This window comes from Lederbergia ruris (assembly GCF_018332955.1).
Lineage (GTDB): Bacteria > Bacillota > Bacilli > Bacillales > Bacillaceae_C > Lederbergia > Lederbergia ruris.
This window is the reverse complement of the sequence record NZ_BORB01000029.1, coordinates 1-55,555: the sequence shown is the minus strand read 5'-3', so window position 1 is coordinate 55,555 and position 55,555 is coordinate 1. Positions and strand designations below refer to the sequence as shown.

Genomic DNA, 55,555 nt, shown 5'->3' with positions numbered 1-55,555 from the left:
TCTGGGATGTTGGTGGTCTGGTAACCTCAATTATCCTCAGAATTTAGGGGGTGGCAAGTTTTTTATTTATAAACCCTTTTAAGTCAAGGATGGATTAACTTTTTACTATAGATTTTTTGACAATACGTAAACATTAAGGGGGAGTGAAACATGAAAAAGTTTTTAGTGCTAATGAGTATTTTAGCCCTTCTGTTATTAGGGGCTTGCGGTGGTAAAGACAAGGGGGAAGCCAAGCCTACATCTAAAGAAAATGTAGGACAGACTGAAAAAAATGATGGTGCTCAGAAAGAAAAGGCTTCAGATGATTCGAAGGATACAGAAAAGGATGAGAAGGAAGAAGAGGATTCTTCCCAGAATGAGGAAAACGATGGGGGAATACTGAATCCATATATTGAGGAGTATACTGGTGGGGATGTAGAGGTTGTATTTACAAATAAAAACCCAGGCCTTTCTCATGCATTTAGTGACAAGGTCAGCATGACAATTGATGAGTACCAAATTGTCCATGTAAGCAATATGAATGAGTCAGCTAAGGGTTCTTTTAATGATGAAGACGAGGGATATGTCTTAACATTAAAATTGACACTTGATAACCAATCAGAAGATGAAATTAGTTACGCTGGCGGGCTATCTATGCAGACAGATGATGCGACAGAACCTATTGTAAAAAGAACGACATTAGTCGACCGTGATCAGTGGATGAAAGATGATTCTACTGAAGGGGCTTCTCTTTATTCAGCTGGGAAATCTTTTACAGGTTTGGATGCTTTCTTGATCACAAAAGAACAATTCGAAAAATCGAAGCTACCTATTTTGAAAATTGATGCTTTATGGCGTGGAGATGATGTAAGCGATCGAATCGGGGAAGAGGGGGTCATTCCACTTCCATTGTCTGATGAAGGAAAAGAGAAAGCGGGAGCTACCGCCAATCTTTATCAAGATAAAATGGTCACTGATACAGTAGCAGAGAAAGAATTATTCTTCTCGAAAGAAGATATCAATGAAACAAAGGAAATTGATAAGGTGAAAGTGACACTGAATGGGGCGCAATATGCCAATATTACACCTACGGAGGGTAATAAAGAGCGGTTTAAGAATTTTGGTGATGGACCATTGGTTGCATTAACAGCTAAATTCACGGTTGAAAATAACAGTGATACTGCCTTTGATCAATCTTTCATCGAAAGAAAACTACATGTAGATGACCGTGGAACGATGTTATCCCAAGGTATGTTAGAACCAACCGTAAGAGGAATGGTAGAACCTGGAGACACATTTGAAGGGTTAGCCGTATTCCTATTCCGTGAAGATGAATTCGGTATTTTCAAAGAGCTGAAATTGCAAATTGGTCCATTGGCTGATGAAAATGCGAAACGACTATTTAAAGAAAAATCCGTTCAATTTGATTTACCAATGAAGAAATAAGCTTTGACCAAAGCTAAGTGGTGCCAGGCACTTTTCGATATTTTTTTGAGACGTGCCAGGCACAATTTTTTATGATATAATGAATGAAAGTCAGTCATGTATGAGTGAAGTAGAACGAATGAATAATCGTTTGGATGTAAAGAGAGATGGTAATACATTTAGGGATGTGGCGATATGAATAAACGAGAGCGAATTGTTCAAGCTGCTGTTGAGGTTTTTCGAGAGAAGGGTGTTGAAAAAACAAAGATTTCGGATATTGTCAAATTAGCCGGGATTGCGCAAGGGACGTATTATTTATATTTTTCTTCTAAAATGGCGGTAATGCCTGCGATTGCAGAAGTGCTGGTAGAGAAAAGTATCGAGGAAATTCGCGCTACAGTGAAGCAAGAAGCTGATTTTTCTACACGGCTTACGCAAGTTATTGATGCCATTTTTTCTGTGGCAGAGAGCTATCACGAGGTATTGGCGATGGTATATGCAGGTATGGCAACATCAGAGTATATGAAGGAATGGGAAACGGTTTATGAGCCTTTTTATCTATGGATGAGTGACTTCTTGAAAGAAGCACAAACTGCAGGTACGATTCGAGATTCAGTGAACACGGAGCGCGTTTCTAAGCTTGTAATCGGATTGATTGAATCGGCGGCGGAACAAGTCTTTCTCTATGATTCCAATCAAGAGCAAGAGGCGGATATTCAAAAGCAAGAAGTTCATTCTTTTTTAATTCATGCATTAGGAGTATGAAGAGAGAATGGGGTCTCATTAGAAAGGGGACTTCCATTTATAAACGAAAATGACTGATAATCATTCATTGTTAAGGAGGAAGAATTTTGAAAAAAGCATGGCTTTATGTTGGTCTGACTAGTTTTTTTGAATTGGTCTGGATCTATGGATTTAATACAGCGAATCACTGGTGGCATTGGATCTTGATTGTCTTTTTTATTTTTGTCGATTTCCACTTTTTAACGAAAGCTTGTGAACTCCTTCCGACTGGATCGGTTTATGCGACCTTTGCGGGAGTCGGAACGGTGGGGACGGCTTTAATGGATATTGTCTTTTTTGGACAAACGTTAAATGTCGGAAAAGTCCTATTCATCGCGATTTTGGTTGCAGGGGTCATTGGATTAAATTTAGCAGATCGGAAAGAAGAGAAAGGAACGGTTTAAAATGGGTTGGGTTTATGTCATGTTAGCAGCCATTAGTGAAATTGTTGGAACAATGGGATTAAAAATGTATAGCCAAAAGAAGACTTGGAAAAGCGGGTCCCTTTATTTAGGGGGCTTTGGTGCCTCTTTTGTCTTTTTATATTCCGCTTTTCATTATTTACAAGTGAGTGTTGCCTATGCTGTTTGGATTGGGATTGGAACGGCTGGGGCGGTGCTTGTCAACATGATCTTCTTTGATGAGCCAAGAAGTCGGGCTAGACTGATTAGCGTTGCTTTAATCGTTATTGGAGTTACAGGATTAAAAGCTGTCTCCTAATAAACGGGGCCATCCAATTTACCGATTGGATGGCCCTTTATCTTATACCTAGTACTTTTCGAGAATATTCGGCGGTGCCACCCTTATTTTTGTAACTGTTGCTGAGCCATTTTAATCATTTCCTTCACCATATTCCCACCGATTGGCCCACCGATTTTCCCTGCTTGCTCGGATGTAAGTTGTCCGTTATATCCTTCTTTTAGCGGAATATTCTGTTCCCTTGCAATTTCATACTTAATATTCTCCGGATGGTTTTCATCCACATGATATCCTTTTTTTTTCATCACGTTGGTTTTTAGTTGATTTAGCTGCTCTCTCGCTTCAGGAACCAAAATCTTGTTCTTGGCCATCTTCATTATCCCTCCTTAAATTTAGAATTTGTATTCTTTATGATTTGTAAACTGGCAGTTTTTATCTTGGATAAAATTCTCAAGTAAAGGATAAAGGAAAAGATGGGTAGGAACATTCTTACCAGCGGGTGAAATCGTCTATATGATTTTTCGTAATCCATATGCGCAAGGAGTAGCCAGCGATTGTGAATATAAGATGGACAGGATTTTTCACCTGTTAGTTTCTTTTATATTTTTTCATTGAAAATTAAACGATCGTTGTCATCAATTTGGATAATTTTTAGATAGTGTGAGTCCTTTATATAAATGCTTTTGTATTTTTTTATCCCATCTTTTTCATATAAAACAATTCGCTTATTTTTCGTATCTGTTACAACTTCGTTGGTAAGATCTTGATCCCCTGTCTCTTTTTCTACGATCGTGTATTCAGGGAAATCACTTGATTCTGTTGTTTGTTCACCTGAATGGTCTTCTGCTGAATGCTTATTTTCTATTTTCTCATTAGAAATCAAACGATCATTGTCATCAATTTGAATAATCTTTAGATAGCCGGAATTTTTAATATAAATACTTTTATATTTCTTTTTTCCATCTATTTCATACAAAATAATTCGCTTATCATTCGTGTCTGTCACAACTTCGTTTATAAGGTTTTGTTCATCAGTCTTCTCTGCAACGATTGGGAGTTCTGGAAGGTCGTTGGGCTCTTCCGACTCAGGGTTATTGCTTTCTGTTGTATCTGGATTTTCGTTTTGAGGCAATTCCTCTTCCGTTCCAGATGTTTCCTCCTTCATGGAGTCCTCATTCTGGCTATTTTCTGTGGAAGATGGTGCAGAATCTACTGCGTTTTCATCCGTGTTTTTTCCATTATTACAGGCAGCTAGTAAAAGTGTACACATTAATAAGATGCTAATTTTTTTCATTATGATACTCCTAACTATTTTCATTCGTTTATGACTTTTGGAAATCCAGCATTACTCATTTTAGAAAAGGGCACTTTAGAATGCAAAAGTTAGATATCATTTTAATAAAAAGATGAAATTAGTCCTTGATTTATATGTGACCTTAGTTCCAGTTCAAAGGAATAATATAGTGGGCAAGTGCAAAAATAAAGTAACTTACTATACGAGGAGAGCTGAAAATGAAAAGATTTGTTTGGTTGTTATTATTTTTTCTAGGAATATTCCCATTTATAACAAATGAAATGATCGTTGCGGCTGAGAAGAGTCCTGTCACCAACGTTATTTTCATGATTCCGGATGGTTTTTCAGCAGCTTATGCAACGGGTTACCGGTGGTATAAAGGGGAGAATTCCATTATGGATGAGATGTTGGTTGGGATGCATCGAACCTATTCTGCCAATTCGATCGTGACCGACTCTGCTGCTGGTGGAACGGCGATGGCAACAGGAGTGAAAACAAACAATGGAATGATTGCCATGTCTCCGACAGGTGAACGGTTGCCAACGATTTTACAAGCGGCAAAGGCAAGTGGTAAGAAAACAGGTTTGGTGACCACCACGACGATCACGTATGCGACACCTGCAGCCTTTGCTTCTCATGTAGAGGATCGAAAAATGGAGGCGGAAATTGCACCACAACTTCTAGACAATCGAGTGGATGTATTATTGGGGGGTGGAAGGAAGTATTTCCCGAAAACACTACTGAACCGCGCTAAAGCAGAAGGATATCAGATTGTCACAGATCATAAAGGGCTTTCGCTGAAGTCATCATCGGATAAACTGTTGGGTTTATTCTCTGAAGAAGCGATGTCTCCTGAACTGGATCGCCATCGGACAAAGGAGCCCAGTCTAGCCGAAATGACAGAAACGGCGATTCAAATTTTACAAAAAGATAAGAAAGGTTTCTTCTTAATGGTGGAAGGTGGACAAATTGATTGGGCGGGTCATGCCAATGATGCGGCATGGGCAATGAAGGATATAGAAGCCTTTGAACAAGCGGTAGAGCGAGTGAAGGAGTTCGCGGAAGAGGATCAACATACCCTAGTCGTCATTGCTGGTGATCATAATACAGGGGGCATTTCCATTGGTGGCTATAACCAATATGCGGCAAACATCGATTTCCTTCAAGACATCAAAGCTACTGGGCAATATATGGTAACCCAATTAGATAAAGAGCGAAAAAACAGTAAAAAGGTTTTAAAAAAATATGCAAATATTGACTTGACTCCCGAGGAAGAAAGAAAAATTCAAGTTGCAAAAGATCCCGAGCGAACGATTAATCAGATTCTATCAAAACGGGCATTAATCGGTTGGACGACTTATGAACACACAGGTGTAGATATTCCTGTATATGCGTATGGACCAGGGGCAGAAAGATTTAGAGGATTGCAAGAAAATACGGATTTGCCGAAGAAGATAGCGAAGTTAATGAACATCCCATTTCAATGAAAATGGGATGTTTTTTTATGCCTAAATCGCCTCCTTGTGTTATAAATAACAATAGGCACTTAAAAGCAACTCCAGATTAAAGTTGAAACTCAACGGGTAAATGAAAAAGATATTGATTCCTTCAATCAAGGAATATAGTTTAGTTTCGTTCAAGAGGATGTTCAAAAAGTTCGGTAAAAATGACACTGCGAATTTCTTCGTTGGCTTGCTTCTCCGCTGCTCATGTATCTAAATGCATACATTCCGCTGCTCGAAGGCTGCGCCGCCTCGAACTTTCGACGCACAGGATGTGCTAGTGTCGGCGTTGCTGACAGGACGTCAGCGCCTTTAGCCGACGGGTCCTTTTTATCCTCCTTTTTGAACACGCACTTCAAGGAGGTTATAATGAAATATGTTTTGGAAATCGTGGGAAATTTGGCAACCAGCTAATCATATAGAAGAAATAATCGGCATTCTTATCGCGATTGGAGTGTTTTTATTATTTCTCTTTTTAAGGAAGATTTTTACGAAATTGGTCTTTGCGATTATATTAAAATTGACACAAAAAGTTCCAGGAAGTTTATTTACTAATATTACAAGGGCATTTGAAAAGCCGATGTATTGGTTATTTATCGTTATAGGGCTATATATAGCAGTGGCTTATTTTCCATATTGGGATAAAACGAATCTATTATTCCTCCATTTAATTCGATCTTCGATTATATTTATAGTAGGATGGGGATTATTTAACCTAGCAGACGCTTCTTCTGCTTTGTTTACAAAGATCAATGAGAAGTTTGATTTTAATATTGATGAAATTTTGATTCCGATTTTATCGAAAACCATTCGCTTTATTATTGTCGCGATTACAATTGCGGTGATTGCAGAGGAGTTTCAATATAGTGTTAGTACATTTGTTGCTGGGTTAGGGATAGGTGGACTTGCCTTTGCTTTAGCGGCAAAGGACGCCTTAGCGAATTTATTTGGCGGTATCGTTATTATCACAGAGAAGCCTTTTACGATTGGAGATTGGATTTTAACTCCGACAGTGGAAGGGACGGTGGAGGATATTACCTTCCGAAGTACGAAAATCCGTACGTTTGCGGATGCGGTCGTAACAGTTCCTAACTCGACATTAGCGAATGAAGCGATCACGAACTGGAGTAAAATGAATAAAAGAAGAGTAAATTTTAATGTGAGATTGCCTCATAACACATCAAATGAAAAAGTCCGTGATATAACACGTAAAATAGAAACCATGATCAAAAACCATCCTGATGTTCATCCAGAAACCATTTTGGTCAAATTTGATGAATTTAAGGATAATGGTTACGATGTCATGCTTTACTTTTTTACAAAAACGACCGCTTGGGAAGAGCATTTAGATGTGAAGCAAGATATTAATTTACAAATTCTAAGCCTCTTAGACGAGGAAGACCTTTCTATTGCGATTCCAGCTAGACAGGTGTTTGATAGAGATAACCAAGAAGGATCTAGCGTATCTCGTTCTACCTTGAGTGAATCCTAGTAATAAGGAGTGCGAAATGAGCACTCCTTTTAACGGATTAGACAATAAAATACGCTAATATAGACAGACAAATGGATGTAATCGTCATCGCGATCAATGGTTTTAAAGCTTTCGACCGTAGATCTTTCAAGCTTACGTTCAGTCCAAGCCCGACCATGGCAGCCGTTAATAACCAAGTTGTGAGGGTATAGATCCCCTGCATAACAGAGTCGGATACTGGAATCGAATGACCGAATACATAGCTGCCCAATATACTTAAGAGAATAAAACCAAGTAAAAACCAGGGGAATTCAACTTTTGCATTTTGCTCTGAGCCTTTATTTTTCCGCTTCATAAGAAAAATAAAAATAAAGCAGAGCGGAACAAGCAAGAAGACACGTCCTAATTTTGCTAGTAATGCAATCGCAAGCGCATCTTTTCCAGCGGGTTCAGCTGCAATCGCGACATGAGCCAGTTCATGTAAGCTAATTCCCGACCAGATCCCATAATCCAATGCGTTTAGAGGGAGGAAAGGTCTTAGGATTGTATACACAATGGAAAATATCGTTCCCATTAAGGCAATGATCCCTACACCAATTGCCGTATCCTCATCTTTTGATTTAACAATGGGGGCAACAGCTGCAATCGCGGCGGCTCCACATACTCCAGTCCCCACACCAAGCAATAGCGAAATCATTTTATCCGCTTTTAATCGTTTAGCTAACCAAATCGTAAGCAGGATTGCGAATGCAATGACAAGCGCATCCCGCACAAGTAATCCTAATCCATCGTGTAATACAACATCAATATTTAATTTAAGACCATATAAAATAATGGCCACACGTAATAATTTTTTGGATGAAAAAGTAATCCCATTTCGAATCACTTCAGGATAGCCAAAAATTTGGCGATACACAACAGCAATGATGATCGCACAAGCTAATTGTCCAACATGGTCAAATCCAGGCACCATAGCGAGTAAATATCCTAATAATGCGATGAAAAAGGTAAACGCAATACCGGCTATCCACTTGCCAGCTTGATTACCTTTTGCTTTTTCCTCTGCAAAATCCATTCAAGCACCTCCTAAAATAAGAATAAGTAGATCTGTAATATAAGTAAAATAAATAGTTATGATCGTGATGATAAGTAAAATGATATAATAGGATAAGGGGTGACAGAATCGATGGATCAACATTTGCAAGTATTTATCACGGTTGCTGAAAAGCAAAATTTTTCTCGTGCTGCGGAAGAATTGCATATGACACAACCAGCTGTTAGTCAATACATTCGTGCCTTAGAAGACAGTATGGGGATAAGGTTACTAGAACGAACAAATAAATATGTTCAATTGAATAAAGCTGGAGAAATCGTTTATCATCATGCAAAGGAAATTCTTGGACTTTATACAAAAATGCAGAACTTAATCGATGATTTGACACATAAGGCGAAAGGTGATCTTAAGATTGGCGCTAGTTATACGTTTGGAGAATATGTTCTGCCACATATTCTAACCGATTTGCAGCAACAATATCCTGAAATTGAACCTGCTGTAACCATTGCCAATACTGCAACCGTTGCCGAGCTTGTCACCAGCCATCAATTGGATATTGGTATTATTGAAGGGGAATTTAAAGGCAAGGAATTGATAGAAGAGAATTTTGCTGAGGATTCGATGGTGATTGTCGTTTCTGCCAATCATCCATTGGCACGAAAAGAGGTGGTGACCATCAGTGATTTAGAGAACGAACGATGGGTGGTCCGTGAAAACGGTTCAGGTACACGGGAAGCTACTGAAAACGTGTTCCAGCAACTTTTGTTTTTGCCAAAGAAGAAAATTGTTTTTAGTAGTACACAACCAATTAAAGAAGCAGTGGAAGCAGGCTTAGGCATTAGTTTATTATCAAAATGGGCTGTACAAAAGGAAATTCGGAATAAAGATATGCAAATTTTACCTATAAAGGGGCTGCCATTCTTTCGACAGTTTTCTATGATCACCAAATCGAGGTTTCAGACAAAAGCATTGGAAGTATTCATCGAACTGCTTCGTACGAGTGAATCGCTTATTTTAAGAGGATAGAAAACGGAGGAGGAGAAAGGTGTTATCAACGACTCTAGCTAAAAACATTATATATGAAGTGGGGAAGTTATTTGAGAAAGACTTGATTATTGTCAATATTGATGGAGAGATTATTGCTAGCTCTGAGGAAGGGAGAATTGGCGATTATCATGAAGGAGCATTGCTTTGTGCACAAAAGTCGGAAAAAGTCATCATTAAAGAAAGGGATGTTCCTTATTTAAATGGAGTAAAGGCAGGCATAAATTTTCCGATTTTATTTCAGGGGAAAGTGGTTGGCGTCATCGGGATAACGGGAGAACCTAATCAAATTATGCCTTTTGGGGAACTGTTGCAAAAAATGACAGAATTAATGATAAAAGAGAGTTATTATTCTGAAGAAAGTCAATGGCGAGCAAGAATGATCGAATCTTTTGTGCTTGATTGGATTCAAGAGAAAGAATGGACAGCTGAGTTTGTAGAGCGTGCCCGACTGTTAAGTATTGACTTGGAGTTGGAACGCTTACCTATATTGATAGAGTGGGATCAACATTCGCCCTTTATCTTCAATGCAATCGGACAAATTAAGCACGTATGGGAAGATCCGCAAAAACAAGAGCTGATGATCCAGTGGGGAAGCCATCGCTTTTTGCTTTTACATCATGAACAAACTAGACAGAAAACAAGCTTAGTGCGGAAGTTAAACCAATTAAAAACATTCATTGAAACCACCTGGGGAGTTTCCGTTCGAGTTGGTGTGGGGAATAAGGTAGCACCAATAAAATTGGGGATAGGGGTAACGGATGCAGAGAAGGCACTCTTAGCTACGTCGGAACGCACTCCTATTGTATTTGAAGAAGATTTGCGTTTAGAGCTCTGTTTACAAGAGATTAAGCAAAGTACGAAGCAAGAATACATGTCACGCATACTTACCCCTCTATTAGCACAGGATGAGCTGTTAACAACCTTAAAGATGTTGTTTACTCAGCATTTGTCGCTGAAACAAACGGCTGAGAAATTACATATTCATATTAATACGTTGTATTATCGAATGAAGAAAATAGAAGAATATACAAAATTAGACGTGAAATCCGTTCCTGATGCCTTTCAACTTTATTTAGCTTTGCATTTTTTAGAGGAACATACAAAAAAGAGTGAGAAAAAGGAAAAGTAATTTAAACTTCTCTCTATAGATAAAAGGGCGGAAGTTTTTTATGATAGAAATAAAAGAAACTAAAACTAAACAAAGAAGGTGGGAATGATGATTTCCGCATCGATTAAAGGCAAGTTCGAAGCAATTGTAGGGAAAGAGAATATGATGGAGTCACAGGCTCAGAGACTTGTATATTCCTATGATGCGACACCGAATGTTCAAGCACTGCCTGACCTCGTGCTGGCGCCGCGTTCAACGCAAGAAGTGGTTAATATTGTAAACGCTTGCCGAGAGGAGAAGATTCCAATTGTCCCACGTGGTTCAGGTTCCAATTTATGTGCAGGGACAGTGCCGATTGCAGGTGGAGTTGTACTGTTATTTAAACATATGAATCGAATTCTTGAGGTAGACGAAGACAATTTAACGGTGACTGTGCAACCGGGTGTGATTACGCAAGACTTGATTGAGGCGGTCGAACAGAGAGGTCTATTCTATCCTCCTGATCCAAGCTCGATGAAAATCTCGACGATTGGCGGCAATATTAATGAGAATTCCGGTGGGCTCCGTGGTTTGAAATATGGTGTCACTTCTGATTACGTGATGGGGTTGGAAGCCGTTTTAGCTAATGGAGAAATTATTCGTACTGGTGGGAAACTAGCTAAAGATGTTGCAGGATATAATTTAACGCAATTACTTGTTGGATCAGAAGGAACTTTGGCGATTATCACAGAAGCAACATTGAAACTAATCCCGAGGCCTGAGTCGAAAAAAACGATGCTTGCACTCTATGAAAATATTGATGCAGCCGCACAATCCGTCTCGAAAATTATTGCGGCGCAAATGATCCCGGCGACTTTGGAGTTTTTGGATCAGCCAACTTTACAAGCAGTAGAAGACTTCTCACAAATTGGATTGCCAACAGATGTGGAAGCCGTGCTTCTGATTGAGCAGGATGGAACTAAGGAAGTGGTGGCACGAGATGTCGAAAAGATGGCGGCGATTTGTACAGAATCGGGGGCTGTGTCCGTAAAAATTGCCGCAACAGCAGAGGAAGCAGAGGCTTTGACGACAGCGAGACGGGCGGCGTTATCAGCCTTAGCAAGATTGAAACCGACCACCATTTTGGAAGATGCGACGGTCCCACGTTCTGAAATTGCCAATATGGTGAAGGCAATTAATGAGATTGCAGAGAAGCATCAGGTGAAGATTTGTACATTTGGCCATGCCGGGGATGGAAATTTGCATCCGACCTGTCCGACAGATGCCCGGGATGAGGAAGAAATGGCAAGAGTAGAGGCCGCTTTTGCGGACATCTTTGATCAGGCCATTCGATTAGGTGGCACCATTACTGGTGAGCATGGGGTTGGCATGGTGAAAGCACCGTATTTGGAATGGAAGGTAGGATCAGCTGGGATTGCGGTTATGAAAGGAATTAAACAAGCGTTAGATCCACAGCAAATTTTAAACCCGGGAAAGGTCTTTACGGAAGAAACACGTAAACGATTGGTGGTGTCAACATGATGGAGATGACGGCCCGAGAAAAAAGTATTCAAGAAGCATTCCAGGAAAGAATGGATGAGTCGGAATTGCTGAATTGTATGCGTTGCGGCTTTTGCTTACCTGCTTGCCCGACTTATATTGAAACAGGATTTGATGAAACCCATTCCCCACGTGGGAGGATTGCGCTAATGAAAGCGGTCTATGACGGACTCATCGCACCAGATCAAGAAGTGGAACATTCGTTGAACGTTTGTTTAGGTTGCCGAGCTTGTGAGCCGGTTTGTCCAGCAGGAGTGCAATACGGACATTTATTGGAAGAGGCAAGAGATATTTTTAATGAACATCATCCTCATTCCTTGCCTGTGAAGGCGTTGCGTAAAACGATGTTCGATGGTTTATTTCCGCATCAAAAGCGGATGGCTCAAGCCGTTGGTTTACTGGGATTTTATCAAAAAAGTGGGCTACAGACGGTTGCTCGGAAAATTGGCTTTATGAACTTATTTCCGGAAAGCTTGCGACAAATGGAAAAGGCTTTACCCGAAGTGCCGAAACATCGCAGGATGAAAAGTCGCCTACAGCAAGCTGCTGCATCGGAAACCACAATAGCGAAAGTCGCTTTTTTCTCTGGTTGTTTGATGGATACAATGTTTTTAGAGACGAATGATGCCACGATCAAACTGTTACAGAAAGCGGGTTGCGAAATCGTCATTCCGGAGAACCAAGGTTGCTGTGGCGCCTTGCATGGGCATAGTGGCGAGAAAGAGAAGGCTAAAGAACTTGCAAGGAGAAATATTGCCGCCTTTGAAAAAACAGAAGCAGATTACATTATTGTCAATGCTGGTGGTTGTGGCGCCTTTTTAATGGATTATGAGCACTTGTTAAAAGACGATCCAGAATATGCAGAACGGGCCCGTCAGTTTAGTGCCAAAATGAAGGACATTTCCCAAATTTTATATGAATTGAATTTTCATGAACGTGTTCCTCTTCAAGTGACACAACAAGTTGTGACCTATCAAGATTCTTGTCATTTACGAAATGTGATGAGAACAGCGGAAGCGCCTCGCGTTTTAATGCAGGCAATAGCTGGAGTTGAATACCGGGAAATGGAAAAGGCCGACAGTTGCTGCGGCTCCGCAGGGATCTATAACCTCGTTCAGCCAGAGATGTCGATGCAAATCTTAGATCATAAAATGGAAAAAGTGACCGCGACAAAGGCACAAACGATTGTGACGGCTAACCCTGGATGTCTGTTGCAAATGAAGCTAGGGATTGAACGGGAAGGATTAGGTGACCAAGTGCGGGCGATTCATATTGTGGATTTGTTGTTGGAGGCATGTGGATAAATATCAAAGGCTTTGTGAGAGAGAGGGAATTTCACGAAGCTTTTTTCAATTTTATAGTATGGGAATAAAAGCGTACACTTTTAGAAGGGAAAAGATAGTTTTTCTAGAAGGGATATATGGGAAGACAAAAATACACGAGGAGGATGAAAGTGAATCAATCCCTAAGTTTCGGTGTTTTCATCGTCATCGTGGCCTTAGTTATTGGTTTTGTCACTCGTGATTGGATGCTTGTCTTAAAAATTTCTGGTGGGGTTGTGTTGGTATTCTTACTTCTTGCCGGGCTCTTTACCGGAGCGATGGCGGGAGGGGACCGTGCCCGTGCCAATTATGAGAGTGAATCAAAGAGTTCAAGAGAAGAAAGAATGCAATGGGTGAAAAATTTTATTTTTATTGCTTTACCCAATTTTATCTTCATTCTCATTTTGTTGGCCGTTGCTTACTTCGTTGCCTTGTAGGAATGGGCAGAAAGCCTAAACGAGATTAACTGCTCCTATCCGGAATTAAGTCTCTTCTATAAAGGATTAAATCATAGCCATCCGGGATTAAGCTTTTTCCATAAGGGATTGAAACATCGCTATTCTAAAATAAACATCTAATAAGCTACGATTTCTCCCTTTTCGGCCAGATAAAATTAGAAAGGGCAATCAAAAAGTCGATCCCAAGGATCAAGGACCATAGTTTCCAAAAACCATCCAATACTTCTGTGCGGGCAGGGTCTTGAATAAAGAAGATAAGCCCCAATAAAAAGGCACTTCCTATCACATAAGCAAGGACATGTTGCCCCCAACTTTTCAAATAATGTTTTGCATAATCCATTCCATAACGCTTCAATGGTTTAGGGCCCTGTTTCATAATATAATAGCGGAATCGCTCATCTGCCCAGCGAATCATACTTTTCCCAAAGGCTAGAGAAATCCCAATATAAATAGCCGCAAGTCCATGGGCTTGAGTGGCAGTGGCTCCGTGATATAAGTCAATGCTTGTGGTCAATAGTAAAATCAAATCGATTACAGGTGTGAGAGCTAAGAAGAAAAAACCTAGTTTTTCTTTTTTGAGCAGATATCTGGTCACAAATCCGAGTATAATCACAACCCAAAAGCCGATTTCAGCAGCGATAATCATCCAAGCAACAAAATTCAAATGAATCCCTCTTTTCAGTACAACTGTATGAATTAGATTTAAAATATACCATGGTTCCCATTTTGATACAAGTGTATTTTTAAAAATAAATCTGCTAAAATAAACGTATGCCAAAAATAGTTGATCATGAAAAAAGAAAAAAGCAAATTGCAGAAGCCACTTGGAAGGTGATTTTAGAGCAAGGAATGGAGGGAGCGACAGTACGTAATATTGCGAAGGAAGCAGGCCTCTCCTTAGGGGCTTTGCGTTACTATTTTTCAACGCAAGATGAGTTATTTGTCTATGCGATGAAATTAGTGAAAGAGAATGCGACAGAGCGCATTAATAAAATTGCTGCCAGTGAATCACCGCCATTTGAAAAAGTAATGGCTATTCTATTAGAAATTGTCCCAATCGACGCGCAAACAATGGCCGAAATGGAAGTGTGGTTTGCTTATGTGTTCTACACGAGACATAAAGAAGATGTCTTTGCTGCAAAAAAGGATGAAATTTTTAAAGGAATGAAGAAGTTGTTGTTGTATTTACAGGAACGGCAAATATTACGGTCAAGTCTGGATATCGAGATCGAAACGGAAAGATTATATGCTTTAATCGATGGACTGGCTTTGCATGCTTTATTAGAACCACAAAGAATGGACAAGGAAAGGATCGTGAAGGTGATCCAGTATCATATGAAGAAGATCTGTATAGATGGAGCTTTGGTGGAAGGGGAATGAAGAGTGAAAGATGAACAACGGGAGCAGCTCTTAAAGTGTTCATATCTATAATAAGGAGATTGCCATAGAAATCCACTCGCATCTAAAGCAATACTATGATTTATTGGGATTATGGATAGGTAGGATGGAAAGTAATCTTGATTAGTATAGGGATCCATAAGTGCGGAGAGTAAGGGGGAACCTCTTCCGCACTGATTCACTCTTCAATTTAAGCTGATTTATATTTTTTGTTACTGTTCATGACCAGATTAGCAATTAGCCATATAACTTGAATGATGATAGGGAATATTAATGCAACTAATAAAACGATAAAGGCTGCGAATTTAGCTTCAGGTGTTTGAATAACACCAGCGCCATCGACCTCTCTTAACCAAATGAAGGCTGTACCCGCTCCGAAAATGACAATCCATAGAAGATTAACCATCCACCAAAAAGTCCACCGCTTTCTCATCCTTTTTCACACCTCGTCTTTCTTCCTATTACGCCTAATGACTGCTTATAAAAACACCTGAATTTGATTCGAAAAAGACTTATTTATTCCGGACAATAATATCACCAGTCGTTGTTTCCAGTTGGATCAGAATACCAGGGTTTTGATTATTGATGATTTGCTGCCTTTTCCCGAAGATTAGGATATCGCCCACTTTCGAAGCTGTTTCAAATTGGACGTTTTCAGGATATTTTTCTGCAGTGATTAGAATATCGCCTGATTTTGCCTTAGCTGTAATCGGGTCTGTAATTTGTTGATTTTTGATCGTAAAGTCACCATTTTTGTTTTCCGCTTGTACCTCTCCCGATACATCCTTTAATAAAATATCACCATTTCCCGATGTAGAATGTATGGATTTGGCCTGAATATTGGAAAGGGTCGTATCTCCATTGGTTGTTTTAGTATGGATATCAGTAGTCATGGCGTCTAAAGAAATGTCCCCACTAGATGTTTTGGCTGTAAATAGATGCGAGGAAATGTTGTTTGCCACAATATCTCCATTCCTTGTTTGTATTTGGATGTCTTTTCCCGTTATATTTGCAAGATATAAATCGCTTGAGTGACTATTCAATTCTATCGTCTTATACTCTTTTTCAGGTAAGAACAGCTTTATTTTGGATGAAGAATTGAAACCAAACGAAAACCACTTTGTTCGCTTACGGTCGGATTGAAGGATCAGTGTGTCTTCTTGTTGATCAATTTTTATGCCATCCATTAATTTTTGGGAATTTGCTCCCGATACATCTATTTTCACTTCTCCCTGAGAGGGGACGAGCTCCACATCTACATTCCTCACATCCACCTTGAGATGGCTAAATTGAATATCATCTAATTGTGTTGTAAGAGAATCAGCTTTCTTTTGGACGGATGAAAAAGTGATTATACTACCTATTGCACCAATGACAATCAGAAGGGCCGCAATGATGGAAATTTTCTTAACCATGGTTATTTCCCACCTTTCACAATCGATATATTATATTTTAAATACTTGAGCAGAAGATTTATGAATCCTAATGACACATAATACATACCCAGAGAGATAAAGATCCCGAGTCCGGAAAGGGCTAAAGAGAAAAAGAGATCAAACCATTCAAAAGTACCTACATTGAAAAGGGCACTTAACAATACCAATACAGGAGTAAGTATAAAGGAGATTCCCATAATCCATCCTCCCACTAATAAACCGACTAAGGCGAGAAAAGGTCCTAGAACTAATACAAGGTTTACAAATCCAAGTCCAATCACAGACCATACCGCGCGAAAAATATTCCCCGTTGATTTGCTTGTTTCCATTTTTTCTATATGATAGTCCGCAAGAATTTCCCTTGCTAACTGTTTCGGTGAACCAAGGGCTTCGGAGATTTCCTCTTCTGATTTTCCCTCTTCGATGCCGAAAGTAAAATGGTCTTCATAATCTTGCAGAATATCATTTCTTTCAACGGCAGATAAGGACCGTAAATATCGTTCCAATTCTAATAAAAACTCTTTTTTACTCATGGTCCATCCCCTCCTCAATAATTTGATCGACCCCTTTGGAAAATTGCCGCCACTCTGCAACGAGTTTGTTTAGATATTCTCGTCCTTGCTCTGTAAGCTTATAATATTTACGCGATGGCCCTTCAGATGATTCACGCAAATAGGTTGTAAAATATCCTTCTTTCGTTAATCTTCTTAGCAAAGGATAGACCGAGCCTTCCGATATTTCAATTTGATCAGAAATTTTTTGAACGAGTTCATATCCATAGCGGTCTTGCTTATCCAGAAGGACGAGGACACAAAGTTCTAAAACGCCCTTTTTAAATTGAACATTCAATTTTCACCACTCCACTACTGTATAATGTATAGTACCTGAATACAATATAACATCTAGTATTGTTCATTGCAAGGTACTGTTGAAAATAAAAAGCTGCGTAGAGAAATTAGTTCCTCTACACAGCTGTATGAATAGTCCTATTTTTAAAAAACATGAAAAGTGCTCCGATTAATAGCAAGATTCCAGCGAAAAGGAATCCTCCGTTGGCTGTCAATTGGAGTAAGCCCGTGACACCTGAGCCAATCACGACACCCATAGAAAAGAAAGCGTAAAAATATCCGTATGCTTTCCCACGATCAGCGGGATCTGTTGCCTCGACAAGCATAGAGTTTAAAGATGGAAATAAAAAGGCAAAGCCTATTCCGTAAGTACCCATAATCACATAAAGTAAACTGATACTGGGGGCGAAGCTAATGAAGAGCATGCTTATGCCCATGATTGATAGGCCAAACACAGCTGTATGTACAGCTTTTAAGCGGTCGAATAAAGTATTGGTTGGCAATATAAAAATTAACACAGCCACAAGCCCAAAAGTACTCATCAATAAACCGCTTGTTTGCGTATCACTTCCCAATTCTAAAACTTTCAGCGGAAGCATGTACGCCACAACACCTTGCGAGAACATAAGGAATAGAGCTCCTAAATATGCTTTCATAATAAGTGGATCTTGGAAAAAGATTCTGACCGAAATCGGCTTTTTAGCCAATTTAGGCTTCTTCACTTTTTGCAAAGAACGAAGGAAAATAAAAGATAGAATGCCAAGTACAAACATGAAAAATGACGTGACCGCAAGTACAGTGACTTCATTTACCTTGCTAGCAACAATGCCACTGAAGGCGGGGCCGATAATGGCGGCTAATCCAATAAAAGCACCAGATAATGCAGCTCCTTTTCCTTTCTTTTCATTGGCTGTTGTATTAGCTAAATTGGTAAAAGCTGCTGGTACAATCAGACCTGCTGTGAAACCATGGATAAAGCGAACTAGCAACAAAATCCATGTACCTGTTGCGAAATAATATAATAATAGAGTGATGCCCGTTGAAAAGAGGCCAAACATTAAAATGGAAAAAGGCCCTTTTTTATCCGTCAAAAAGCCAGAGGATACATTACCGATAATATTAGATAATGAAAACATTCCAACCACAAGCCCAACTAAAAAAGGAGGTGCCCCAAGGGAAGTAGCCAATGGACTCATAATCGGCAATTGCGAAAAGAGATCGAAAAAGGAAAAAAATACAATGAAGTAAACGAGAACTCTCATCATGCTCAAAGCCTCCATATTTGTTCATTATGACTATCATCTCATGAAAATAAAAAACCGCAAACGTTATGTTCAACAAATATGTGAAAAACAACGGAATTATGATTTTAATTGATTACCCTGCAAAACGGCAGTTTAATCCCGTATGGAAGTCGTTATTCCCGTATGGCGCGATTTTAATTCCGTATGGAAGTGCTTTAATTCTTTATAGCTGGAGTTCAATCCCGTTTACCATGTTAAACCCGTAAGGCAATCGTTTAAACCCTCAAGTGGTGCGTTCAATCCCGCATCCCAAATTTAACCCGTATGGCGCTGATTTAAACCCGTAAGGCAATCGTTTAAACCCTCAAGTGGTGCGTTCAATCCCGCATCCCAAATTTAACCCCGTATAGCTCCAATTTAATCCCGTATGACAGTAGTTTAAACCCCAAGGCATGCATTCAATCCCGTATAACGATCTATTAATCTTCTATGCAATCAAACTTAGTGCTTTTTTGCAAATAGCGTTTGAAATCTATTTGATAGGTGCGGTTTCGTTTGCCACCCGTGCCTAATAATTCCATACTCTGTAAAATTCGTGTGGCTGTTTTCATATCGACATGCAAGAAGTTTCGGCAATCCTTATTCGTCATGTTCTCTCCTACAACTAAATACCACTCAATTATAGTAGGAATATGAGCATATTGGTCATGATGTCCGCACTTTCCGCAAGCCCAGCTCCGTTTGATCTTTTTCATTCCGAGAGTGCCACATTTTTGGCACTTTACACCGGTTAAGATATCATCTCTTGGAATGTCATACGCTTGACAAATGGGTTCGGGAATATAGGGTTGATGATGTGCGGCTAGTTCCTGTGCGATGGATTTAAGGTTTCCGAGCGGTTTTTTCTCCTGGGGAAAAGTTCTAATGAATGAGGGAAGTTGACTTGGAAAAAAGATCTTTGTTTTCTTTGGGGCCAGTTCCACCAATTGCTTGGGGAAGGCTAAGATGACTGCGCCATATATGGGCATGTTGATGTTTCTATTTTGGAACCAATCTCCTAATAACTCGCATTTTCGTCTTACCTGAGCGGCAGGACATTCAAAGGCGTCCATTTCACCATTAGCCTTTATTCGAATTAATTGTTTTGGATTTTCCTGAAAACGCAATTTTCCGCTAATATTTTTTGTCTCGAAAATGATTGAATAGGATGAAGTTTGGAAGAGATGGTCCATTTGAAAAAGTTGGCTGGATTTGAGAGATAAATCGTGGAAAACTTGATGTTCCATTGAAAAAGGGTAATTTCGTAAAATTGAATCGACCTTATTTTCCCCGTCTAGTCCTGCTTCAAGGTTTAAGCACTTAGTTTTTAAAAAGGAATAGGAAAAATGGTGGCCTTCTATTCTCGACTAAGCTGCTTTTAAACCGAGGAGTGGGAGTGGTTCGTCTAAATAAGTCGCAATGTTTATTTTAAATACCTCCTTTTATAATTACCTATCAATATCTTACCATATTTCCTCTGTTAGTACCTCCATCCAATTACATCTATTCCTAACCATACATCCAATCGCTGTCATGATCCCGCGGGTTCCACTGGTATTTCGATAAATGCACTTTCCCCTTTTCAGAAACTTCAATCCCCTCTTCACTAAGCAAAGCTGTTTGAGTAAAGGCAATTTCAGGATCCCCAATCACAATTTCCCCTTTCGCATTCACAACACGATGCCAAGGTAAATCATATTTTTGACTCATCGAATGAAGAATTCTGGCGACCTGTCTGGCAGCACGGGGATTGCCTGCTAAACGAGCAATTTGACCATAAGTGGCAACAGTCCCAGTTGGGATCTCTTGTATGACGGTTATAACTTGCTGTGTATAAGCCTCCATGTTTTATTCTCCTGACTAATTAAGATATGATAAACATACATTATACCAAAATGGCAAAAGTACAGCATTTCTTTTGAATTTTCACCTGGACAAACGTTGCCACTCTATCCCCATCCTGATGCTCATGTCTATTTGTATGCATAGAGGGAGCTGGGGAAGAACAACCGATATCAGCCAAAGATGTGATTTTGTAAAGATAAACAGTTTTTAAGCATTGAGAATACAGGTGAAGGTCCACTGAGTAGTTAAGTTTTCCTTACCAAGGAATGAAAAGGATGATTCAAAAATGGCAAAAATTTTAATTATAGAAGATGATCCTAAGATTGCTCAATTGCTTCAAAACCACCTTGAAAAATACGGTTTTGAAGCAGTCATAACAGAACAATTTGATAAAATTCTTGACTTTTTTAAAGAGATTCAACCAGATCTCGTTTTGTTGGATATTAATTTGCCAAGCTTTGACGGCTTTTATTGGTGCCGGCAGATCCGGCAAATTTCCACATGCCCGATTCTATTTATTTCCGCTCGATCAGGAGAAATGGATCAAGTGATGGCGCTAGAAAATGGGGGCGATGATTTTATCACAAAACCATTTCATTATGAAATTGTAATGGCCAAAATCCGTAGCAGCTTACGGCGGGCGTATGGGGAATATGCCCCGAAAGTAAAAGAACGGATCGTCGAACTAGACGGGCTCGTTTTGTATGTCGAGAGAATGGAAGTGACAAAGGATGGACAAACCGTCCCTCTAACAAAGAAAGAGGCTGTCTTGCTCGAAATGTTAATGAAGCGTTCGCCGCGTATCGCCTCTCGAGAAGCCATACTTGAAAAATTATGGGACGACCAATCCTTTGTCGATGAAAATACCTTGAATGTCAATGTCACAAGAGTTCGGAAAAAGTTACAGGAACTGGGGATTGTGGAGGCGATTGAAACGGTGAGGGGCGCGGGCTACCGGCTAATACCGAATTGGGAGCATTCATCATGAGGCTATTTTTGCGGGATCATTTCTTGCTTATTCTTGTCAACGTTCTGCAAATCCTCATTCTATTATTGGTGTTTTGGATGGATGGTTACCATAATCTCTCGTTGCATTTTTACGCTCTTTTCTTAGCCACCTTTATTCTCATGCTCTATCTTACTTTTCGTTATCTTCTTCATCGTAGATTTTATAACAGATTATCAAATCCAATGAATCAAATGGATGAAGCCTTCGAAACATTGGATACAGCCCCTCTTGCCAAGGCATTGGGTGAATTATTGAAACGCCAACATCGTATCTATATGAATGAGCTTGATCAGCAAGAAAAAAGGAGAAATGACCATTTAACGTTTATTAATCAATGGGTACACCAAATGAAAACACCCTTATCCGTCATTGAGTTGATCACACAAGAAAACGATGATGAGCATTTAGAAAGCATTCGAGAAGAAACAGATAAATTAGAGAAAGGTTTAGAAATGGTTTTATATGCAGCTAGATTGGAAATGTTTGAACAGGACTTTCAGGTAGAACCTGTGTCTTTAAAATCAGTCATAGAAGCAGCCATCCGGGAAAATAAACGATTTTTTATCAAAAATCATGTGTATCCCGAAGTTCATGTCTCAGGAACAACCGTGGAATCAGATGAAAAGTGGTTAGAGTTTATCTTTAATCAATTGATTACAAATGCTGTGAAATATTCTACTGGAAAAGGGCGTAAGGTGGTCATTACGGAAACGAAGGATGCACTTGAAACCATTGTGACCGTTCAGGACTATGGGGTAGGAATCCCCAAAACGGATGTAAAACGAGTATTTAATCCGTTTTTCACTGGAGAAAATGGCCGGAATTATCGTGAATCAACAGGAATGGGACTATATCTAGTCAAAGAGGTCTGTGAAAAATTGGGTCATAAAATTGAGCTCACTTCTGTTCGGGGAGAGGGGACAAGTGTGCAAATCCGGTTTTAGGCCCGCAGGATATGGGGAAGAACAGCGTTGCACCAGGACGGAGGCCAACAGGATGTTGGTCAGAACGGCGAAGACATGCGGACGTGGCGCCTTTAGCCATTTATCCTTTTTCAACCCAATTATCTTAAGTTGTACGTCGCTAAACGGGCGCTTGCGCTTTTGTTCCGGGATAGGAAAGTATAAAAATTGGCCAATGTTTAGATCTAGCTCCAGCGCCTAGCCCCTCGAGGTCAAATAACCCTGAACCTATGAAGAGAAAGATCGCCTTTCATAGGTTCAGGAACATTTGCTTGTCGGGGCTGAGCAAGGCGCTTGCGCTTTTCTTATTGCTAAGGAAACTATAAAATTCTAGCTTGTGGATAAGTACTAAAAGTGGGTATTGACGTCTGGCTCCAGCGCCCAGCGACTAGCAAACTTTCGGTGCCTTCCTACGATAAGTCAACATCGATTCACCCTTTGGGTTCATCGTGTTTCCTTTATCTCGTCAGGCCCCTAAAAAGTTTGTACGTCGCTAAACGGGCGCTTGCGCTTTTGTTCTAACCTTACATGAATGTAAGCTAAATGAAAGCTATAGCAATGGTATGAAAGAACCCTTTTCTCTTACACTATAGATAGTTGAGAAAGGGGTTTTGAATGTGGATATCTTGAACATTAAAAATTTAAGTAAAGTCTATGATGGCAAAGTTGCCCATAAGGCGTTAGCAGATATCGATTTGACGATAGAAGAAGGAGAATTTGTCGGGATTATGGGTCCCTCAGGGAGTGGGAAATCGACCTTGTTGAATATGGTGGCGACCATTGATCAACCGACATCGGGATCACTGATCGTGAATGGTAAGGATCCATTACGAATGAAGCATAATGAATTGGCTCTCTTTCGGCGCCAGCAATTGGGATTTATCTTTCAAGACTTTAATTTACTCCCGACTTTGACCGTAGAGGAAAATATCGTCCTGCCTCTCACATTGGATGGTGCCAAAGTAAAAGAAATGGAAAATAGAGTAGAGGCTGTGGCTGAGAAATTGGGGATTACGGCGATTTTAAAAAAGCGCATCTATGAAATTTCTGGCGGACAAGCACAAAGGACGGCGATTGCCCGAGCGATTATTCATGATCCGAAAATGGTGCTTGCTGATGAGCCGACGGGAAATTTAGATTCTAAAGCAACAAGAGCAGCGATGGAAATGATGGAGAGAATTAATAAGGAAGATCAGACGACAATGATGATGGTCACCCATGATCCAATTACAGCTAGCTATACAGAAAGAGTTGTGTTTATTAAAGACGGTACATTATTTAATGAAATCCACCGTGGCGAGAATCGACAAGCGTTTTTCCAAAAAATCATCGACGTGTTATCGCTGTTGGGAGGGGATGCAAGTGACCTTTCGTCAATTCGCGTTTAACAATGTTTTTCGCAATAAACGTATTTATGCAGCCTATTTTCTAAGTAGCTTATTTTCCGTACTTGTTTTTTTCGTATATGCCATTTTTGCCTTCCATCCGGGGTTATCGAAAATCAACCCGAGTGTCGCGGTTGGCCTCCATCTCGCTGAGGGCATTATTTATGTGTTTTCGTTTATTTTCGTCTTAGTGTCGATGAGTGCCTTTTTGAAATCTCGTAAAAAGGAATTCGGCTTAATGGTCATGTTAGGGATGACCAATCAACAATTACGTCGTATGGTCTTCTTAGAAAACGTCTTAATTGGATTTTCGGCAACTGTTTCTGGAATCGCGGTGGGCCTCGTTTTCGCAAAATTGATTTTAATGGCGGCGCAGAGCATTTTAAGTTTAGATCAAGCCTTGCCTTTTTATTTACCATGGCAAGCAGTCTTATTAACATTTAGTGCCTTTTTAATTTTGTTCATTGTTATTTCCTTTTTTACGGTTTCTATTTTAAAAGGGAATAAATTAATTGATTTAATAAAAGGGAGTTCAGCTCCGAAAAAGGAACCAAAGGCATCAATTGCGCTTTCCATTTTGGCGGCTCTTCTACTTGTAGTTGGCTATGCGATTGCTTTAGTGGTTCGTGAAGAACAAGTTGTAATCGCGATGATTCCTGTCACAATTCTTGTGATCATTGGGACGTATTTTCTCTTTACCCAACTGAGCGTATTTACAATTAATCGATTAAAGGAACGAAAGTCGATTTTCTGGAAAAAGACAAATCTCGTTCTCTTTTCGGATCTTGCTTATCGGATGAAGGATAATGCTCGTGCCTTTTTCTTTGTAGCTATTGTTTCGACTGTTGCCTTTTCTGCAATTGGTTCGTTAGTTGGTTTCAGGTCTATGCTCACATCTGCATTGGTGAATGACAAGCCATTTGCGTTAGAATACATTTCAAATCAGGGAAACAAGCAGGAGTCAGAGCATATCCAAGCCATTGAAAAAGAACTAACACCAATCAATTATAAAAAGGGAAGTATAGAGATCAAACATGCTCCTGTAAAAAATGAGGATGGAGATTCCACTGAATGGGCAATTGTTCCTCAATCTGAATATAACCAGTTAGCGAGGATAGCAGGTGAAACAGATAAGCAGGTGAATCTGAAGAGTAATGAAGCTGTCCTATTATATTTCCAAAATTCATTTAGTAATTTGCCAGATTTACCAAAGAAAGTCAGTCGCCAAATTGGCGAACAGAATGTTCAGCAAATAGACATTCAATTAACAAATGTGATAGGAACTTTTGAAGATAAATTTGTCGTAAGCGATGAGCTGTTTAAAAAGTTAGAGTCAACAAAAACAGACACCTATTATGCGTTTCAGGTTGAAAATTGGAAATCTACAGTAGATAGTGGCAAAAAATTAATGAAAGATATGGGTGTAGTAGAAACAAGTGGACATGACATGAACAATATGTTCCAATTCTCTTCTTTAGCTTATGATTGGAATATAATTAACCAAGGATATGGAGCCGTTCTATTTATTGGTTTATTTATCGGCGCCGTCTTCTTTGTCGCAGCAGGAAGCTTCTTATATTTCCGTCTCTATGCTGATTTAGAAGATGAGAAACAAAAGTTTTCTATGATCGGTAAGCTCGGTCTTACGGATAAGGAATTATCGAAAATATTAACAGTCCAATTGGCCTTGCTATTTTTTGTTCCAATACTTGTTGCCGTGATCCATGGAGCTGTTGCACTTACTGCCCTGCAGCATATGTTTGATTTTAACTTATTTAAGAGCTCAGCATTGGTATTAGGAACCTTTACCGCAGTTCAATTAGTGTATTTCCTCTTCATTCGCTTTAATTACATTCGTAAAATTAAAGAATCGATTTAAATAGGAAAATTTGAAATTGACGGCACATTTCTAAGGAGATGTGTCTTTTTCTTATAAGAAAATATAAAATGTTCCTCTTATAAGATAACTCTAGACATATATATCACATCATGATATATTGTTTTTAGATATATGTATCGTTTTTTGATATATCCTAAAGAGATATAGAAGGTGATGAGTTGAAGAAAACGGAGCAATTAACAGATTCCATGTTTTATATTATGGCTGCTTTAACGAAGCCAAGGCATGGCTACGCGATTATGAACTTAATTGAAGAAGCAACAAAAGGTGCCATTACGATAGGTCCTGCTTCCATGTACACGATTATTAAAAAGTTATTAAAACAAGGGTGGATTTATTTGCATGATGGGTCGGATTCAAGACGTAAAACATATTTGCTTACTGAAAAAGGCAGAGAAGTATTAAGTGAAGATTTGCAGCTAAGAAAACGGATGATTCAATTAGCGGAAACAGGGTTGAAGGAGGTTGAAGAATGAGACAAACAAAGTATATTCCTTCAGGTGGGTTAGCCTTTTCTGAGGATGAGGATATGGAAAAATTACGCCGATTTTCTTTGAAAGGGTGGCATGTTAGTGGCTTTAAATTTATGGGGTATACCCTTGAAAAAGGAGAAAGCTTGGATTATATCTATAGCATAGATTATCGTTCGTTAACAGAGGATGAAGAAGAGGAATACTTTGCCTTTTTTTCTTCTGCTGGATGGTCGCATATCGCCTCAGAAGCAAATATCCATTTATTTCGAGCACTTCCTGGTACACAACCAATTTATACTGACCGGGATACAACAGTTGAAAAGTATAAAAATTTAAGTGATTCCATGAACAAATTAGCCATTCCATTTGTTTTCATTACAGCGCTCGTTTGGATTGGTGCAATGATTAGCTCTGGTATCTTACAATCAATCCTTCTTGGAGTAGCTGTTATTCTCAGTATAATTGCCCTTCCAACAGCTTGGACGATTATCACAACGTACAGTAACAAATGGAAGGTAGAAGGGAGAAAGGGATTAGTCAATTTAGTGAAAACTTTACCATTCCTTGTCTTATTGATTGTGGTTATTCTTTTGTTATTTGTTCGTGGAATAGATTCCACAATTAAACTCTTAACATATATGATAGCTGGAGCGATCGCACTCCCAACGGCTATTTGGGTGATCATGACTCTTTATCATAAGATGGGGGAGAAGAAAGTTTAGAACAGGGGTTAAAAATAAAGTTTTAGTCAAAACAATGGAGTCAATCTTTCAAAGCTGAAACTTTCAGATCATTTCATTCGTAAAGAATCAGAGTGTAGAAAGGATGGGTGGGTATGGAGCCAATTTTAACCGTTAGAGATTTGGGGAAAGCCTTTAAACAGACTCAAATTATTCAAAATATCTCCTTTGATGTGCATAAAGGGGAAATTATGGCCATTCTTGGCCCGAATGGAGCGGGAAAGTCGACGACGATTCGAAATATTATGGGGATTATGTATCCGGATGAAGGTTCAGTACAATTTCATAATCATCCAACTGGTGAAATCCCTCGTCACAAAATTGGGTATTTACCGGAAGAACGTGGATTATATAAAAATGTCAACGTGATGGATATGATTTTATATTTGGCGGAGTTAAAAGACTATCCTCTTAAAAAAGCAAGGCAGCGGGCGATGGAATATTTAGCGAAATTAGGGCTTGAAGGAAAGGAAAAGGTTTCCGTTGAGGAATTGTCAAAAGGAATGGGGCAAAAAGTTCAATTTATTGGCTCTGTCATTCATGAACCAGAGTTGTTAATTTTGGATGAACCTTTTTCAGGATTAGACCCTGTAAGCCAAGAGGTTTTTAAAACAGAAATTCAGGAATTGGCGAATCAAGGAACAGCCATTTTATTATCTTCCCATCAAATGAATATGGTGGAGGAGGTTTGTGATCGCTTATTCATGATTCACCGGGGACAGAAGGTGATTTACGGATCTTTGGAAGATGTGAAGAATCAATATGCAAATTTTAAAAGTACGATTCGTGGAAAAAATGATGTGGGTGTATTGGAACGTCTTGCAAATGTGCAACGTGTTGAGCAAAAAGGTGATGTGTCAGTGGCCTATTTAACACCAAATGTGCATATCCCATCATGGTTAAGACAACTCCCGGAAAATCTGAATATTCAAGAGTTATCGATTGATCGAATTTCTTTACATGAAATTTTTATTGACGTGGCAACAGATCGACATGTAGGTCATGATATTCAGGAAGGGGGCGATCGTGTTGCGAAATAGCTGGAAGGTGGCCAAATGGGAAATTAAGCGCAATATGAAAAATAAATCCTTTATTATTTCTTTGATCATTACACCGATTATTTTTATGTTATTTGCGTTTATTCCTACTCTTTTTAATTCGGAAGATGAGACAACGCAAGTTTTTATTTTAGATGAGCTGAATGTATATGAACAAGTGGAGGAAATGGTTACTTCAGCTGAGTTGAATTGGGAGTTGCAGCAGACAGATGTCGCTGAATCGGAAATGGCGGCTAAGGCGGAAGCGGATGAACATACAGCTTATATTGCTCTAACAGAAAAGGCGCTAGAGGAAGGAGAAATCCCTGTTTATTTGAACGACAATGTGGAGGAGAACTTCCTTTTTGAAGCGTCGATCATAGAAACCCCACTTCGCCAACTACAACTGGAGCGGATGAATTTATCCGATCAACAGTTGGAGGTCATTGGAAAGGGCGTTTCATTGAAGCCGATTGAGATTGAAGATAAAGGGACTACCTCAAAAGCTGAAGGGGAAGCAGCTGAAGAGACAGAAGGAGATCCATTCAGGCATCTTGTTCCTGGTATTGCAGCGGGCATTGTCTTATTTTCGATTGTGATCACAGGGATGATGATTTTTACCTCTGCTTCACAGGAAAAAAAGGAAAAGGTAGCGGAGATTATTTTATCATCCATTACACCGACAGATCTTATGCAAGGAAAAATCATTGGCTATTTTATTTTGGGCATTACTCAAGTGGCCGTATGGTTAGCGTTTCTTCTCCCTATCGCTTTATGGAAGATTGACTTTCCGATTCTAGAATACTTATTTGTACCTGAATTGGCGATTCTTTTGTTTATCGCTTTAGCTGGCTACCTCTTATTCGCGGCTATTTTTGTTGGGATGGGGGCAACGGTCGAAGATATGACCTCTACAAGTAACTTTCAAGGAATTGTCATGATGTTGCCATTCCTTCCATTTATGTTTATGGGCCCGATTATAATGGATCCAAGTGGTTTGATTGCAAAAGTCTTAACCTTTATTCCCGTCACCACACCGGGCGTACTCTTAATTCGTCTATCAATGCTCGAAGAATGGCCGTGGATTGAAGTCATCATTGCGATCCTCGTGTTACTTGTATTTATTTGGTTAGCGATGAAAGCAGCCGGAAAAATTTTCAAAATAGGTATTCTTATGTATGGAAAAAATGCCACACCAAAAGAAATTTGGAAGTGGTTGTGGGCTTAATGAGTAGCTCCTGGTCAGGGAATGACCAGGAGTGTTTTTTTACTCTTGTATAGGAGAAAATACTCCCGTATAGAAGCAGAATAATCTCGTATAGCAAAAAATAATCTCGTATAGCAAAAAATACTCTCGGATAGCGACGAATTACTCTCGTATAAAAAAACATTCCCATTATATGATATAATAGAGCGTATGAATTTTAATAGAGGAGATTCTAAATCTATGGAATGGAAAAACCTATTACGTGGCCTCCTAATAGGAGCAACGGATTTAATACCCGGGGTTAGTGGGGGGACAGTTGCGTTTGTTCTAGGAATCTATGACAGGCTATTAGCCTCGATCAGTGGTTTCTTTAGCCGGGATTGGAAAAAGCATATTGGCTTTTTATTCCCACTTGCCCTTGGCATGGGAACAGCGTTACTTGTCTTGAGTAAAGGGATTGATTATTTGCTGACGGAGCATAAAGAGCCTACTCAATTTTTTTTCATGGGGCTTGTGTTGGGCGTTTTACCCTATCTTATGAAACAAGCAGAAGTGAAAAGAAACTTTTCAACTAAGCATTATATTGTTTTAGTGATCTTGGCGATTCTCTTTGCATCTTTAGGCTTTTTAAACACTCAAGAGAATGTTGAGCCCATCACATCACTGAATATGACCACCACAATCGGTTTGTTTTTTTCAGGGTGGTTAGCCAGTATGGCCATGCTTTTGCCAGGGATTAGTGGTTCTTTTGTTTTACTTTTATTAGGCGTATATTCAACAGCGATCAACGCGCTTTCGACTTTGAATATTCCCTTGATCATCACGATTGGCGCTGGGGTGATCGTTGGTTTTATTGTGAGTAGTAAAGGAATCCAATATTTACTCTCCCATTTTCCGCATCTTACTTATGCTATGATTATCGGGATGATCGTAGGCTCCGTATTTGTGATATATCCGGGTATGGCAAGTGGAGTAAGTATCGCCATAAGTATCATCACGTTTTTACTAGGGCTCATTCTTTCTTTCTCCCTTAGTTTAATAAAAAAGCCTTCATAAAAGTTTAATCAAATGTTTGATTAAGAACAAAAGCGCAAGCGCCTTGCTCAGCCCCGACAAGCAAATGTTCCTGAACCTATGAAAGGCGGTCTTTCCCTTCATAGGTTCAGGGTTATTTGACCTCGAGGGGCTAGGCGCTGGAGCTGGATGTCAACCGCGACATAAGCAACTTATCCGCAAGCTAGGATTTTATAAATTCCTAAGTAATAAAAAAATCCGCTAGGTATGATATCTAGCGGATTTTTTCCTATTAAAAATTAAAATCAACTTCCTTTTGTTCTTGCTCCTCCACGCCTTTCATATAGTTAATGCGGCGTTGGGCAGCAGCTTGACCCACTTGTTCGTCCGCATGGTAGGAGGAACGAACTAAAGGACCAGCTTCACAATGGCTGAAGCCTTTAGAAAGAGCAATCTCTTTTAATTCTGCAAATTCATCTGGATGATAATAACGGACAACATTCAGATGCTTTTTCGTTGGTTGTAAGTATTGGCCAATTGTCATAATATCGACATTATGAGCACGAAGATCGTCCATGGCTTGGATGATTTCTTCTTTCGTTTCACCTAGCCCCACCATAATGCTCGACTTTGTTGGTGTTTTCGGTGCAATTTCTTTTACTCGCTGCAAAAGTTGTAGCGAACGGCGATAGGTTGCTTTCGCGCGAACCCGCGGTGTTAAGCGCTCCACCGTTTCAATATTATGGTTAAAAATTTCTGGCTCACTTGACATTAAGGTGTGCAGACTTTCATAGTCTCCCTTCATGTCAGATGGTAGGATTTCGATCGTACATCCAGGGTTTTTCCGGCGAATGGCTCGTACTGTTTCTGCAAAAACAGCTGCCCCACCATCATTTAAATCATCACGGGCAACCGCTGTGACAACGACATGCTTTAAGCCCATAATTTTTACGGAATCAGCGACTCTTTCTGGTTCGCCCCAATCTAGCTCATTTGGGAGCCCAGTTTTAACTGCACAAAAGCGGCATCCTCTTGTACAAGTATCTCCAAGGATCATGAAAGTAGCTGTCTTTCTTTCACTCCAACATTCATGAATATTTGGGCAACGCGCTTCTTCACAAACTGTATTTAAACGTTGCCCCCGCATTAATTTTTTAAGGCCCCTATACGATTCATTCGTATTAATTTTAGTTTTTAACCACTCTGGTTTTCTAATATATTCTTGTTTATCGATTGCCATTATACATGCACCTTCTTTTGAAATTTTAAATTCCATTCATCTGAGCGATACTTTGATTCTGCTAGAGTCTGTACTTCTTCCCATTGGGAGTCACTAAGTTCAAATGGAGTAAACTGTAAGTCTAATCCAGTTTCAAAGCCTTTTGTGAAAGCAGCGACTGCCTGTTCATATGTAATCTCTCTTCCGCTAGCCTCATTCATAGAGATGGCTTTATTGGAAAAAGACTCTCTTTTGCGAGCTCGCATCTCTTCTGTTGAAAAAGCGAATAGATCAAAGAGCATGTCTCGGTCGATTGTAAAAGGTAAGGAACCATGTTGCATTAAAACGCCCATTTTTCTCGTTTGCGCATGTCCGGAAATTTTTTTCCCCTCTACAAGCATCTCATAATCAGATGGTCTTTCAAAACATACAGCAGAACGTTCTTGGATAAAATGTTCTTCAGGCATAGAAAATTGCGCGTGAATTCCCAAGTCCTTGAATCCTGCAAAAATTCCTTGTGCTAATGTATGATAGGCCTTTCGGATCGACTCTTCTATGTAAGGCTTTTGTTCAGATACAACAAGGCTATAAGTTAATTCATCATCATGTAGAACGGCACTCCCGCCAGTTAGCCGACGGACAAACTGACATCCATGTCGTTCAATACCTGGAAAATGAATCGTTCTTTCTTTTTGAAAATGACCAATGGATAGCGTGGGCTTTGACCAACCATAGAAACGAAGAACAGGTGGAATGAGATCTTTGCTATGCCAAAGGAGTAAACATTCATCCAATGCCATATTGATCGCTGCATCTTGATGTCCAGTATTGATAAGCCCCCAAGTATCTTTCATTTTGCTCAACTCCTAGATGAATTTAAAAATCATAGAAGGCCATGGCTTAAGTGATCGTTTTCTAATTTTTTCAATAAAAAGGGAAATGTCTGTATTTTGAGGATGAAAAGCCCTGTAGCCATTTCCTAGTTCAAAACGCACGAAAAACTGCATTATCAAAGAAATGCAGTTTCTCATGAAAATCGTCTACGAGTTCATGTTTCCCACACTTCAGAAGATATGCTGTGTCTTTATCTGCTAGAAGTATGGTAACAAATGTCAATATAAATGTACAGTTTTGTGATCGGGATGACAGGAATTGAACCTGCGACCCCTTGCACCCCATGCAAGTGCTCTACCAAGCTGAGCTACATCCCGCTTAACTCCTATTATAGTGGATGGGCTCCTGGAAAACAATCCTAAAATGCTTGTTACGACCCACCTTCAATGCTTTTTTTATACTGATCTAGCACTTTTGGCAGGATGTTGGCAATCACGTCTTCTTCCAATCGAGACAATAGGCCGTCTTCTTCATTCTCTTTTTTGATGGAGGATACCTCTTTATGCAATTTCTCCATCTTTTTATCGAGGTCTGCCGCAATGAAGGCTGTGCTTTGCAGTTCCTTCGCCATATGGGCGGGAATTTCTTTATCGTATTTATAGTAAATTTTATGTTCAAGACTGGCCCAAAAATCCATGGCAATCGTACGAATTTGAATTTCGACATAAGTATGTTCTGTGCGGTCGGTCATAAAAATAGGGACTTGCACAATGAGATGCAGGCTTTGATAGCCATTGGGCTTAGGGTTTTGAATATAATCCTTATATTCTACGACAGTAATGTCCTTTTGTTTGCCAAGCATCTCAGCTAAAACATAAATATCGGAAATAAAAGAACAAGTAATCCGAACACCCGCAATGTCGCGTATATTTTCTTTAATAGAAGCTAGGGAAAATTCGTATCCTTTGCGTTTAATTTTATTAAAAATGCTTTCCGGTGATTTGACTCGGGATTTTACATGTTCAATTGGATTGTAGTCATGAAGATAAGTGAATTCATCGGATAGTATATTAATCTTTGTGTTAATTTCATCACAAGCAAATTGATACGCCATCATAAATCGAGTGAGCTCGACTTTCATTTCTTTTATTAGTTGAATATCCAGTATTTGATCTTGTTTCATGAAGAGTCTTCCTTTCTAGATGATCTTTTTAAGGATCGAATTATGGTTAAGGAATCTACAAGTATCGTACCATAAATAAAAGAAATTTTTTAGTAAAATACAATCTCTTCCTTGTCTAAGGATAGAGAATATTATATACTACATTACAACAGTAATGCACTGATTCTGAAGGGAGGTCCCTGGATGCTTATACATCATGATGGCTCCAAACCCATTTATGTGCAGATCGCGGAATGGCTTGAAAATGAAATTATCGCAGAAACGTTTAAGAGTGATGAGAAAGTGTACTCACAATATCAATTGGCAGAGATGTTTACGATTAATCCGGCGACAGCCGCGAAGGGGTTGAATATGTTGGCGGATGAGCAAATTTTATATAAGCAACGCGGACTTGGCATGTTTGTATCAAAGGATGCGAAGAAAGAAATATTGAACAGACGAAAGAATGAGACGTTAACGGGGCTTGTTCAGGAACTTGTCTTAGAAGCGAAACGGTTAGGAGTAGAGGAAAACGACTTATTGCAGATGATTCAAGAGGCCATTAGAGGAAAGGAGGAGAAGAAATGAATGTGATTGAATGTGAAAACCTAGTGAAAAGTTATGGAAGAAGGCGAGTTTTAAAGGATTTATCTTTTACCATATTTGTCTGATGATACGTTAAAACTTGAGGAAGTTGGCGAGTTTTTTGAATTTAAGGGGATCACAGCTGAACGAGATTTTGCTCTGTCTCAGTTTACAGAAAGCAGGAATGCATTTCATGAGGGCACAATCAGGCAAGTACGCTTTATCTACCTACAAATCCCCAAAGATTTGCAAATCCAGGAAAATGATGATCTTTATTTCAATTACACAGGTGAAGTCGAGGTTGAATAGGATTTAGATAACGAATAGCTAAGAGCCTCCTGTTTTAAAATTATCTAGTATGGCAATCATGCTAAGGATTTTAATAATAGGAGGTTTTTGCTTGAAAAAGTTGTGGTGTTCACTGTTGATTGTCGGGATAGTTTTGGGCGCTTGCAGTAGCGGAGAAGAGGCGGTCCCGCAAGTAGAGGAGGAGGCGGTTCCTGTCAGTGGGGAAGACAGTATTCTTGTACAGATGCTGAATTCAGAAGGAAAGGAAACTGGCAAAGCCACACTGAAGGAAACAAAAGAAGGCGTGAAGATTCACTTGCAGGCTGAAGGCTTAGAACCTGGGACAAAGGCGATTCATATCCATGAAACGGGTGTGTGTGAAGTGCCGGACTTTACTTCCGCAGGTGCTCATTTTAACCCAGGTGGGAAAGAACATGGATTTCAAAATCCCAAAGGTTTCCACGCTGGGGACTTACCGAATTTAGAAATCGATGAGGATGGCACTGTGAATGTTGTCATCACGGCCCCTAATCTGACATTAAAGCCAGGAGAAAAGAATTCCTTATTGGATGAAGATGGCAGCGCCCTTGTGATCCATGAAAAGGCGGATGATTATAAGACAGATCCTGCAGGAAATGCCGGCGATCGAATTGTATGTGGTGTGATTAACGGAGATTAAGAGGAGCGTTTTAAAAGGTAAACAGCACATTTATTTCACTCAATCGCCAAGATCTGAGTTGAAAAAATGTGCTGCTTTTTTAATTGGGGCTTCATGGTTTTATATGGGGAAATGTTTTATCTCTATTTGACATTTGTAGAGCAATTTGAGTCAATAATAGTAAGGATTTGAGCATGTGGAGGTAATGAAAATCGTTCAAAAAACATTACTATATAAGGTAAGCCCTTTCAATACGCGAGGTGAAAAAATGGAAGAGTGGTTAAGACTTAATTATCGGATGAAATCAGTAGGGGAACAGGACTTTGCGTTTCACTCACACGCACAGTATGAAGTTTACTTTTTTCATCGAGGTGATTGTAAATATCTTATTCATCATTCCATTTACGAGCTTCAGCCGGGGGATATTATTATTATGGATGGTCTAACGGCCCATCGAGCCAATCCCTCCAAGTTTGAAATGTATGAACGAAGTGTGGTGCATTTTTCACCAGATTGGATGATACCAGTTTTGGAGGAATTGCGAATGCCAGAGCTCCTTTCACCCTTTAAAGAAATGAGCAATTGTTTACTTCGTGGTCAGGATGAGGGGGAGCGGGAACTTATTTTACAATCGATCAAAGCGATGGACCAACTGGCAAATAAGGATTCTACTTTTATGATGAAACCTGAGATTGAAGTAGAATTAAAGATTTTACTGTTAACCATTTTAATGCAAATTTACAAATTGAGTAAAAGAGAAAATCAACAATTAGCGATGCCAAAGAGTGAAAAGGTGGTGCATGTTGAAAATATTGCTCACTTTATTCAAGATCATTTCAAAAATAGTATCAGTTTAGAGGATATTTCTTCGGAACTCAATTTAAGTAAGTTTTATCTTTCGAGAATTTTTAAAGAAGTGACAGGCACTACTGTAATGGACTATGTGATGACTTGCCGTTTGAATCAAGTGAAATTTGATCTGGAAATGTATCCGGATCGAACCTTAATGGAAGTAGCAACAGAATCGGGCTTTGAAAGCCAGGCCCATTTCAGTCGTTTTTTTAAGCAAAGGGTAGGCTTGACACCTTCTGAATATCGCAAACAAAAACTAAAATTATAGAGTAGGAGAGTGGGAAAATGGAAGAGAAGTTTGCAGCGCAATTATTTACGGTACGAGAAGAATTAGCTAAAGGAATTGCTCCTGTCTTCCGTGAGATCAAAAAAATGGGATGGGCAGGGGTGCAAATTTCAGCTTTACCACAAGGGTATGATCCACAAGAAGTAGCGGATGCTTTAAAGGAAAATCAACTTGGAACAGCGGGCATGCATATTTCATTAGACCGTCTAGAAAATGATTTAGAAAATGTTGTGAAGGAAGCGGATTTATACGGAACGAAGGATATTGTCTGCCCTTATTTACCGGGCGAATATCAAACGGAAGAGGGTTATAAAGCAGTCCGAAAAAAATTAAATGAAGTCGCCGGGCAACTACCTGATTATCGTATTAGTTACCACAACCATGCTTTTGAATTTGCGACTGAAATCAATGGTGTGTCTGCTCTTGAATATTTATTAGAACCGGTGGAAGAGAATAAAGTTTTAGCAGAAATTGATGTGTATTGGGTAAAAAAAGGCGGCCAAGACCCACTAGCTTTTATTCAACCATATGCGAACAGAATGCCGATTATTCATTTGAAGGATATGACCAATGATGAACAAGAGACATTCGCTGAAATTGGCACAGGAAAAATTGACTTTATTCCAATTTTACAATGGGGTGAGAAGTCAGGGGTAGAATGGTATGCGGTGGAGCAAGATTCTTGCCCAGGAAACCCGCTAGATAGTCTAGCATTGAGCTTAGAGAATTTACTTAAATTGAAGGAAAAAATTTAAACTAAAAGTGCTTTTCTCAGCTTTTTCAGAATAATGATGTTGTTAGGTTCAAAATCACCTGATGGCATGAAAGTTTAATAGAAAAACAAAGGGAGGCTTTTTATCCGTGACAATCTTAAAAGTAGGCATTATTGGATTAGGAAATATGGGGACAAGTCACGCCAAGCGTTTGTTCAATCGTGAAATAGATGGTGCGATTTTAACGGCCGTTTGTGATGTGCGCGAAGAGCGAATGGTCAAAGCGAGAGAAGAATTTGGGGATCGGGTTAAACGGTTTTTGTCGATCGATGAATTTTTTACTGATGCTGATATTGATGGAGTGATTATTGCGACTCCACATTATGACCATCCGCCCCTTGCGATTAGGGCTTTTGAAAAGGGTTGGCATGTTTTATGTGAAAAGCCTGCGGGCGTTTATACGAAAAATGTTCGTTTGATGAATGAGGCAGCGGCTAAAAGTGGAAAAGTGTTTAGTATGATGTTTAATCAGCGAACAAACCCTCTTTATCAAAAAATGCGCGAGCTGATTCAGTCAGGTGAATTAGGAGAAATCAAACGAACAAACTGGATAATCACAGATTGGTATAGGGCGCAAAGTTATTATGATTCAGGCGGCTGGCGTGCCACGTGGGAAGGTGAGGGTGGAGGTGTGATGTTGAATCAGTCACCTCATCAACTTGACTTATGGCAATGGATTACGGGTATGATGCCGACCAGAATCCGTTCATTCTGTGGATTTGGAAAATACCATGATATTGAAGTGGAAGACGATGTGACGGCCTATGTTGAATATGAAAATGGCGCTACGGGCTTATTTGTCACGTCAACGGGTGAGGCACCTGGCACCAATCGTTTTGAAGTTGCTGGCGATCGTGGAAAACTTGTGATCGAAAATGGGAATTTAACCTTTTGGCGGCTAAGACAATCTGAGCGTGAATTTAATCAAACTTTTACAGGCGGTTTTGGCGAACCAGAATGTTGGAAGATTGATATTCCAGTACGTGGCAAAAATAATCAACATTTAGGGATTTTAGAGAATTGGGTGGATGCCATTTTAAATGGAGCAGAACTACTAGCACCAGGTGAAGAGGGCATTAAAAGCTTAGCGATTTCAAATGGTGTCTATTTATCTAGTTGGTTGGATGACTGGGTAGAACTGCCAATTGATGAAGATCTTTATTATGAAAAGTTACAAGAGAAAATTGCGACATCAACATTCCGCAAGGATACAACAAAAGATATTACATTAGATGTGAGTGGTACGCATTAAAAAAAGGAGGGTGCTTCATGGCGAAAGATGGAATGAATTATGCTCCAAAAGGCAAACCCAATCGTGTTGTTAAAGATGGGGAGTTTGTGATTGCGGCGATGGCACTTGACCATGGTCATATTTATGGAATGTGTAATGGGCTAATCGAGGCGGGAGCGAGCTTGAAATGGGTGTATGATCCTGACCCCAAAAAGGTTGAAAAATTTGTGGAAACTTATCCGAATGTTCGAGCAGCTGCAAGCGAGGAAGAGATTTTGCAGGATCCTGAAGTGAAACTTGTGGCAGCCGCAGCGATTCCTTGTGAACGCGGCCCACTTGGCATTCGCGTAATGGACAGTGGAAAGGATTATTTTACGGACAAAACACCTTTTACAACGTTGGAGCAATTAGAGGATGCGAAGGCAGCGGTTAAGCGAACAGGTCAAAAGTATATGGTTTATTATTCAGAAAGACTTCATGTGGAAAGCGCTGTTTTTGCCGGTGAGTTGATTGAACAAGGAGTAATTGGCCGCGTTATTCAGGTAACCAATTTAGCTCCACACCGACTAAACGCACCATCAAGACCGGAATGGTTTTTTGAAAAAGAAAAATATGGCGGTATTCTTTGTGATATCGGCAGCCACCAAATTGAACAGTTTTTATTTTACACAGGCAATACAGATGCAAAGGTTGTGCGCAGTCAGGTCGCAAATTACGCCAACAAGGATTACCCTGAATTAGAAGACTTTGGGGATTGTATGATTGTTGGCGAAAATGGGACCAGTCACTACTTCCGTGTCGATTGGCTTACACCAGACGGATCAGAAGTTTGGGGTGATGGGAGAGCCATTATTCTTGGAACAGACGGGTATATTGAAATCCGTAAATACATTGATGTAGGTCGAGAACGTGAAGGAAATCAGGTTTATTTAGTGAACCAAGAAGGTACCTTCCATTATTCGGTAAAAGGCAAAGTGGGTTTTCCTTTCTTCGGTGAACTTATTTTAGATTGCTTGAATCGAACGGAAAACGCGATGACACAGGCACACGCCTTTAAAACAGCTGAACTTTGTTTAATTGCACAAAAGGAAGCAGTAAGATTAGAATAGAATCTTTACATTAAGAAACTCTGTTGGCCAATGGCTAATAGAGTTTTTTTAATTTCCTTAATTAAAATTAATTATTTTTAAATTAATATATTTAATAAATATTGATTAAAAAATTAATATGTATTATTATTGAATTAATAAATTTAATATAAGGAGGTAAAATGTGGGGTATCCATTAATTACAACTTGCCCAGTGTGCTCACAAAAGCTAAAGATTACGAAACTTCAATGCCATCATTGTCATACGACCATCGAAAATGATTTCGACCTATCAAGCTGGGCATCGCTCACACCAGAACAATTGCATTTTATTGGGATCTTTTTGAAAAGCCGGGGAAATATTAAAGAAGTTGAGAAAGAGCTGGGGATTTCTTACCCAACAGTCCGCGGAAAACTAAACGATGTGGTTGCGGCGCTTGGCTATACAGAAAAGAAAGAAGTGAAAAGTAAAACAGAGGAAAAACATGTGATTACCATGTTGGAAAATGGCGAAATCACGGCAGATGAGGCTTTGCGTCTGTTGAAAGATGAATAATGAGAGGATGATTTGGCATGAAAGAAGAAATCAAGAAAATTTTAGCAATGATGGAAGAGGGGAAATTGGACTCAGAAGAGGCAACCTCTTTGATCCAAGCTTTACAGGAAAAAGAAGTTGTGGAAACGAAAGTGGAACGTACTGATTATTTAAATAAATTTTTGAAGATCCGTATCAAGGATGAAGAGGATAGGGTGAATGTGAACTTGCCATTGCGATTGGTGAAGGTAGCTTTACAGTCTGGATTAAGCATTGCTTCTAAAATCCCTGAATCAGCTAAATATGTAGAGGGAATCGACAAAGTTGATGTGGACCTTATATTAGAAGCAATTGAGCATGAAGCAGAAGGACAAATTGTGGATATCACAAGTGGAGATGGAGAACAAGTTTCAATTGTGATTGAGTGAGAAAACCATGTTAAAAATAACGATTAAACAAGAGAACCAAAAACCGAGGACCATCCGCTTGCCATACTTTTTAATAAATTCTGCTGGTCGAATCGCTACATCCAACCTCTTGTGGAAAATCATAAATTCTAAAAGAAAACAGCAGCAGGAAAAAGCGGAACATGACCAATGGCTATCCCTAGAGCAAATAGAGTGGAAAGACATTCAGCCTTTATTAGAAGAAGTGAAAAAATATAAAGGGCTGACCATCGTGGATGTGCAAGACAAAAATGGGCAAGGTGTTTCGATTGAGCTTTGAGTCCTATTCCCCTTTTTGAGAAAAGGGGGACTTCTTGCGCATAGAGTAAATAGAGGTGATGAAGTGAATCAGAAAGAAAGAACGGTTACTGCCCTCGTGGCTTGCCGTTCCCATAAAAAAAGAGCTTTTTTAGCAAAGCTCTTTTGTATTGCTCCTACCCTATATTGGAGTTTCACTTTATTCAGCAGTATGAATAACAGGTATTTTCTTTATAACCATTTTAGCAACGATGTATAGGCTATATCCAATCACAGCTCCTGATGTATTAAAAACTAAATCATCCAGTGTCCCACGTCTTGTCATCGTAAAGAAGGTTTGGATCAGTTCAATGGTTAAGGATGAGGCAAATCCTAATAAAACAATCATCCATAACCGCTGACAATGTTGAAACAAAAGTGGAACGAATAGCCCGAAAGGAATGAATAAAGCAACGTTTCCGACAGAATATAGCATTTGCAGTTTGGTGTTGGACATATTTTTTAGTTCATAAAAGAGGTGGAAATCGAAATGATACGTTGTTTTTCCACCCCATATTCCAAAAGGGAGATTCCAGTGGAATGGTTGCATGGTCAGGAATATGACAGATAAGAGGTAAACAAAAAACAAATTGACGACCAGTTCTCGAGACGAATCCACATATTTTTTCTTGTATCTTTTATTACGGTACATAATCCAAAGGATACTGAATATACCGAGAATGATAAGTCCTGACCACACTTTTACCGCTCCCTTATAACACGATGTCTCTTTTCTTTTCCCGTCTCCATAATAGCATAATGAATACAATACCTGCTACCAGAAAAAAACTATAACATAACGGGACTAGCCATTGCGGTAAGTCCAAATCGGTAATCCAGTCCAGCAAATAATGTAATCCGAAGGCTAGCAATCCAAAGATAACCGGAACTTGGACGCCAATGAGTGTAATATAATTAGGGACAAGATGGGAGACGGATAGGCTGATTAAGACTAGAATGAATCCCAGTACATAAATGGTAGATTCATGATGACCATTTCTCTTTATCCTTTTAATCCAGCGCTGTTCTTGTTTCATCTAAATTTTCACCACTCAAGCCTTCTGGTTATATATTCGTAATGATTGGGAAAAAAGTTTTAAAAAAGAGAAGATTTTTTGAAAAAGTTGGGAGAGGAATAAAAAAGCTGCCGAGAAATAAAATCTCGGCAGCTTTTTGTGCAGATTGCACTTCTTATTTTTCTAACATCCAAACATGTTGGCGATCTCTTGTTTTTTCTTCGCCTTTATGTTCGATTGTTACTGTATAAGCTTTAAGGTCAGGAAGTTTATCTCCTTGTTGGAGCTCTACGCGTTCTGGATTTTTCACTTTTCCGCCGCCATGACCTACTTCCACATAAGTACCTGCTACGGGTGCTGTGTCACCTGGTTTGTAAAATTGGTTCATAATGTATTTCCCTCACTTTAGATAGATTGCACACTACAAGACATTATAACAAACAATGCATACAAAATGCCAACTCAATCGTAAAAAAAATTTACAAAAAGTACAGCTCCATAAATTTGCCGAGTTGTACCCGAACTACAATGGTAGACACAATCATGTGAATCATGCCCAAAAAGATAAAGGTAGTCATAATTCGGTCATGATCCAGGGTGAATCGTGCCCGAAAAGATGAAGGTAGTCATAATTCGGTCATGATCCGGGGTGAATCGTGCCCGAAAAGATGAAGGTAGTCATAATTCGGACATGATCCAGAGTGAATCGTGCCCGAAAAGACAATGATAGTCATAAATTGGTCGCGATCCTGGGTGAATCGTGCCCGAAAAGACAATGATAGTCATAAATTGGTCGCGATCCTGGGTAAATCGTGCCCGAAAAGGCAATGATAGTCATAAATTGGTCACGATCCAGAGTGAATCGTGCCCGAAAAGACAACGAAGCCCCCAATTCGGTCCCGATACCTATAGTATTTTACTTAAAAATTCTTGCGTCCGTTCATTTTGTGGATTATCGAAGATTTGGTCGGGGTTTCCCTTTTCCATGACAATCCCCTCATCCATAAAGACTACGCGATCACCAACTTCACGGGCAAAGCCCATTTCATGAGTGACGACAACCATGGTCATTCCATCATCTGCTAGATCCTTCATGACTTGTAAGACGTCACCAACTAATTCAGGGTCAAGAGCGGAAGTAGGTTCATCAAAAAGCATGACCTTTGGGTTCATAGCTAAAGCTCGCGCAATGGCCACCCGTTGTTTTTGCCCGCCTGATAGGCTCTGAGGATAGACATGAGCTTTATCGGAAAGCCCGACCTTCTCCAATAAAGGCTGGGCAATTTTCTCAGCATCTGAATTGGACATTCCCTTTACCTTTTGCGGACCCAATGTAATATTTTCTAACACCGATTTATGAGGAAAAAGATTAAAATGTTGAAACACCATGCCTACTTGGGATCGGATATCATTAATATTCACTGCTGGATCGACGATATTATCGCCATCAATGATCACTTCCCCTGATGTAATCTCCTCTAATAAATTGAGGCATCGAAGAAAAGTACTTTTTCCAGAACCAGAGGGTCCGATGACACAGACCACTTCATTTTCCTCAATTTCCATATCGATTCCTTTTAATACTTCCAATTTACCGAAGCTCTTATGCAAATCATTCACCGTAATCATCTTAGACATCCAGCTTCCTTTCTAATCTTTGTAAATAATATGAGGTAGGAACAGTAATGAGAAGATAAAGTATACAAACCATAATTAACGTTTGGAAAGCGGAGAAGGTTGCATTATAATACTGTTTTCCCATATATAGAAGCTCCCCCACAGCAATAACGGAAAAAAGGGAAGTATCTTTCAAACTAATGATAAATTGATTTCCGAGGGGAGGAATCATTCGCTTGAAAGCTTGAGGCCAGATAATATAGCGCATTGTTTGCTTCTCGGTTAGCCCGATGGATCGGCCAGCTTCATGCTGTCCTTTATCAATGGATTTCACTGCGCCACGCACAATTTCCGAGATATAAGCACCTGCATTAATCGTGATGGCAACGATGGATGCCGTGATCTTATCGATATTAAATCCAATTAAATCCTCAGAGAGACCCACATAAATAAATAAAATTTGCACAAGAATGGGGGTTCCACGAACAACTTCAACATAAAAGGTACAAATGCCGCGCAGTATTTTGCTTTTTGATAAGCGACCTAAACCGGCTAAGGCGCCCAGGATAAAACCAAGAATCAGACCTGTAATTGTAATAATTAATGTCCAAAGCAGTCCTTTAAAAAGAAGGGGCAGGCTTTGAATATAGTGACTATCCATGATTGTTTCTAACATTCTCTATTTCTCTCCCTTTTAAATACAGATTTTATATGAGTGAAAAGTCGCAACAAGTTAATGGCACTTGTTGCGACCGGCTGAAAGGCGGGAATGCAACTAATCTATAGATTTACCCCTATAACCAAATGAAGTTTCACTTATTCTTCTCCTAGCCACTCATCCCCAGGTTTTTCACCGAAATATTTTTCATAAATCTCAGCATAAGTTCCATCTTTAATCATGCTTTCTAGGGCTTCGTTCGAGGGATCAACCAATTCAGACCCTTTTTTAAAGGCGATTCCATAGGATTCCCCTTGAAGGATTTCTCCAGTTGTTTTTAATTTTCCTTTTCCCTCTTGAGCGATATAATACTGAACGTTTGGAACATCATATAGGACGCCATCGAGCTTGCCGTTGGCCAAGTTCATATATGCTGTGACAATTTCAGGATAGGCTTCTACTTGAGCCTCTGTATTTTTGCCTAAAAAGCTTTCACTTGTGGATCCTTGACGAGAGCCAATTTTCTTTCCATCCACATCATCAATCGACTCAATATCGCTATCTGTTGGGACCATTAAAATAATACCAGAATCATAATAAGGAATAGAGAAATCAAGTGTTTCTTCACGTTCAGGTGTAATCGACATTCCGGCAATGCCGATTTCATAACGGCCACCTTGCATACCTGCAAGTAGACCATCAAAATCCATTGTTTCAAATTCAACTTCATAGCCAGCACGTTTGGCGATCTCTTTGATTAAGTCAACATCAAAACCTTCTAATTCTCCTGTTTTTGTATTAAGGTATTCAAACGGTTTGAAATTAGAATCGGTTGCAACTGTATAGGTTTTCCCTTTCGTATCACCGTTTCCTTTACTACCATCCGCATTTTCTTTTGTTCCACAAGCTGCAAGCGTTAGCATAATGGAAACCATTGCTACGAGAAAAATAAACTTTTTCTTCAAGATTGTGACACTCCTCTAGTTTTTTTACATCTATTCTCCGTGCTTAGCACTTTTCGATTTCTGTTTCCGAAAGTGGTTGGCAAAGCATAAAATGTTCGTAGTTCGCAGAACAGACGCTTGGGCTTTTATTCCACCCGTTCTTTATTATCTACTAAAGCTGGAATAAAGGAAAAATTCTCAAAACAGTATGAGGATGGATCAGCAAGGATGAGAGCATGTGTCAGCAACGTAAGCTACCATTCTTGTAAAAATCCTCTCTATAAGTCTTGATAACTGTTTGATACCCTTATGGAAAATGAAATAAACATGATTTATGCAAAAGGAAAAAAGTGATTTTAAGGGAGGGGGGATTGATTTTCCCGAGAGAATAATGGAAACATAAAAGTGAGATCCAAGAGGAGTTTGGATGCACAAAAAAGTGAAGGATCATCGAAAACGTCGATCCAAGCTGGAGTTGGATCAACGAAAAAGTGAAAGTTCGTGAAAAACGTCGACCCAAAGTAAGGTTGGATGTACGAAAAGTCGAATGATCATCAAAAACATAGATCCAAGAGCAGGTTGGGTCGACGAAAAAGTGAAAGTTCATGAAAAACGTCGACCCAAAGTAAGGTTGGATGTACGAAAAGTCGAATGATCATCAAAAACATAGATCCAAGAGTATGTTGGGTCTACGAAAAAGTGAAGGATCATCGAGAACGTCGATCCAAGCTTGGGTTGGGTCTACAAAAAAGTGAAGGATCATCAAAAACGTAGGTCCAAAGTGCGCTTGGATCTACGAAAAGACAAAGGACTAGCAAAAAACTGTGGGAGTATTATAGAATGGCTTCATTTATTTTTTCAGATTCATTTCAGCCTTGATTTTTTCTAATAAATGCTGACAGCCTAAGCTTACGAGTTGATATGTCTCCTGAAAGTCGCCTGTATAGTAAGGGTCAGGTACATCTTTTGGTTGATCGGTTAAATCAAGAAGGCGGATCGTATTAGAGTGTGGAGCATGCTCGGAAATTTTCTTAATATTGCCGATATTGCTTTCATCCATTCCAATAATATAATCGAACTTGTTTAAATCTTCTTTCGTAAACTTCCTTGCGAACAACTCATCCGCCTTGATTTGGTATTTATTTAGAATTTCTAAAGTCCCTCGATGGGGGCTAGACCCAACATGCCAATCGCCCGTGCCGGCAGAATCGACTTGGATTTTTTCACTTAAGCCCTCTCTTTTAACGAGGTCACGGAAAATGGCCTCCGCCATGGGAGACCGACAAATATTGCCGAGACAAACAAATAACACGCGAATCATTCGCTTCCCTCCTCTAAAACTGAAATGGCTATTTTTGATAAATCGGCGTCTGCCTGTTCCGTCATCTGTTGAGAAAAAACAAAGGACCATGGTTGCGAAGACATAGGGTCAATTTCTAGTGAAGAAGAGAAGATTCCTTGCGCAATAGTCTCGTTATGATGATCTGTGATTTTAACGGCCTGTTTTTGTAAACGTAAAGGATAGGAAAAGCCATTGTGCAGGAAGACCGTTGCCACAAGTCCACCATTTTTCTTGTATTTTGTCTTAATTGGGGTAGCGGTAAAGGACTCCTCAGGAAGATCGATTGATTGTGCCTTTTGGATATAGAGCTCCTTTTCTTTTTCAGTTAATTGCTGCTCCCAGACAGGATGAAAATGAATAGCTGACATGATCATCATTCCTTAATAAGATTGAGTGATTTTAAACCATTAGCGATACCAGATTCTGTGACACTGGTTGTTTTATGTTTGGCGTACTGATAGAGATCTGGATGTGCATTCCCCATGGCAAATCCTTCTCCTACAGTTTGTAACATTTCTTTATCATTCATACCATCTCCGAAAGCAATCGCATTTTCTCTCGGAATCTGTAAAACTTCTAGTATTTTGTGAATGGCGCCCCCTTTATTTACCCGATCACGTATTACATCATAACAATGGAGTAATGCTTCCACATTGACCTGGGAAAGATGATAGGTGGGATCAAAATGATATAGTTGCTGATCTTCCGGTTTTAGATTGATTAAAGTGGCTCCCAAAATTTGATCGGCCACTTCTTCCGTAAACAATTCGTTTTGTTTTAGTTGAAACATCTCAATAAAATGCTGGACAACAGGCGTATCTAAGCATGTGAAATAGTTTTTTTCGCTTGTATATAGGACCATCTCATGATCGTTCTTTTTCGCGATCTCTAGAAACTGCAACACCGTTTCTCTCTTCATGGGTTCATTGACAACAGGCTCTTCTTTATAAAGTGCAAGAGCTCCATTATAGCCGATAAAAGAATGGACATTCAGCTCCTTTGCCAAATCCCTAATTTCATGTAAAGGTCTGCCGGTGGCAAGGAACACTTCCAATCCCTTTTTTTGCACTTGTCGAATTGCCTCTTTTGTTGAAAGATCATAAGTATGATCTGGTTTTAGGATTGTTCCATCAATATCTAAAAATAATATCTGATAAGTAGACATTTCATTCTCCCCTAGAAGTTTGTTTTCCTCCTAGTTTATCATAGAAAGGGAGCAAAACATACGATACAAAAAGAAGATAGGGAAATTACGCTCATTTTGTCAAGAGAAATGTAAGAACGATTGCTTGACACTCCCGTAGAAATAGGGAATGATAAAATCGTGAAGCTACTATTAAAATATGAGTAAGGAGAGAGCCTAATGAAATATCGTAGACTAGGAAGAACAGGATTAAAAGTTAGTGAGATTAGTTTAGGAAGCTGGCTAACATACGGAAAATCAGTAGAAGATAATACAGCAACAAAGACGATACATAAAGCGTATGATTTAGGAATTAACTTTTTTGACTCTGCAAACGTTTACGAACAAGGGGAAGGTGAAAAGGTTCTTTCTAAAGCATTGAAGGAATTTCCGCGTGAATCTTATGTCATTACAACAAAAGCTTTTTGGCCAATGGGAGAGGGCCCGAACGATAGAGGGCTATCACGTAAGCATGTTTATGAACAAGTTCATAATAGTTTGAAGCGTATGGATCTGGATTATGTGGATATTTTCTATTGTCATCGTTATGATCCCGAGACACCTGTAGAGGAAACGCTTCGTGTGATCGATGACTTAATTCGCCAAGGGAAAATTTTATATGCGGGTGTAAGTGAATGGTCGGCTGCACAAATTGAGGAAGCTGTCGGGATCGCCGATCAAAAATTACTAGATCGCATTGTCGTCAATCAGCCGGTTTATAATATGCTGAACCGTTATATTGAAAAGGAAGTCTTACCTGTATCAAGTAAATACGGGATTGGACAAGTGGTGTTCTCTCCACTCGCTCAAGGTGTTTTAACTGGAAAATACCTTGGTGGTCAAATTCCTGAAACAAGTCGTGCGGCGAATGATGAGATCAATAATGGTGTGAAAGGCATGCTGACAGAAGAAGTATTAGATAAAGTAAGAAAATTAGACGAAGTGGCAAGGGAATTGGATACAACATTACCAGCTCTGGCACTTGCTTGGATTTTGCGACAACCAATGGTCGCGAGTGCTTTAGTAGGGGCTAGTAGACCAGAACAAATTGAGGCCAATGTAAAAGGCAGTGAACTAGAGTTAACCGCCGATGTACTTGATAAAATAGAAGGCATACTTGCCTAAAGGGAAAACTCCGATTTCTTGCATGAAATCGGAGTTTTGTATCGCGAAAATTGGAAAAAGGGTTTTTTAAAAGAAGTTTATTTACATATTAGGAATATATGGATTACAGACAAAAAGAAACTAATTAACAATTGGCAAAAAGACGCAAGCCGTCTATGAGTCGTTGTCTTTTTTCAGAAAGGGTTTTATATCTGAGATGAGCCTTTTAGCATTCCGAATGTCCCTTCATATCATCAATAGTGGCATTATCCTGCCGTACTAGTAGAATAATATAAAACAAAGAAAGGAACTTTATATACATGCAGCAAGAGAATTTTACAAGGGGTTCGATCGGGAAACAATTACTCCTGTTTTCCGGCCCCATTATTTTAACCAATCTTCTTCAAGTGTCCTATCAATTGATTGATAGTTTATGGGTTGGGAACTTGCTTGGTGCTTCAGCGCTCGGAGCGGTGGCAGTATCCAGTACTGTCATTTTTACCGTGTTATCCTTTATCATTGGCGTCAATAATGCCACATTGACGATTTTATCGCAATTGAAAGGAAAGAATGATTTTGTTGGTTTAAAAAAATATACGAATGCCTTCACGATCATTTTAGGAAGCATGGCTGTTATGCTTGGGATTCTCGGCTACCTTTCATCGGAGTGGATTCTCCGTTTGTTAGGAACACCTGAATCCATGTTGGAAGAGGCAACAGGATATTTACGGATAAACTTTTTGGGGATTCTCTTTTTATTTGGCTATAATTTCATTGGAACCGTATTTCGAGCGTTGGGAAACAGTAAAACACCGTTACGATTTGTTGTGATTGCTGTAATCCTAAATACTTTTTTAGATCCGCTGTTTATCTCTGGACTGGATTGGGGGATTCAGGGAGCAGCGTTTGCAACAATTGTAGCGCAAGGGATTGCTTTCATATATGGTGTGTATATAAGTATCTCTCATAAGCAAATTCCTTTTTCGCGTCCTTCTTGGCCAAAGATGGAAGAGGTAAAGTTGATACTGGGACAAGGACTTCCATCTGGATTGCAAATGACGGTCATTTCGGCTGGCTCTGCCGCCATTATGAGTGTCGTCACTTCTTTTGGCAGTGATGCCGTTTCCGGCTTTGGTGCGGCACAACGATTGGAGAGTATTATTATGCTTCCGGCCCAAGCATTAGGAACTTCTGTTAATAGTATGGCGGGCCAAAATATTGCTGTAGGAAAGTGGAGACGGGTACACAAAATTACTTTGAATGCGACAATTTTAAATCTCATTACCATGCTCCTTATTGCACTTTTAATTTTCGTCATAGGTGGTTGGGGGATTCGATTATTTATTTCCGAACCAGAAGCTGTCCGTTTTGGTACAGATTATATAAAAATGGTCGCTTTCTTCTTCCCGTTTTTAGGATTTAACTTTGTTTGGAATGGGGTAGTCCGTGCCTCGGGGGCTGCTTTTCAAGTGCTTATTCTGAACCTAATATCTTTTTGGATATTACGCTTTCCGTTAACCTGGTTGTTTGCCCAATCTTTTGGTGAAAGAGGAATTGCCTATGGATTAGGCAGTAGTTTCGTAATTAGCAGTGTTGTAGCTTTTTGTTATTATCGCTTTGGAAAGTGGAGTGAAAAAGAGTTGCTGAAAGATGATGCCGAAAGTTCGGTGGGATGATTATAAGTGTGTGTTCAAAAAGGAGGATAAAAAGGACCAAGAAGTTCGAGGCGGCGCAGCCTTCGAGCAGCGGAATGTATGCATTTAGATACATGAGCAGCGGAGAAGCAAGCCAACGAAGAAATTCGCAGTGTCATTTTTACCGGACTTTTTGAACATCCTCTATAAAAAATGAGGTGGAGGAATGTTTGTACATCCTGTGGATGATGAGCTCTATTTACGAATGGTGGAGGAAAAAGATGCGGAAGAACTTTTTGAACTAACCGATCAATCAAGGGAGTACTTGCGGGTATGGTTACCATGGATTGACAGAACAAAAAGTAAAGAAGACACGATGCTTTTCATTAAGTCTAGTCAGAAAGAATTTGCGGAATTTACATCCATGAATCTGGTTATTCTATATAAAGAGAAAATGGTGGGTGTAGCAGGATTTAATGAAATGGATGCAGAAAATAAAGTCGTTTCGATTGGCTATTGGTTAGGGAGGGATTTCCAAGGGAAAGGGATTATGACGCGGGCCGTACGTTCCCTAATCGGCTACGCGCTCGACATTCTCCAGTTCAATCGCATTGAAATTCGTGTAGCGGATGGTAATACGAAGAGCCAAGCGATCCCTGAAAAACTTGGTTTTAAAAAAGAAGGAACCATTCGTGAAGCGGAATGGTTATATGACCATTATGTGGATCATTTCATTTATGGTTTACTTGCCGATGATTGGCAAAGTCATGTTAGTATGTAGGGACTTTTTACTTGCTAAATTTCTCCAATTGTTAAATCTTCGTTCATAGTTTATTCATATCTTGTGATTATGATAAAAGTAACATAAATCGCAGGGAGGGCAATAAAAATGCAGGAACAAGATGAATATGAAGTCAGTAATATAACTGAAAGACCGAAAAAGCGTTGGACGAAAGGAAAAACAGCGGTAAAAAAAGTTGTATCTACTGTAAGTGCGGGTGTGATTGGTTCGGTTTTAACTTTAGCTGTTGTCCTCAATACACCACTTTTAAAAGAATCTGAATCGCAAGAGGCGACGGTGGCGAAGGCTGCTGCGGACACAGACCAAAATTCTTCCCAAAATGTTCAGCAACTTTCAGCTGATGCAACATCACTTGCCGATATGGTCGAAAAGGCGTCGAAAACTGTTGTCGGTATTGTCAGTGCGGGCAAAACACAGGGAAATCCATTCGCTCCTCAAAATGAAAGTCAAAGTGAGAAGTCGGGTTCAGGCGTCATTTTTAAAAAGGAAGGTAAAGATGCCTTTATCGTGACGAATAATCATGTGATTGAAGGATCTGATCAAATTGAGGTCAATTTGGAAAACGGCGAAAAACTTGAAGCTGAATTGATCGGGGCAGACGCATTGACGGATTTAGCTGTCCTGAAAATAGATGGTAGTAAAGTTGAATCTGTCATAAGTTTTGGTGATTCCGATACTTTACGTGCGGGTGAGCAAGTTGTGGCGATTGGGAATCCACTTGGACTTGAATTTTCCCGTACCGTTACACAAGGAATTGTGAGTGCTGTGAATCGATCGATTGATGTCGAAACCTCCGCAGGGAAATGGGAATTAAACGTGATTCAAACAGATGCGGCGATTAACCCAGGGAATAGTGGGGGCGCCTTAGTCAACACAAAAGGTGAATTAATCGGGATTAATAGTTTGAAAATTGCCGAGAACGGTGTGGAAGGATTGGGATTTGCGATTCCGATTAATGATGCCAAACCACTTATTGAAGAAATGATCAAACACGGGAAAATTAAACGCCCTTATATGGGCATTAGCATGGTCGACTTTGAGCAAGTTGCTCCCCAATATTTACAACAATTGCCAAAAGAGATTGATGCTGGTGTGATTATTACATCCGTTGATCCTGATTCAGCTGCTGGTAAGGCAGGTTTACAAATGGAAGATATACTAGTTGGGATTAATGACCATAAGATTGAAAATGCGAGTGATTTAAGAAAGCTTTTATATACAGAACTTAAGGTTGGTGATAAAGCCTCACTTCAAGTCTATCGTGATGGGAAAGAGAAGACCTTCTTTATCACTTTAACGGCAAACCCCGAAAGTTAATCTTTATGCAACCACCTCTTGCTCTTGTAAGAGGTGTTTTGTGGTTGCACCAGGCTCTACTTTTCTTTACATTAATGGGGAGGGGGTGCCCAATTTGAAAATATTAGTCATTGAAGATAATGAAAATGTGGCGTCTATGATTGAAATGTTCTTTTTAAAAGAAGGGATTAAAGGAGAATTTGTCCAGGATGGGATCGACGGATATGAACGTGCCAAGCAGGAACAGTGGGATTGTCTAATTATTGATTGGATGCTCCCAGGCATGGATGGAATCAGTATCTGCCGAAAAGTTAGGGAAAATAATAAAACCGTTCCGATTATTATGCTCACAGCGAAAGATACGGAATCTGATCAAGTATTAGGGTTAGAAATGGGGGCCGATGATTATGTGACAAAACCATTTAGCCCTCTTGCTTTAATGGCGAGAATTAAAGCTGTAACACGCAGATCCCAACCTCAACCAAATACGAAAATACACAATAATACAATTGAAACACCTCATTTCAAAGTAAATAAAGATACTCGTGAAGTGCTTCTAGACGGGAGGGCCGTTAAGAATTTAACTCCGAAGGAATTTGATTTGCTTTATCATTTTTTACAGCACCCGAGACAAGTTTTTTCGCGAGAACAATTATTAGATAAAGTATGGGGTTATGACTTTTACGGAGATGACCGAACCGTGGATGTTCATATCAAACGGCTACGCAATAAATTAGGCTCCTCTGATCAACCTTTTTTTAAAACCGTTTGGGGTGTAGGGTATAAATTCGAAGAATCAGATGATGGATTTGAACCACAGGATGGGGAAGATCCCACAAAAGAGAAGCGCCCATGAAAATAAAAATGAAATACTTTTATCAACAGCTTTGGAGTCATGTGAGTGTGATTGTGATTGCAATCCTCATCTTAAGTTTGTTGTTTTCCCATTTTATTGAAAATCTGATTTATCAAGATAAAACCGATGAGCTAACGGCATATGGGAAAAATATTTTAGCAGATCTTGAACAAGGCTATGAATCGGAATCCGTTCTCCAAGAATATGGGCATGTTCTAGCTGGGCGCAATATTCAATACAGTTTATTTGATCCAAGCTCAGCGATTATCTATTCCACAGGAAGAGGGGCAAGAATCAAGCTGGAAACGGAAGAATGGCAGAAAATACAAGATGGTTATACGGTTGTCGTCAAACAGGATTATAAGCGATTTAATGAAGGAGTTACCTTTGTGTTATTACCTTATTTTCGCCACGGCCAATTTGTAGGTGGAATTTTGCTTGCCTCTCCTATTAAAGGATCAAGGGATATTATTTCGCAAATTAATCAATATCTGTTCTATACAGTGTTGGTTGCAGCGGCTGTTGCGTTGCTTCTAAGTTGGATATTATCGGCTTTTCATGTAAGAAGAATTAAGCGACTGCAGGAGGCAACCTCTTTAATTGCGAATGGCGATTATTCTGTGCGTATTCCCTCTTCTGATTTTGATGAAATTGGAGAACTGTCAAAGGATTTTAACCAAATGGTTGAAAAACTAGAAGGATCCATGGAAGAAATTGATCGCTTAGAAAATCGTAGAAGACAATTTATGGCTGATGTTTCTCATGAATTAAGAACTCCCTTAACCACAATCCGAGGTGTGATTGATGGAATTCGCAACCAGATGATTCCTGAATCGGAAAAAGAGCGCGGTATGCTTATGGCGAGTCAAGAAACAAAGCGTTTGATTAGGCTAGTAAATGAAAATCTAGATTATGAAAAAATACGTTCCAATCAAATTAAACTTCATAAGGAGAACCTTCTTCTCGCCGAAGTGATGGAAGTGATTCGGGATCAATTGGAGATTCAAGCTGAAGAAAAACATAATGAGATTGTTCTTGAAGTTGACCAGGATACAATGATTTATGCCGATTATGATCGCTTAACACAAATTTTAATTAATATCACGAAAAATAGCATTCAATTTACGGAAAATGGGACCATTACTTTACGAGGGAAAATGGAAGAACAAGTGACCATTATTGAAATAGAAGATAATGGGATGGGGATGGACCCGCGCGAAATAGAAAGGATTTGGCAGCGTTTCTATAAAGCAATGGTATCACGGACAAACAATCCATATGGAGAATTTGGTCTAGGGCTATCGATTGTCAAACAACTTGTCCAATTGCACAATGGGCAAATTGACGTAAAAAGTGAAAAAGGAAAAGGCACTACATTTATACTAAAATTCCCGATTGAAAAATAAGTATCGAAGTTTTGAGCGTTTTCATATATCATATTGTTAATAGTTTATTCACATTTATCATGTACATTAGTGATAAATGGCTAAGTCCGCTACATCCTGCGGGTTTAAAATGAGTATTGGGGGAGGAAAAAAATGAGTCAACATCAGCAACAAAAAACATCTAGCAAAAAATTCACGATTTCGGTCATTGTCCTGATTTTAATTGGGGCAGCTGTTATTTTTACAGCGGCCTTTGTGAAAAGGGAGATTGTCGCAAATGTCGGGGATGTCAAAATCACGAAGGACGAATTGCATGAGCAACTTATGGACAACTATGGTGATCAGACACTTGACGCGATGATCAATGATAAAATTGTCGATATGGAGATTAAGAAGGAAAAAGTATCCGTCTCTGATGACGAAATAAAAAAAGAAATGGATAAGTATATCGAACAAAGTGGTGGTGAGGAAGCTTTCAATTCAGCTCTACAACAACAAGGTCTGCAGAAAAAAGATGTGAAGAAAGATATTGTCAGGTTCTTATCGATCCAAAAAATCCTTGAACCACGAATTGAAATTACGGATGATGAGATCAAGGAATACTTTGAAAATAATAAAGCCTCCTTTGACCAAGAGGAACAAGTAGAAGCAAGCCACATCTTAGTTAAGGATGAAAAAACAGCGAATGAAGTGAAAAAGAAGTTAGATGATGGGGAAGATTTCGCTAAATTGGCGAAGGAATATTCAAAAGATGAAGCAAATGCTGAATCTGGTGGAGAACTAGGCTTCTTTGGAAAAGGGAAAATGGTCAAAGAATTTGAAGACAAGGCCTTTTCCATGAAAGTAGATGAAATTAGTGATCCAGTGAAAACAGAACACGGCTACCATATCATCAAAGTCACAGATAAAAAAGAAGCCAAAGAAGCAAAATTAGCAGATCATAAAGATGAAATCAAAGAGCAACTATTTGATCAAAAACTACAAACAGAATACCAAACATGGTTAAATGAGAAAAAAGAAGATTATAAAATTAAAAAATCATTAAATTCGGGTAAATAAGTTTTGAGAAAGAGGCTGGGACCGCCTCTTTTCGGATAAACCCCCATTAAGTTAGCGTAAAAGGGGATGTCTAAAAAGTCCCTAAAATAAATCAGGTGGAGAGAAACGATTTGTTTTTCTCCACCTGATTTTGTGTTTTTATGGTTTTTCCCTGAAAATAGTAGGCGAGTGCCTGCCACTTTCAGGA

General features: G+C 39.4%; 60 protein-coding genes and 1 tRNA gene. 37 read left to right on the top strand and 24 right to left on the bottom strand.

The genetic code is table 11. The annotated features are described in order from the left end of the window. The first annotated feature begins 150 nt into the window (after positions 1-150). The 4 genes from KI363_RS15295 to KI363_RS15280 all read left to right on the top strand — a co-directional run bounded on the left by KI363_RS15295 (position 151) and on the right by KI363_RS15280 (position 2,907). A complete protein-coding gene (locus KI363_RS15295) occupies positions 151-1,425 on the top strand; it encodes a DUF5068 domain-containing protein (RefSeq protein WP_212966877.1) in 1,275 nt (424 codons plus the stop codon). Positions 1,426-1,599: 174 nt separating this feature from the next. Continuing rightward, positions 1,600-2,169 (top strand): TetR/AcrR family transcriptional regulator, encoded by a 570-nt coding sequence (locus tag KI363_RS15290; protein WP_158321290.1) that lies wholly within the window; start codon positions 1,600-1,602, stop codon positions 2,167-2,169. Between the two features lie 83 nt (positions 2,170-2,252). Next, entirely contained in the window at positions 2,253-2,591 is a 339-nt protein-coding gene (locus tag KI363_RS15285; RefSeq protein WP_212966885.1) for a DMT family transporter, read from the top strand. 1 nt (position 2,592) lies between these two features. After that, on the top strand, positions 2,593-2,907 hold the full coding sequence (locus tag KI363_RS15280; RefSeq protein WP_212966876.1) for a DMT family transporter: 315 nt from the start codon (positions 2,593-2,595) through the stop codon (positions 2,905-2,907). A gap of 83 nt (positions 2,908-2,990) precedes the next feature. Here the strand turns inward: KI363_RS15280 and KI363_RS15275 are convergent, their stop codons facing one another. Further along, a complete protein-coding gene (locus KI363_RS15275; RefSeq protein ID WP_212966875.1) occupies positions 2,991-3,263 on the bottom strand; it encodes an alpha/beta-type small acid-soluble spore protein in 273 nt (90 codons plus the stop codon). A 221-nt stretch (positions 3,264-3,484) separates the two neighbouring features. Next, positions 3,485-4,180: a hypothetical protein gene (locus tag KI363_RS15270; protein WP_212966874.1), complete on the bottom strand. Its 696-nt coding sequence runs from the start codon at positions 4,178-4,180 to the stop codon at positions 3,485-3,487. A 218-nt stretch (positions 4,181-4,398) separates the two neighbouring features. Here KI363_RS15270 and KI363_RS15265 point away from each other — a divergent pair, with 218 nt between their 5' ends. Then, entirely contained in the window at positions 4,399-5,667 is a 1,269-nt protein-coding gene (locus KI363_RS15265; RefSeq protein ID WP_212966873.1) for an alkaline phosphatase, read from the top strand. A gap of 391 nt (positions 5,668-6,058) precedes the next feature. Further along, positions 6,059-7,174 carry a mechanosensitive ion channel family protein gene (locus KI363_RS15260; RefSeq protein ID WP_212966872.1) on the top strand — a complete coding sequence of 372 codons (1,116 nt, stop codon included), beginning with the start codon at positions 6,059-6,061 and terminating at the stop codon, positions 7,172-7,174. Between the two features lie 37 nt (positions 7,175-7,211). On the opposite strand, the gene KI363_RS15255 is transcribed toward KI363_RS15260, so the two are convergent. Continuing rightward, complete coding sequence (locus tag KI363_RS15255) at positions 7,212-8,228, bottom strand: YeiH family protein (protein WP_212966871.1); 1,017 nt, start codon at positions 8,226-8,228, stop codon at positions 7,212-7,214. Positions 8,229-8,339: 111 nt separating this feature from the next. Between KI363_RS15255 and KI363_RS15250 the strand changes: the two genes are divergently transcribed. The 5 genes from KI363_RS15250 (at position 8,340) to KI363_RS15230 (ending at position 13,660) form a co-directional block, all read left to right on the top strand. Next, complete coding sequence (locus tag KI363_RS15250) at positions 8,340-9,233, top strand: LysR family transcriptional regulator (protein WP_212966870.1); 894 nt, start codon at positions 8,340-8,342, stop codon at positions 9,231-9,233. A gap of 19 nt (positions 9,234-9,252) precedes the next feature. Next, positions 9,253-10,383, top strand: coding sequence for a CdaR family transcriptional regulator (locus KI363_RS15245; protein WP_212966869.1), 1,131 nt, complete (start codon positions 9,253-9,255; stop codon positions 10,381-10,383). Positions 10,384-10,470: 87 nt separating this feature from the next. Further along, positions 10,471-11,883 (top strand): glycolate oxidase subunit GlcD, encoded by a 1,413-nt coding sequence (glcD, locus tag KI363_RS15240; protein WP_212966884.1) that lies wholly within the window; start codon positions 10,471-10,473, stop codon positions 11,881-11,883. Between the two features lie 5 nt (positions 11,884-11,888). Continuing rightward, on the top strand, positions 11,889-13,205 hold the full coding sequence (locus KI363_RS15235; protein ID WP_246516901.1) for a (Fe-S)-binding protein: 1,317 nt from the start codon (positions 11,889-11,891) through the stop codon (positions 13,203-13,205). 149 nt (positions 13,206-13,354) lie between these two features. Continuing rightward, positions 13,355-13,660 carry a DUF5316 family protein gene (locus tag KI363_RS15230; protein ID WP_158321282.1) on the top strand — a complete coding sequence of 102 codons (306 nt, stop codon included), beginning with the start codon at positions 13,355-13,357 and terminating at the stop codon, positions 13,658-13,660. A gap of 145 nt (positions 13,661-13,805) precedes the next feature. Here the strand turns inward: KI363_RS15230 and KI363_RS15225 are convergent, their stop codons facing one another. Continuing rightward, positions 13,806-14,345 (bottom strand): hypothetical protein, encoded by a 540-nt coding sequence (locus KI363_RS15225; RefSeq protein ID WP_212966868.1) that lies wholly within the window; start codon positions 14,343-14,345, stop codon positions 13,806-13,808. Between the two features lie 107 nt (positions 14,346-14,452). Between KI363_RS15225 and KI363_RS15220 the strand changes: the two genes are divergently transcribed. Further along, entirely contained in the window at positions 14,453-15,061 is a 609-nt protein-coding gene (locus KI363_RS15220) for a TetR/AcrR family transcriptional regulator (RefSeq protein WP_212966867.1), read from the top strand. A 208-nt stretch (positions 15,062-15,269) separates the two neighbouring features. Here KI363_RS15220 and KI363_RS15215 read toward each other — a convergent pair whose 3' ends face one another. The 7 genes from KI363_RS15215 to KI363_RS15185 all read right to left on the bottom strand — a co-directional run bounded on the left by KI363_RS15215 (position 15,270) and on the right by KI363_RS15185 (position 20,491). Further along, positions 15,270-15,512 (bottom strand): DUF3923 family protein, encoded by a 243-nt coding sequence (locus KI363_RS15215; RefSeq protein ID WP_212966866.1) that lies wholly within the window; start codon positions 15,510-15,512, stop codon positions 15,270-15,272. Positions 15,513-15,591: 79 nt separating this feature from the next. Then, entirely contained in the window at positions 15,592-16,494 is a 903-nt protein-coding gene (locus tag KI363_RS15210) for a DUF4097 family beta strand repeat-containing protein (RefSeq protein WP_212966865.1), read from the bottom strand. 2 nt (positions 16,495-16,496) lie between these two features. Beyond that, a complete protein-coding gene (locus tag KI363_RS15205; RefSeq protein ID WP_212966864.1) occupies positions 16,497-17,048 on the bottom strand; it encodes an HAAS signaling domain-containing protein in 552 nt (183 codons plus the stop codon). After that, on the bottom strand, positions 17,041-17,364 hold the full coding sequence (locus KI363_RS15200) for a PadR family transcriptional regulator (protein WP_212966863.1): 324 nt from the start codon (positions 17,362-17,364) through the stop codon (positions 17,041-17,043). Before KI363_RS15200 ends, KI363_RS15205 begins: the two co-directional genes overlap by 8 nt. 115 nt (positions 17,365-17,479) lie before the next feature. After that, positions 17,480-18,628, bottom strand: a complete 1,149-nt coding sequence (locus KI363_RS15195) for an MFS transporter (protein ID WP_306345181.1) — start codon at positions 18,626-18,628, stop codon at positions 17,480-17,482. A gap of 458 nt (positions 18,629-19,086) precedes the next feature. Then, positions 19,087-20,007 (bottom strand): NERD domain-containing protein, encoded by a 921-nt coding sequence (locus tag KI363_RS15190; protein WP_212966881.1) that lies wholly within the window; start codon positions 20,005-20,007, stop codon positions 19,087-19,089. Positions 20,008-20,155: 148 nt separating this feature from the next. Next, positions 20,156-20,491 (bottom strand): MGMT family protein, encoded by a 336-nt coding sequence (locus KI363_RS15185; RefSeq protein ID WP_212966862.1) that lies wholly within the window; start codon positions 20,489-20,491, stop codon positions 20,156-20,158. Positions 20,492-20,777: 286 nt separating this feature from the next. Here KI363_RS15185 and KI363_RS15180 point away from each other — a divergent pair, with 286 nt between their 5' ends. From KI363_RS15180 to KI363_RS15140, 9 genes are all read left to right on the top strand, one after another. Further along, complete coding sequence (locus KI363_RS15180) at positions 20,778-21,479, top strand: response regulator transcription factor (protein ID WP_158321271.1); 702 nt, start codon at positions 20,778-20,780, stop codon at positions 21,477-21,479. After that, on the top strand, positions 21,473-22,444 hold the full coding sequence (locus KI363_RS15175; RefSeq protein WP_246516900.1) for a sensor histidine kinase: 972 nt from the start codon (positions 21,473-21,475) through the stop codon (positions 22,442-22,444). The genes KI363_RS15180 and KI363_RS15175 overlap by 7 nt, the downstream gene beginning before the upstream one ends. A gap of 635 nt (positions 22,445-23,079) precedes the next feature. Further along, complete coding sequence (locus KI363_RS15170) at positions 23,080-23,850, top strand: ABC transporter ATP-binding protein (RefSeq protein ID WP_191967375.1); 771 nt, start codon at positions 23,080-23,082, stop codon at positions 23,848-23,850. After that, the gene (locus KI363_RS15165; RefSeq protein ID WP_212966861.1) at positions 23,825-25,726 is read left to right on the top strand and encodes an ABC transporter permease; all 1,902 of its coding nucleotides are present in this window, start codon (positions 23,825-23,827) and stop codon (positions 25,724-25,726) included. Before KI363_RS15170 ends, KI363_RS15165 begins: the two co-directional genes overlap by 26 nt. Before the next feature lie 179 nt (positions 25,727-25,905). Next, positions 25,906-26,223, top strand: a complete 318-nt coding sequence (locus KI363_RS15160; RefSeq protein WP_158321268.1) for a PadR family transcriptional regulator — start codon at positions 25,906-25,908, stop codon at positions 26,221-26,223. Then, on the top strand, positions 26,220-26,942 hold the full coding sequence (locus KI363_RS15155; protein ID WP_212966860.1) for a DUF2812 domain-containing protein: 723 nt from the start codon (positions 26,220-26,222) through the stop codon (positions 26,940-26,942). Before KI363_RS15160 ends, KI363_RS15155 begins: the two co-directional genes overlap by 4 nt. Before the next feature lie 113 nt (positions 26,943-27,055). Then, the gene (locus KI363_RS15150) at positions 27,056-28,000 is read left to right on the top strand and encodes an ABC transporter ATP-binding protein (protein ID WP_212966859.1); all 945 of its coding nucleotides are present in this window, start codon (positions 27,056-27,058) and stop codon (positions 27,998-28,000) included. Further along, positions 27,990-29,225, top strand: a complete 1,236-nt coding sequence (locus KI363_RS15145; RefSeq protein ID WP_212966858.1) for an ABC transporter permease — start codon at positions 27,990-27,992, stop codon at positions 29,223-29,225. The genes KI363_RS15150 and KI363_RS15145 overlap by 11 nt, the downstream gene beginning before the upstream one ends. A 219-nt stretch (positions 29,226-29,444) precedes the next feature. Further along, positions 29,445-30,260 (top strand): DUF368 domain-containing protein, encoded by an 816-nt coding sequence (locus tag KI363_RS15140; protein WP_158321264.1) that lies wholly within the window; start codon positions 29,445-29,447, stop codon positions 30,258-30,260. 250 nt (positions 30,261-30,510) lie between these two features. Here KI363_RS15140 and lipA read toward each other — a convergent pair whose 3' ends face one another. The 4 genes from lipA to KI363_RS15120 all read right to left on the bottom strand — a co-directional run bounded on the left by lipA (position 30,511) and on the right by KI363_RS15120 (position 33,454). Further along, positions 30,511-31,458, bottom strand: coding sequence for a lipoyl synthase (gene lipA / locus KI363_RS15135; protein ID WP_158321263.1), 948 nt, complete (start codon positions 31,456-31,458; stop codon positions 30,511-30,513). Then, the gene (gene lipM / locus KI363_RS15130) at positions 31,458-32,291 is read right to left on the bottom strand and encodes an octanoyltransferase LipM (protein WP_212966857.1); all 834 of its coding nucleotides are present in this window, start codon (positions 32,289-32,291) and stop codon (positions 31,458-31,460) included. The genes lipA and lipM overlap by 1 nt, the downstream gene beginning before the upstream one ends. Positions 32,292-32,574: 283 nt before the next feature. Then, positions 32,575-32,648 (bottom strand) — tRNA-Pro (locus KI363_RS15125). Between the two features lie 53 nt (positions 32,649-32,701). Continuing rightward, positions 32,702-33,454: a GTP pyrophosphokinase gene (locus KI363_RS15120; protein WP_246516898.1), complete on the bottom strand. Its 753-nt coding sequence runs from the start codon at positions 33,452-33,454 to the stop codon at positions 32,702-32,704. A gap of 183 nt (positions 33,455-33,637) precedes the next feature. On the opposite strand from KI363_RS15120, the gene KI363_RS15115 reads away from it, so the two are divergent. From KI363_RS15115 to KI363_RS15075, 9 genes are all read left to right on the top strand, one after another. Beyond that, the gene (locus KI363_RS15115; protein ID WP_212966856.1) at positions 33,638-34,021 is read left to right on the top strand and encodes a GntR family transcriptional regulator; all 384 of its coding nucleotides are present in this window, start codon (positions 33,638-33,640) and stop codon (positions 34,019-34,021) included. A 397-nt stretch (positions 34,022-34,418) separates the two neighbouring features. Further along, entirely contained in the window at positions 34,419-34,985 is a 567-nt protein-coding gene (locus KI363_RS15110; protein ID WP_246516897.1) for a superoxide dismutase family protein, read from the top strand. Between the two features lie 184 nt (positions 34,986-35,169). Further along, positions 35,170-36,084 carry an AraC family transcriptional regulator gene (locus KI363_RS15105; protein ID WP_212966854.1) on the top strand — a complete coding sequence of 305 codons (915 nt, stop codon included), beginning with the start codon at positions 35,170-35,172 and terminating at the stop codon, positions 36,082-36,084. A gap of 17 nt (positions 36,085-36,101) precedes the next feature. Beyond that, complete coding sequence (locus tag KI363_RS15100; RefSeq protein WP_212966853.1) at positions 36,102-36,857, top strand: sugar phosphate isomerase/epimerase family protein; 756 nt, start codon at positions 36,102-36,104, stop codon at positions 36,855-36,857. A 106-nt stretch (positions 36,858-36,963) separates the two neighbouring features. After that, complete coding sequence (locus KI363_RS15095; protein ID WP_212966852.1) at positions 36,964-38,127, top strand: Gfo/Idh/MocA family protein; 1,164 nt, start codon at positions 36,964-36,966, stop codon at positions 38,125-38,127. Positions 38,128-38,144: 17 nt separating this feature from the next. Beyond that, a complete protein-coding gene (locus KI363_RS15090) occupies positions 38,145-39,215 on the top strand; it encodes a Gfo/Idh/MocA family protein (protein ID WP_212966851.1) in 1,071 nt (356 codons plus the stop codon). A gap of 163 nt (positions 39,216-39,378) precedes the next feature. After that, positions 39,379-39,750, top strand: coding sequence for a DUF2089 domain-containing protein (locus KI363_RS15085; protein ID WP_158321254.1), 372 nt, complete (start codon positions 39,379-39,381; stop codon positions 39,748-39,750). A 17-nt stretch (positions 39,751-39,767) separates the two neighbouring features. Further along, positions 39,768-40,157: a hypothetical protein gene (locus KI363_RS15080; RefSeq protein ID WP_212966850.1), complete on the top strand. Its 390-nt coding sequence runs from the start codon at positions 39,768-39,770 to the stop codon at positions 40,155-40,157. A 7-nt stretch (positions 40,158-40,164) separates the two neighbouring features. Next, positions 40,165-40,455: a hypothetical protein gene (locus KI363_RS15075; protein ID WP_212966849.1), complete on the top strand. Its 291-nt coding sequence runs from the start codon at positions 40,165-40,167 to the stop codon at positions 40,453-40,455. A gap of 177 nt (positions 40,456-40,632) precedes the next feature. Here KI363_RS15075 and KI363_RS15070 read toward each other — a convergent pair whose 3' ends face one another. From KI363_RS15070 to KI363_RS15030, 9 genes are all read right to left on the bottom strand, one after another. After that, complete coding sequence (locus KI363_RS15070) at positions 40,633-41,172, bottom strand: VanZ family protein (protein WP_158321251.1); 540 nt, start codon at positions 41,170-41,172, stop codon at positions 40,633-40,635. Between the two features lie 13 nt (positions 41,173-41,185). Then, entirely contained in the window at positions 41,186-41,509 is a 324-nt protein-coding gene (locus KI363_RS15065) for a hypothetical protein (RefSeq protein ID WP_212966848.1), read from the bottom strand. Positions 41,510-41,663: 154 nt separating this feature from the next. Beyond that, the gene (locus KI363_RS15060; RefSeq protein ID WP_158321249.1) at positions 41,664-41,876 is read right to left on the bottom strand and encodes a YjzC family protein; all 213 of its coding nucleotides are present in this window, start codon (positions 41,874-41,876) and stop codon (positions 41,664-41,666) included. Between the two features lie 518 nt (positions 41,877-42,394). Further along, the gene (locus tag KI363_RS15055) at positions 42,395-43,117 is read right to left on the bottom strand and encodes an amino acid ABC transporter ATP-binding protein (protein ID WP_158321358.1); all 723 of its coding nucleotides are present in this window, start codon (positions 43,115-43,117) and stop codon (positions 42,395-42,397) included. Position 43,118: 1 nt separating this feature from the next. Continuing rightward, a complete protein-coding gene (locus KI363_RS15050) occupies positions 43,119-43,781 on the bottom strand; it encodes an amino acid ABC transporter permease (protein WP_158321248.1) in 663 nt (220 codons plus the stop codon). Positions 43,782-43,921: 140 nt separating this feature from the next. Beyond that, complete coding sequence (locus KI363_RS15045) at positions 43,922-44,728, bottom strand: transporter substrate-binding domain-containing protein (RefSeq protein ID WP_246516896.1); 807 nt, start codon at positions 44,726-44,728, stop codon at positions 43,922-43,924. An 829-nt stretch (positions 44,729-45,557) separates the two neighbouring features. Further along, positions 45,558-46,028, bottom strand: coding sequence for a low molecular weight protein-tyrosine-phosphatase (locus tag KI363_RS15040; RefSeq protein WP_158321246.1), 471 nt, complete (start codon positions 46,026-46,028; stop codon positions 45,558-45,560). Then, the gene (locus tag KI363_RS15035; protein WP_212966847.1) at positions 46,025-46,417 is read right to left on the bottom strand and encodes an SLAP domain-containing protein; all 393 of its coding nucleotides are present in this window, start codon (positions 46,415-46,417) and stop codon (positions 46,025-46,027) included. Before KI363_RS15035 ends, KI363_RS15040 begins: the two co-directional genes overlap by 4 nt. Before the next feature lie 5 nt (positions 46,418-46,422). Next, positions 46,423-47,214, bottom strand: a complete 792-nt coding sequence (locus KI363_RS15030) for an HAD family hydrolase (RefSeq protein WP_158321244.1) — start codon at positions 47,212-47,214, stop codon at positions 46,423-46,425. Positions 47,215-47,412: 198 nt separating this feature from the next. Here KI363_RS15030 and KI363_RS15025 point away from each other — a divergent pair, with 198 nt between their 5' ends. From KI363_RS15025 to KI363_RS14995, 7 genes are all read left to right on the top strand, one after another. Further along, complete coding sequence (locus KI363_RS15025) at positions 47,413-48,357, top strand: aldo/keto reductase family protein (RefSeq protein WP_158321243.1); 945 nt, start codon at positions 47,413-47,415, stop codon at positions 48,355-48,357. Positions 48,358-48,656: 299 nt separating this feature from the next. Next, positions 48,657-50,012, top strand: coding sequence for an MATE family efflux transporter (locus KI363_RS15020; RefSeq protein ID WP_212966846.1), 1,356 nt, complete (start codon positions 48,657-48,659; stop codon positions 50,010-50,012). Between the two features lie 184 nt (positions 50,013-50,196). Beyond that, positions 50,197-50,751, top strand: coding sequence for a GNAT family N-acetyltransferase (locus tag KI363_RS15015; RefSeq protein ID WP_158321241.1), 555 nt, complete (start codon positions 50,197-50,199; stop codon positions 50,749-50,751). Positions 50,752-50,859: 108 nt separating this feature from the next. Beyond that, positions 50,860-52,089: a S1C family serine protease gene (locus KI363_RS15010; RefSeq protein ID WP_158321240.1), complete on the top strand. Its 1,230-nt coding sequence runs from the start codon at positions 50,860-50,862 to the stop codon at positions 52,087-52,089. Positions 52,090-52,183: 94 nt separating this feature from the next. Continuing rightward, a complete protein-coding gene (locus KI363_RS15005; protein ID WP_212966845.1) occupies positions 52,184-52,924 on the top strand; it encodes a response regulator transcription factor in 741 nt (246 codons plus the stop codon). A gap of 2 nt (positions 52,925-52,926) precedes the next feature. Beyond that, a complete protein-coding gene (locus KI363_RS15000; protein WP_212966878.1) occupies positions 52,927-54,330 on the top strand; it encodes a sensor histidine kinase in 1,404 nt (467 codons plus the stop codon). 132 nt (positions 54,331-54,462) lie between these two features. After that, entirely contained in the window at positions 54,463-55,368 is a 906-nt protein-coding gene (locus KI363_RS14995) for a peptidylprolyl isomerase (protein WP_212966844.1), read from the top strand. The last annotated feature ends 187 nt before the right edge of the window (positions 55,369-55,555 follow it).

What these genes read in the sequence shown, in the direction of transcription:
- KI363_RS15295 (WP_212966877.1), top strand. Translation starts at nt 151, where the DNA reads ATGAAAAAGTTTTTAGTGCTAATGAGTATTTTAGCCCTTCTGTTATTA.
- KI363_RS15290 (WP_158321290.1), top strand. Translation starts at nt 1,600, where the DNA reads ATGAATAAACGAGAGCGAATTGTTCAAGCTGCTGTTGAGGTTTTTCGA.
- KI363_RS15280 (WP_212966876.1), top strand. Translation starts at nt 2,593, where the DNA reads ATGGGTTGGGTTTATGTCATGTTAGCAGCCATTAGTGAAATTGTTGGA.
- KI363_RS15275 (WP_212966875.1), bottom strand. Translation starts at nt 3,263, where the DNA reads ATGAAGATGGCCAAGAACAAGATTTTGGTTCCTGAAGCGAGAGAGCAG.
- KI363_RS15270 (WP_212966874.1), bottom strand. Translation starts at nt 4,180, where the DNA reads ATGAAAAAAATTAGCATCTTATTAATGTGTACACTTTTACTAGCTGCC.
- KI363_RS15265 (WP_212966873.1), top strand. Translation starts at nt 4,399, where the DNA reads ATGAAAAGATTTGTTTGGTTGTTATTATTTTTTCTAGGAATATTCCCA.
- KI363_RS15260 (WP_212966872.1), top strand. Translation starts at nt 6,059, where the DNA reads ATGTTTTGGAAATCGTGGGAAATTTGGCAACCAGCTAATCATATAGAA.
- KI363_RS15255 (WP_212966871.1), bottom strand. Translation starts at nt 8,228, where the DNA reads ATGGATTTTGCAGAGGAAAAAGCAAAAGGTAATCAAGCTGGCAAGTGG.
- KI363_RS15250 (WP_212966870.1), top strand. Translation starts at nt 8,340, where the DNA reads ATGGATCAACATTTGCAAGTATTTATCACGGTTGCTGAAAAGCAAAAT.
- glcD (WP_212966884.1), top strand. Translation starts at nt 10,471, where the DNA reads ATGATTTCCGCATCGATTAAAGGCAAGTTCGAAGCAATTGTAGGGAAA.
- KI363_RS15235 (WP_246516901.1), top strand. Translation starts at nt 11,889, where the DNA reads ATGACGGCCCGAGAAAAAAGTATTCAAGAAGCATTCCAGGAAAGAATG.
- KI363_RS15220 (WP_212966867.1), top strand. Translation starts at nt 14,453, where the DNA reads ATGCCAAAAATAGTTGATCATGAAAAAAGAAAAAAGCAAATTGCAGAA.
- KI363_RS15215 (WP_212966866.1), bottom strand. Translation starts at nt 15,512, where the DNA reads ATGAGAAAGCGGTGGACTTTTTGGTGGATGGTTAATCTTCTATGGATT.
- KI363_RS15210 (WP_212966865.1), bottom strand. Translation starts at nt 16,494, where the DNA reads ATGGTTAAGAAAATTTCCATCATTGCGGCCCTTCTGATTGTCATTGGT.
- KI363_RS15205 (WP_212966864.1), bottom strand. Translation starts at nt 17,048, where the DNA reads ATGAGTAAAAAAGAGTTTTTATTAGAATTGGAACGATATTTACGGTCC.
- KI363_RS15195 (WP_306345181.1), bottom strand. Translation starts at nt 18,628, where the DNA reads ATGATGAGAGTTCTCGTTTACTTCATTGTATTTTTTTCCTTTTTCGAT.
- KI363_RS15185 (WP_212966862.1), bottom strand. Translation starts at nt 20,491, where the DNA reads ATGGAGGCTTATACACAGCAAGTTATAACCGTCATACAAGAGATCCCA.
- KI363_RS15180 (WP_158321271.1), top strand. Translation starts at nt 20,778, where the DNA reads ATGGCAAAAATTTTAATTATAGAAGATGATCCTAAGATTGCTCAATTG.
- KI363_RS15155 (WP_212966860.1), top strand. Translation starts at nt 26,220, where the DNA reads ATGAGACAAACAAAGTATATTCCTTCAGGTGGGTTAGCCTTTTCTGAG.
- KI363_RS15150 (WP_212966859.1), top strand. Translation starts at nt 27,056, where the DNA reads ATGGAGCCAATTTTAACCGTTAGAGATTTGGGGAAAGCCTTTAAACAG.
- KI363_RS15140 (WP_158321264.1), top strand. Translation starts at nt 29,445, where the DNA reads ATGGAATGGAAAAACCTATTACGTGGCCTCCTAATAGGAGCAACGGAT.
- lipA (WP_158321263.1), bottom strand. Translation starts at nt 31,458, where the DNA reads ATGGCAATCGATAAACAAGAATATATTAGAAAACCAGAGTGGTTAAAA.
- lipM (WP_212966857.1), bottom strand. Translation starts at nt 32,291, where the DNA reads ATGAAAGATACTTGGGGGCTTATCAATACTGGACATCAAGATGCAGCG.
- KI363_RS15120 (WP_246516898.1), bottom strand. Translation starts at nt 33,454, where the DNA reads ATGAAACAAGATCAAATACTGGATATTCAACTAATAAAAGAAATGAAA.
- KI363_RS15115 (WP_212966856.1), top strand. Translation starts at nt 33,638, where the DNA reads ATGCTTATACATCATGATGGCTCCAAACCCATTTATGTGCAGATCGCG.
- KI363_RS15105 (WP_212966854.1), top strand. Translation starts at nt 35,170, where the DNA reads ATGAAAATCGTTCAAAAAACATTACTATATAAGGTAAGCCCTTTCAAT.
- KI363_RS15100 (WP_212966853.1), top strand. Translation starts at nt 36,102, where the DNA reads ATGGAAGAGAAGTTTGCAGCGCAATTATTTACGGTACGAGAAGAATTA.
- KI363_RS15090 (WP_212966851.1), top strand. Translation starts at nt 38,145, where the DNA reads ATGGCGAAAGATGGAATGAATTATGCTCCAAAAGGCAAACCCAATCGT.
- KI363_RS15080 (WP_212966850.1), top strand. Translation starts at nt 39,768, where the DNA reads ATGAAAGAAGAAATCAAGAAAATTTTAGCAATGATGGAAGAGGGGAAA.
- KI363_RS15075 (WP_212966849.1), top strand. Translation starts at nt 40,165, where the DNA reads ATGTTAAAAATAACGATTAAACAAGAGAACCAAAAACCGAGGACCATC.
- KI363_RS15065 (WP_212966848.1), bottom strand. Translation starts at nt 41,509, where the DNA reads ATGAAACAAGAACAGCGCTGGATTAAAAGGATAAAGAGAAATGGTCAT.
- KI363_RS15060 (WP_158321249.1), bottom strand. Translation starts at nt 41,876, where the DNA reads ATGAACCAATTTTACAAACCAGGTGACACAGCACCCGTAGCAGGTACT.
- KI363_RS15055 (WP_158321358.1), bottom strand. Translation starts at nt 43,117, where the DNA reads ATGATTACGGTGAATGATTTGCATAAGAGCTTCGGTAAATTGGAAGTA.
- KI363_RS15050 (WP_158321248.1), bottom strand. Translation starts at nt 43,781, where the DNA reads ATGTTAGAAACAATCATGGATAGTCACTATATTCAAAGCCTGCCCCTT.
- KI363_RS15040 (WP_158321246.1), bottom strand. Translation starts at nt 46,028, where the DNA reads ATGATTCGCGTGTTATTTGTTTGTCTCGGCAATATTTGTCGGTCTCCC.
- KI363_RS15035 (WP_212966847.1), bottom strand. Translation starts at nt 46,417, where the DNA reads ATGTCAGCTATTCATTTTCATCCTGTCTGGGAGCAGCAATTAACTGAA.
- KI363_RS15030 (WP_158321244.1), bottom strand. Translation starts at nt 47,214, where the DNA reads ATGTCTACTTATCAGATATTATTTTTAGATATTGATGGAACAATCCTA.
- KI363_RS15025 (WP_158321243.1), top strand. Translation starts at nt 47,413, where the DNA reads ATGAAATATCGTAGACTAGGAAGAACAGGATTAAAAGTTAGTGAGATT.
- KI363_RS15020 (WP_212966846.1), top strand. Translation starts at nt 48,657, where the DNA reads ATGCAGCAAGAGAATTTTACAAGGGGTTCGATCGGGAAACAATTACTC.
- KI363_RS15015 (WP_158321241.1), top strand. Translation starts at nt 50,197, where the DNA reads ATGTTTGTACATCCTGTGGATGATGAGCTCTATTTACGAATGGTGGAG.
- KI363_RS15010 (WP_158321240.1), top strand. Translation starts at nt 50,860, where the DNA reads ATGCAGGAACAAGATGAATATGAAGTCAGTAATATAACTGAAAGACCG.
- KI363_RS14995 (WP_212966844.1), top strand. Translation starts at nt 54,463, where the DNA reads ATGAGTCAACATCAGCAACAAAAAACATCTAGCAAAAAATTCACGATT.